The sequence below is a fragment of the Geobacillus thermopakistaniensis genome, assembly GCF_000498995.1.
In the GTDB taxonomy this organism is placed as follows: Bacteria; Bacillota; Bacilli; order Bacillales; family Anoxybacillaceae; genus Geobacillus; species Geobacillus thermoleovorans.
The window spans coordinates 1-54,139 of the sequence record NZ_AYSF01000048.1 but is presented as its reverse complement, the minus strand read 5'-3'; the positions used below and the strand labels follow the sequence as shown (position 1 = coordinate 54,139).

The window sequence follows — 54,139 nt, the reverse complement described above, 5'->3', positions numbered from 1 at the left end:
CCAAGGCGATAGGCGCCTGCCCGTTTTTGTATGGCTTCGCTGGATGCGGCTATTTACCGCCGCCGCCCGAGCCCCATGGCTTGCTCCATTTTGCGCACCATTTCCGATGCAACCCGATTTGCTTTTTCCGCCCCTTCATCCAACACGCGGTCAAGCTCCTCGCTTTCCATCCAATGGTGATACCGCTCTTGAATCGGTCGAAGCGTTTCGATGACGACTTGAGCGAGGTCTGCTTTGAAGACGCCGTATCCTTTTCCTTCGTATTGCCGCTCCAACTCCTCGATCGATTGACCGGATAGCGTCGAATAAATATTGAGCAAGTTCGAAATGCCTGGCTTCGCTTCTTTGTCGTAGCGAATCGTTCCTTCCGAGTCGGTGACCGCGCTTTTGATCTTCTTCTCGATCGTTTTTGCATCGTCAAGCAGTGTGATGTATGCTTTTGGGTTCGGATCGGATTTGCTCATTTTTTTCGTCGGGTCGACAAGCGACATGATGCGGGCGCCGACTTTCGGAATGCGCGCCTCAGGGATCGTAAACAGCTCGCCGTACCGTTTGTTGAACCGTTCCGCCAGATCGCGCGTCAGCTCGATATGCTGCTTTTGGTCTTCGCCGACCGGGACGATGTCGGTGTTATAAAGCAAAATGTCAGCGGCCATCAGCGGCGGGTACGTGAGCAGCCCGGCGCTGACCGCCTCTTTGCCGGCCGATTTTTCTTTAAATTGCGTCATCCGCTCAAGTTCGCCGATATAAACGATGCACTGCAGCATCCAAGCGGCTTGAGCGTGCGCCGGCACTTCTGACTGGATGAACAACGTCGCTTGCGTCGGGTCGATGCCGACTGCTAAATACAAAGCGGCGAGGCGGCGGATGTTTTGCCGCAGTTCGTGTGGGTCTTGCCAAACGGTAATGGCGTGTTGGTCAACGATGCAAAAATAGCAGTTGTATTCATGCTGCAGCTCGACAAACTGCCGCAGCGCCCCGATGTAGTTGCCAAGGGTGATGACGCCGCTTGGCTGAATGCCGGAAAAAATGGTTTTCATCGATCTTCACTCCCTCAAGCAAAAAATAAAAAAGGCCCTGCCAGCCCTCTGATAGGGACGGTAGGACCGCGGTGCCACCCTACTTATTGCGCCGACAAGCGCAATCGCTCAGCCCATGCTTAGCGCATGGCCCCCTGTAACGCGGGGAAACGTCCTCGCCTACTGCGTCGCCGGTTCGGCGGGAAGCTCGAAAGCCCATTCCATATGGCTAGCCGCTTGTTCGCACCGTCCACAAGCTCTCTGAAGGCATCGCCAATATGTACTCTTCTTTCTCATCGCTCGGTTGATCCTAGATTTGCCTTATATTATACGGAAAACATTCAGCTGTTGCAACCTTATTGCACGGCATATCCGGCGGCAATCATCGCCAGAAACAGAAGCAGACCAGAAAAGAGAAGCGGATACGTGATGGCGAAACGCCGCGGACCGAGCAGCTCATCCGATTCATGTTCTGCTGCCGCTTCCTCAAGATACCGCTCCACCTTCGTTCGATTCCTGCGCAATCGGCGAAACCCGTATGCGAATCCGCTGAAAAACCCGCGTTCATAAACAAACAAAAGCCCGCCAAGCGACAGAGGCAAAAGGGAGAGCAAAAACGAAACGTTAATAAAGGCCACCGTACTCCATGCTCCTTGCCCTATTACGATGAGTGCGCTTGCCGCCAGCATCGCGGCGACGAGCCATCCAGTCCGCACAGCCGTTTGTTTCATATCGTCTGTTCCCGCCTTTCCCTTCTCACTGCTTATTTTATCATAAATCATGTGGGCGGGAAGATTGTCAAAATTATTAACAAAATTATATTAAAAATATAGAAGAAATCTGGAAGTTCAGGAGAGATTTGCTTCGCAGCTGAGAGAAAGGGCAAAAAAATTATATTGTAAGCGCTTTCTTTTTTGTAGGCAGAAATTTTTTATTTGCAATGGTGACAAAAGTCAGCACAACACGGATGGAAATGCAAGCTGATCCTCATCCCACTTATAAGTAGTTTGAAATTTTTTTATTTAAGAAAATAAAAAAATCCTTTTCAAATATACTAACACAGGATATAATAAGCGATGTAAGTACAATCTTCTGAAATCAAATGGTTCAGAAGATTTGTAATACACTACATAAACCTAAGGGGGGTTTTTTAGTGAAGAAGCGATTTTCTTTCTTCCTCGTCCTGCTTCTCGCGCTGTCAACGTTCCTCGCGGCTTGCGGCGGGGGCAAGGACAACGACAACGCCCAAGGCGGCCAGGGCGGCGAAAAGCCGGCGGAGAAAAAGGAGCAGGTGCTGAACTTGCTTGAAACATCAGAGATTCCATCGCTTGATCCGGCGCTCGCTACGGACCAAGTATCGTTCATCGTTTTGAACAACGTCATGGAAGGTCTTTACCGTTTAGGGAAAGACAATAAGCCTGTGCCAGGGGTAGCGGAAAGCTACACGGTAAGCGAAGACGGCAAAACGTATACGTTTAAGCTTCGTCAAGATGCGAAATGGTCAAACGGCGATCCGGTGACGGCGCACGACTTCGTGTTCGCATGGAGACGAGTGCTTGACCCGAAAACGAAAGCGGAGTATGCGTACATTATGTACGACATTAAAAATGCTGCAGCAGTCAATACGGGCAAATTGCCAGTTGACCAGCTCGGCGTCAAAGCTCTCGATAATTACACGCTCCAAGTCGAGCTTGAAAACCCGATTCCGTATTTCATCAGCTTGACGGTATTCGGTACGTTCATGCCGCAAAACGAAAAATTCGTTAAAGCCCAAGGCGACAAATACGGTTTGGAAGCCAATACGACGCTGTACAACGGCCCGTTCGTCTTAAGCGAATGGAAGCATGAGCAAGGCTGGACGTATGCGAAAAACCCGAACTACTGGGATAAAGATACGGTCAAGCTGGAAAAAATCAACGTCAAAGTCGTAAAAGAGACCGCAACAATGGTAAACCTTTACGACACGAAAAAAGCGGATCGCGTTATCCTAAGTGCGGAGTTTGTTGATAAATATAAAAACGACAAAAATTTCCACACGTATCTTGAACCATCGATTTTCTGGCTGCGCATGAACACGAAGAAAGAACCGTTGAACAACGTCAACGCTCGCAAAGCGATCGCGATGGCTATCGATAAAGAGGCGATGGTGAACACGTTGTTCAACAACGGCTCGGTTGTGGCCAACTATGCGGTTCCGAAAGACTTCGTCACCGGTCCGGACGGCAAAGACTTCCGTGACGCTAACGGCGATTTAGTGTCGTACAATGTGGACGAAGCGAAAAAATTGTGGGAGCAAGCGAAAAAAGAGCTTGGCAAAGATAAATTCACTATTGAATTGTTAAACTATGACGACGACGTCGCGAAGAAAGTCGGCGAATACTTAAAAGAACAGCTTGAAAAGAACTTGCCTGGCCTTACGGTCAACATTAAACAACAGCCGTTCAAACAAAAACTTGAGCTAGAAAGCAATATGCAGTATGAACTATCCTTCTCTGGCTGGGGTCCGGACTATCAAGACCCGATGACGTTCCTTGATCTGTGGACGACAAATAACCCGCACAACCAAACGGGCTGGTCGAATGCTGAATATGACAAGCTGATTAAAGATGCGAAAACGACGCTGCTTGGCGACTTGCAAGCCCGTTGGGACGCAATGTTGAAAGCAGAAAAAATCCTCTTTGAAGAAATGCCAATTGCTCCGCTGTATCAACGCGGCCGTGCGTATTTGCAACGTGAATACGTAAAAGACATTGTTATTCATTCATTTGGTGGAGATTATAGCTATAAATGGGCGTATATCGAGTAACCGTTCTCTAGGAGGTGCGGAGGAGAGTATATGCAAGGGCATATACTCTCCTTTTGCCTGCCAAGGCGAAAAATGTCGAAAAAACTTGAAGATTGAAATACCATTGGTATTAAACAGGAAATAAACAGAGGAGGTGCAGCCATGGCGCGGTATACGATTCAGCGGCTCGTATATATGGTGATTACGCTGTTTATTATTGCGACCGTGACGTTCTTTTTGATGAAGCTGTTGCCCGGTTCGCCGCTGCAAAACCAAGAAAAATTGACCCCAGAGCAGCGAGCCATCATTTTGAAAGAATATGGGCTCGACAAACCAGTGCCTGTCCAATACGTTCAATATTTAGGCAACTTGTTAAAAGGAGATTTGGGTGTTTCGTTCCAGTATGACAACCGGCCGGTAACAGAGTTGATCGGCGACCGGATCGGCCCGTCGGCCCAGCTTGGGTTCCAGGCGATCGTCTTGGGCACGCTCGTCGGTTTAGTGCTCGGCATTTTGGCGGCTATTCGCCATAACAGTTGGGGAGATTATACAGCCACGGTCATTGCAGTCATCGGGATTTCCGTTCCGTCGTTCGTGTTGGCCGGATTTCTGCAGTATTTCATCGGTGTTAAACTGCAATGGCTGCCGGTCGCGTTTTGGGAAGGGTTTAAGTATACGATTATGCCGACGTTGGCGCTGTCTGTCGGCGTCATTGCCAACACCGCCCGCTTTATGCGTACGGAAATGCTTGAGGTGCTGTCATCCGATTATATTTTAACAGCCCGCGCGAAAGGGATTAGCAATGCGGGGGTCATCATCAAGCATGCGATCCGCAACTCGCTCATTCCAGTTATCACAATTCTCGGACCGATGGCGGTCAACTTAATGACGGGAACGCTCGTCATCGAGAAAATTTTTGCCGTTCCCGGTCTCGGCGAGCAGTTTGTCCGTTCGATCGAGCTGAACGACTACCCTGTCATTATGGGCACTACGTTGTTTTATTCGGCGTTATTGATTTTTGTCATTTTTATCGTTGATATTCTCTATGGGATTGTCGACCCACGCATTCGTTTAGCGGGAGGGAAAAAATGATGGCGAAACAACAATACGACCAGCTTTCACCGGAATGGTTTCAGCCCGCCCCGCCGAACGTCGGCGAGCAGGAAAAAATCAGCCGCCCAAGTTTGACGTTTTGGCATGACGCTTGGCTTCGCCTGCGCGAAAACAAAGCGGCGATTGCCGGGCTGACCATGATTATCATTTTAGCGTTATTGGCGATTTTTGCCCCAATGGCAAGTGAACGTTCCTATAAAGAGCAAAACTTAAGCCATGCGAAACTGCCGCCCAAAGTTCCGGTGTTGGAGCATATTAGCTGGCTGAATTTAGACGGGAAGGACGCCAATGGCGTTGATGTATATAAACAGCGCGGCGTGAAAGAGTACTATTGGTTTGGCACCGACGATTTAGGCCGCGACCTGTGGGTGAGAACATGGTATGGCACGCGCATCTCGCTGTACATCGGTTTGTTGGCCGCGTTGATCGATTTGTTCATCGGCATTGCCTATGGCGGCATTTCCGGCTATTATGGCGGCCGGGTCGACAATGTGATGCAGCGGATCATCGAAATTTTAAACGGGATTCCGTATTTGATCGTCGTCATTTTATTTATCTTAATTTTTGAGCCGGGGATTATTTCGATCACGCTGGCGATGGTCATCACCGGCTGGACGACGATGGCGCGCATTGTCCGCGGGCAAATATTGAAGCTAAAAAATATGGAATATGTGCTGGCCGCACGGACGCTCGGGGCGTCTAATTCACGGCTTATTTTTAAACATTTAATCCCGAACGTGATGGGGCCGATCATTATTACGACCATGTTTACGATTCCTACGGCGATTTTTACCGAGGCGTTTTTAAGTTTTATCGGTCTTGGCATCCGTCCGCCGGAAGCGTCGCTCGGTTCGCTCGTCAGCGAGGGATTTAAGTCGATTCAGACATATCCGCATTTGATTATTATCCCATCGATTGTCATCAGCTTGCTCATTTTAAGCTTTAACTTAGTGGCCGACGGGCTGCGCGATGCGCTCGACCCGAAAATGCGCAAATAACCGACGGAAGGGGTGAAACCGATGGAGAAAATTTTGCAGGTGAACGATTTGCATATTTCCTTTGACATCCACGCCGGTGAAGTGCAGGCGGTTCGCGGCGTCACGTTCGACTTGTATAAGGGAGAAACGCTGGCGATCGTCGGCGAGTCAGGGTCTGGGAAATCAGTGACTTCAAAAGCGTTGATGCGCCTGTTGCCGACACCGCCGAGCCGGATTAAGCAAGGGGAAATTTTATTTGAAGGCAAAGACTTGACCAAGCTGTCGGAGAAAGAGATGCAATCGATCCGCGGTGCGGAAATTTCAATGATTTTCCAAGATCCGATGACGTCGCTCAATCCGACGATGACGATTGGGAAACAAATTATGGAAGCGATTTTAAAGCATCAAAAGCTGTCGAAAGATGAAGCGCGCAAACGGGCGATTGAACTATTGCAGCTGGTCGGCATTAAAAACGCCGAGCTGCGCATGAAGCAATACCCGCACCAATTTTCCGGCGGGATGCGCCAGCGTGTTGTCATCGCCATCGCCTTGGCGTGCAATCCGAAAATTTTGATCGCCGATGAACCGACGACAGCGCTTGATGTGACGATTCAGGCGCAAATTTTGGAGTTGATGAAAGACATTCAGAAAAAGCTCGGCATGTCGATTATTTTCATCACCCATGATTTAGGGGTCGTCGCCAACATGGCCGACCGAGTGGCCGTGATGTATGCCGGGAAAATCGTGGAGATCGGCACGGTGGATGAAATTTTTTACAATCCGAAACATCCGTACACGTGGGGATTGCTGGCCTCGATGCCGAGCCTTGATCATAAAGATACGGAGCTGTATTCGATTCCGGGTTCGCCGCCGGATTTGTTAAATCCGCCAAAAGGCGATGCGTTTGCGCCGCGCAATCCGTATGCGCTCAAAATTGACTATGAGCTCGAGCCGCCGATGTTCCAAGTGTCTGATACGCACTATGCGGCGACATGGCTGTTGCATGAAATGGCGCCGAAAGTGGAACCGCCGGCTATCGTGCGTGAACGGATGAAACGGTTTGCTGACATCGTCGCCCGGAAAGGAGGAAAACCGCGTGGCTAGACAAAAGCTGCTTGAGGTCAAAAATTTGAAACAGTATTTCCCAGCTGGACGCGGTCAGGTGGTGAAAGCAGTCGACGGCGTCACCTTTGACATTTATAAAGGTGAAACGTTCGGCCTTGTCGGCGAGTCGGGCTGCGGCAAGTCGACAACGGGGCGGACGATCATCCGGCTGTACGAAGCGACGGAAGGAGAAGTGCTGTTTAACGGCGTCAATGTGCACGGCAAAAAATCAAAAAAAGAGCTGAAAGAGTTAAATCGGAAAATGCAGATGATTTTCCAAGATCCGTATGCGTCGTTGAATCCGCGGATGACGGTCGCGGATATTATCGCTGAGGGCATCGACATCCATGGGCTGGCGAAAACGAAAGAAGAACGGATGCAACGCGTGTATGAATTGCTTGAGACGGTTGGCTTGAACCGCGAGCATGCCAGCCGCTACCCGCATGAGTTTTCCGGCGGTCAGCGCCAGCGGATCGGCATCGCCCGGGCGCTTGCCGTCGAGCCGGAATTCATCATCGCCGATGAGCCGATTTCGGCGCTTGACGTTTCCATTCAGGCGCAAGTCGTGAACTTATTGAAGCGCCTGCAGCGTGAAAAAGGGTTGACGTACTTGTTTATTGCCCATGACTTGTCGATGGTCAAATACATCAGCGACCGGATCGGCGTCATGTATTTCGGGAAAATGGTCGAGCTCGCTGAATCGGAAGAGCTGTACCGCAATCCGATCCACCCATACACGAAGGCGCTCTTGTCGGCCATTCCGCTTCCGGATCCGGAAACGGAGCGGACGCGCAAGCGGATCGTTTACGACCCGGCGCAACATGGCTACAAAGATGGAGAGGAACTTGAATTCCGTGAAATTACGCCTGGCCATTTTGTGCTTTGTTCGGAGGAAGAGTATAAGCGGTATCGGGCGATGTATGCCTAGCAGAATAGAAAAGAGCGCCGCTCCTTCATCGCCGCATGATGCGAACGGTGAAAGAGGCGGCGCCCACCTATGCGCCTGTCTCGGCGCGTTATTTTTTTCCCCCGACGACTTTCCATCCTTGTTGGATGCGGCGAGAGGCCTCGACATGCTTTCCACTTTTGTTTCGGCCGAACATCCGCTCTCCGATCGTGTTGCTGATGTTTCCCATCAATGCGGTGAGGACGACGATCAATGCCGAAGCAATGGCAAAGTCGATGAAATAGCCGGCCATCGGTTCTTCCTCCCTTTTCCTTTTCTACTTTGATTGTAGAGGATTTGCCTTTACTTTGGAAGAGGAAAGAAAGAAAATTGCATTTATCATCGAAAAACTATATCTTTCTTGGCCGATGTATTGTATAATATATCATGTTAAAGTCATTTCAATTTGCAAACGATTGGCAAAGCGGCTGATCGCCAGACTGGCGTTCAGGCCGTGTCGCTATGCTGTCAGACGTCAAACCGGCATAGCGGTGCACGTCTGTCGTCTGACGGACGAGGGAAGCAAGGGATTCCTTGTCAAAAGGAGTGATCGAAGTGGTCAAGCTATACACATCACCGAGCTGCACGTCATGCCGGAAGGCGAAGGCGTGGCTCGAGAAGCACAATATTCCTTATGTCGAGCGCAATATTTTCTCCGAACCGCTCACGGTCGAGGAGATTAAAGAAATTTTGCGGATGACGGAAACGGGGACGGATGAAATCATTTCGACCCGTTCAAAAGTGTTCCAAAAGCTGAACATCAACTTGGAAACGTTGCCGCTGCAAGATTTGTACGAACTCATTCAAAAAAACCCAGGCATTTTGCGCCGGCCGATCATCATTGATGAAAAGCGGCTTCAAGTCGGCTACAACGAAGATGAAATCCGCCGCTTTCTGCCGCGCAAAGTGCGGGCGTATCAGCTTCGTGAAGCGCAGCGGCTGGTGAACGGGTAATAAAAAAACTTCTACATGGTCTGCCATGTAGAAGTTTTTTATCATTTGCTTTATGCGGCGCGCGACCGGCGGTGGGCCGCCAAGCCGAGCAAAACGGCAAGAACGGCCGCCGCCATTGGAAACAGCGCCTCCCCATTCGGGGGGTAAAACGGGCGCAACCGCTCTTCGGCAGCGATCATCTTTCCAGCGGTGTACGCCAAGAGGGCGCCGCCGGCATAAATGAGAATCGGGAACCGTTCCATGGCATAAAGGATGATTTTGCTGCCTAAAATGATGATAGGAACGGAACAGAGAAAACCGAACACAACAAGTCCGATATGGCCTTGAGCCGCTCCAGCGATGGCGATGACGTTGTCAAGACCCATGGCGACATCGGCGGCGACGATCGTCTGGATGGCTTTCCAAAGCGACGGTTCGGCTTTGATCATAGTCGGTTTTTCGTCTTTTTGCCCGATCAGTTTCAAGGCGATCCAAAAGAGGACGACGCCTCCAGCGAGCTGCAAGAACGGAATCGTCAACAGCCAAACGACGGCCACCGTCAAGACAATGCGAACAGCGATCGCCAGCGCGGTGCCGACAATGATGGCCACATTCCGCTTTTGTTCCGGCAAGTTGCGGCTTGCCAGCGCAATGACAACCGCATTGTCCCCGCCAAGAATGACATCAATGCCGATAATCAGCAAGATGGAAACGATGTATTCATCCACCATAGGCGTCCCTCATTCCGTCCGTGTTCATCATCATTATAGTAGGGCATGGCCGGTTTCATAACCAATTTTTAAAAATGCGTTTTTTTATTTCCCTTCTTTCGCTTTTTATCATAAAATAAAAGTACAAGATCATAAGTTTTGATTTAAATAGTTTCAGGGGCACAATCCCTTCCTTTTTTATTTCTCTGTTTTAGAAGGGAGAGTTGAGAAATGGAAATCGAACGCATCAATGAACATACGGTGAAGTTCTACATTTCCTATGTTGATATAGAGGAGCGCGGCTTTGACCGCGAGGAAATTTGGTACAATCGGGAACGAAGCGAAGAATTATTTTGGGAAATGATGGATGAAGTTCACGGGGAAAGCGATTTTTCGCTCGATGGCCCGCTTTGGATCCAAGTGCAGGCGCTCGAAAAAGGGCTTGAAGTCGTCGTGACGAAAGCGCAGTTGTCCAAAGACGGAAGCAAGCTCGAGCTGCCGCTTCCAGAAGAGAAATGGCGCGAGTTTTCGCTGTCAGCTGGTGAAAAGGTGGAATCGCTGTTCGGCCACCATTTCCACTTTGGTCAAAACGGGGACGCCGAGGAGAGAGAAGAGCAAGATGTCCTTCAATTCATCCTTTCGTTCAAGGATATCGAGGATGTCATTTCCTTGGCCCATCGCGCTGACTTCTCTCGGTTGTCGAATCGCCTGTTCCAATTTGAAGGCCGCTATTACTTGTTCGTGGAGTTTGACGAGCGCTACACCGAGCAGGAAGTGGACAATATGCTCAGCCTTCTGTTGGAATACGGAAGCGATTCCCAGCTGACGATTTATCGACTTGAAGAATACGGGACTGAAATTATGGGCGACAATGCACTCGAAACGATCAAAACGTATTTTCCAGCCTTATAATGTTTCCATTCCGCCGATTTCGCCGCCAGAAATCGGCGTTTTCTACGTTAGCGGAAGAAAAACGGCCATCATGAAGAGCCGGGTGGAGGGGTTTTGTTGCGAAACACATCGAGAGTGGCGATTCTCGTCGTCATTGTCGGCGCGTTGCTGGCATTGACGAACGGGTTTTGGGAAGGGAAGCTGCTTGGTCTTTTCAGCGTATTGATGTCTTGTTCCGTCATCTTTATTGCGCTGGTCATTTCTCTTGAGAATCGAAAGCCGGCGCAGACGATCGCTTGGCTGGCGGTGCTGGGGAGCTTTCCGATTGTCGGCTTTTTGTTTTATTTATTGTTCGGACGCAACTATTGGCAACAACGGCGCTATAAAAAGAAAGCCGATTTTGATGAGGCGGTGCTGCTCAAGTTTCAAGAGCCGTCGCCGATTGCCGTCGAGCGGCTGCCGATGGCGCCCCATCAGCGTCCGCTTTTGCGCCTTGCTTATCGCATCGGCCAGCATCCGGTTTCACTTGCTTCGCAGACGGCGGTGTTGACGAACGGAGAGGAGACATTTTCTTCTATTTTTGCTGAACTGGAAAAAGCGGAACACCATATTCATTTAGAATATTATATTGTCCGTCATGATGAAATCGGCCAACAGTTGAAGCGCGTCTTGATGGAAAAAGCGCGTCAAGGTGTGCGCGTCCGTTTTTTGTACGACGCCGTTGGAAGTTGGAAGTTGTCAAACTCCTATATCGAGGAGCTGCGCGCGGCTGGAGTCGAGATGATCCCGTTTTCACCAGTGCGCCTCCCGTTTTTAAGCAACCAAATCAATTTCCGCAATCACCGAAAGATCATTGTCATCGATGGAGGCGTCGGCTTTGTCGGCGGGCTGAACATCGGAGATGAGTATTTAGGAAAAAACAAATATTTCGGATTTTGGCGCGATACGCACTTATTGATCCGCGGTGAAGCCGTCCGGACGCTCCAGCTCATTTTTTTGCAAGATTGGTATTACATGACGGGAGAACGCTTGTTGACGCCGGACTATTTGTCGCCGCCGCTCATCGTCGAGGAAGGGCAAGGCGGGGTGCAGCTCATTGCCGGCGGTCCGGACCAAAAGTGGGAAGTGATCAAACAGCTGTATTTTGCCATGATTACGTCGGCCAAACGGTCGATTTGGGTTGCCTCGCCGTACTTTGTGCCGGATGAAGACATTTTGACGGCGCTCAAAGTGGCGGCGTTAAGCGGCATCGATGTTCGCCTGCTGGCGCCAAAGCGTCCGGATAAAAAAATTGTCTTTTACGCTTCGCGCTCGTATTTTCCCGAGCTGCTCGAGGCTGGGGTGAAAATTTACGAGTATGAGAAAGGGTTTTTGCACAGCAAAGTCATCGTCGTCGATGGCGAGCTCGCCTCGATCGGCACGGCGAACATGGATATGCGCAGTTTCCATTTAAACTTTGAAGTGAACGCCTTTTTGTATTATACCGACAGCATTCATAAACTCGTCCGCGACTTTTTGGAAGATTTTCGCCACGCTTCCATGATCGACTACGAACAGTTTCAACAGCGCCCGTTCCGGGTGCGTATCGCTGAATCGGTCTCCCGGCTGTTGTCGCCTCTGTTGTAACCAACCGCTTGTAAACGCCAGTCCGCCGAATCGGCGGACTTTTTTCGACGCAGTTTGGCTTTGGGCAGGAAAACCGGCGATGGTCAACGAATAAAAGGGAAGAACCGAACGGTGAAGGGGGGCAGCAGAGAACAATTCCAGCTGTTCCCGCTCACGGACAACTATTTTTTACTGGAAAGGAAGTGATCATGTTGTTTGTCGCTCTCGCCGCTGATGGCAGGACGGTTTCGCTTGCCGGGGCGGAAAGATGGGAACGAGAGGGGCTGATGCGCCTGAAACGACAGGAACCGTTTTTTTGTCCCGCGTGCCGTCAAGAAGTGGTGCTCCGGTCGGGCCGCTACCGTTTGCCGCATTTCGCCCATCGAAAAGGGGCGGCCTGCCCGGTCGAGCACGAACCGGAGTCGGAGCGTCACTTAACTGGGAAGCGAGACTTGTTCGCGTGGCTCATTCGCCAAGGCATGGAGGCGAAGCTCGAGCCGTATTTGCCCGCCATCAAGCAGCGTCCTGACGTATTGTTCCGCCATGGCCCACACCTTTATGCCCTCGAATACCAATGTTCCACGATCGATGAATCGCTGTTTCGCGAACGCAATGACGGCTACCGTCTCCTTGGCATCCGCCCGTTGTGGGTGTTAGGAGCCCATCATTTGCGGCGTTCGCCAAAATATTCGGGGGAAGTGCAGCTCTCCCGGTTTCAATGGTTGTTTGCCCATCGCGCTCCACATTCAGTCGTTCCACATATATGGTACTACAGTCCAGAGACGAAACGCTTTATCCGTCTTTTTCGCCCGTTGCCGCTATCGGTGCAGCGAACATTGGCCGCGGTCGATTCGATTCCGCTTTCGTCGTTTTCGTTCCCCGATTGGATGGCCCCCTGCCCGCTGCCGCTTCCATCCGAGTTTTGGGAGCGATGGCTCGAACGAAAAAAACAATGGCGGCGGACGTTTCCGCTTTATCCGAACCAAACCGTGCGCCGCATTTGTGCTGATTTTTACCAGGCGGGCATCGTTCCGTCACTGTTTCCGACCGAAGCAGGCTGGCCAGTGCCGCGGGGGTATTTATGGGAGACGGCGCCGTTCATTTGGCAAACGTATGTCCTTTTGTTTCTTCTTGGAAAGACCGGACGGCCGGCAACGGCAGTATCTTTATTTCAGTGGCTCGACGACAAAATCCGCACCGGCCGCCTCGTTCCGCGCCGGCTGCCGCTTGTCGGCCGGGATACGTATCGTGAGGCCGTCGGCGAGTATTTGCATTGGTTGAGCCTGCTCGGCTATCTCCGCCGCGAAGAGGGCGACCAGCTTCATTTGGTGAAGCCGCTGTCGTTTCCGTCGACCGTCGATCAGATGATTCATCAAGATGCTGCGCTTCTTGAGCAAATTCACCAAACGTCGGCGCTTAGCTGCTATTGGTCAACACTTGAGTTCGGGAGAGTGGAAAAAATGAGCAGAAAACAGGAAAAGATGAACGGAATGGTGAATAATAATTCGTGTATCGATTATTTGTATAAGGAGGAATGATGACGGTGGAGGAAAAGAAAGCGAAAAAGTCGCTGCCGCTGCGAAGCGAGATTCCTGTGGAAGAAACGTGGCGGCTTGAGGACATTTTTCCCACCGATGACGCCTGGGAAGAAGAATTCAAACAAGTGAAGGCAATGATTCCAAAGCTTGGCGAATACAAAGGGCGGCTTGGCGAATCGCCGGAAGTGCTGTATGAAGCATTGCAATGCCAAGATGACGTATCGATGCGCCTCGGCAAGCTGTATACATACGCCCATATGCGCTATGATCAAGATACGACCAACTCGTTTTACCAAGGGCTCGACGCCCGGGCGAAAAGCTTGTACAGCGAAGCATCGAGCGCGATGGCGTTTATCGTGCCGGAAATTTTGGCGATTGATGAAGCGGTGTTGCGCTCGTTTTTGGAACAATACGAGCCGCTTCGCTTGTATGCGCACGCGTTAGACGAAATTATGCGCCAGCGCCCGCACGTGCTGTCGGCAGAAGAGGAGGCGATCTTGGCGCAGGCAGCCGAGGTGATGCAGGCGACATCCGACACGTTCAGCGCGTTGAACAACGCTGATTTGACGTTTCCGACGATCATCGATGAAAACGGCGAGGAAGTCGAAGTCACGCACGGCCGGTTCATCCGCTTTTTAGAAAGCACGGACCGCCGCGTCCGCCGCGATGCGTTTTACGCCGTATACCATACGTATGAGAAGTTTCAAAATACGTTCGCCAATATGCTTGCCGGCACGGTGAAAAAAGACAACTTTTTCGCCCGCATCCGCCGCTACCGTTCGGCGCGAGAAGCGGCGTTGGATGCGAACAACATTCCGGAGAGCGTCTATGACAATCTAATCGCCGCGATTCACGAACATTTGCCGCTGTTGCATCGGTACGTGCGGCTGCGCAAACGAGTGCTTGGGCTTGATGAGCTGCATATGTACGATTTGTACACGCCGCTTGTGCAAGAAGTGAAAATGGAAGTGACGTACGAGGAAGCGAAGCAATATATGCTTGAAGGGCTCGCGCCGCTTGGCGAGGAATATGTGGCGATCGTGAAAGAAGGTCTTGACAACCGTTGGGTCGATGTGCGCGAAAACAAAGGAAAGCGAAGCGGCGCCTATTCGTCGGGAGCGTACGGCACCCATCCGTACATTTTGCTCAACTGGCAGGACAATGTGAACAATTTGTTTACACTTGTGCATGAGTTTGGCCATTCGGTGCACAGCTACTATACGCGCAAAACGCAGCCGTATCCGTATGCGCATTATTCAATTTTCGTCGCCGAAGTGGCGTCGACGTGCAATGAGGCGCTGTTGAACGACTATTTGCTGAGAACGATCGATGATGAGAAAAAGCGGCTCTATTTGCTCAACCATTATCTTGAGGGGTTCCGCGGCACGGTTTTTCGCCAGACGATGTTCGCGGAGTTTGAGCATTTGATCCATTTGAAGGCGCAACAAGGCGAAGCGTTGACGGCCGAAACGTTGAGCGCCCTTTATTACGACTTAAATAAAACGTATTTTGGCGATGATATTGTCGTGGACAAAGAAATCGGCCTCGAGTGGGCGCGCATTCCGCATTTTTATTACAACTACTACGTGTACCAATACGCAACCGGCTTCAGCGCGGCGACTGCACTCAGTAAACAAATTTTGGAAGAAGGCGAACCGGCGGTGAGACGGTACATCGACTTTTTGAAAGCCGGCAGTTCTGATTACCCGATTGAAGTATTGAAAAAAGCCGGCGTCGACATGACGAGCGCCGAGCCGATCCGCCAAGCGTGCCAAGTGTTTGCAGAGAAGCTTGATGAGATGGAGCGGCTGCTTGAGAAATGAAACGAATGCGGCGCTACAGCCGCATTCGTTTGGACGGAAATCCACGAAACTGATGGCGGCGGTTCCATGTCGCCACCAACCCGAGCAAGGAGAGAAACAAAAGCGGCATGGTCGCCCAAAGCGGAAGGAGCTGCATGAGGCCCAACAAGTTCAGAATAAAGGCGGCAGTGGATGCCGCCGCCCAAAGGGATAAGACGATGCGCTGCTTCATGGCGATGGCCACCTCTTCCCATTTGCTTTAGTTGATGGCTCTTCACCACAACATGTATTTGACAAGCAATACGGTTTCCTGCACAAAGATGTGCAAAAATCACTGATTTGTTGATTTTCCCTCACAAGCGTAAATAGGGTATGTTCAGAAAAAATCAAGTACAACTTTTGGTGAAGAGCCTAGTTGATTATATGCTGTTTGTCTGCCTGATCATGACGCAGGGCGAATTATGACAATAATGTGAACAAACGAGCAAACGGGTTGCCAATTTAGTTGGACGTTTGGTAAGATAAAAACGTGAACGGAAGACAAAACCTGATACCCCTTTGTTTGACCGTGAACAATTTCTCCCATCCCCTTTGTTGTCTTGGCAACAAGAAAAAGCCCGGCGTCAGCCGGGCTTTTTCTTGCGCCCATCCCTGCTGCTAGGGACGGGAATCATCGATATAGCGCCAAAATGTTCCGTGTTTGACGGGCACCCGCTCCACTTTTTGCTTTAGCTGCAGCTTTTTCATTTCCGTTTCCGCTTCTTGGATCGTCCAGTTGTACACAACGGCAACTTCCTTTGTGGCGACGAATTTAAAATGGCTTAAAAATGATTCCAGCGGAGGAGGAGAGGACGGTTCAGGATGGAAGCCGAGCATTTCAGCGATCAATTCGACGTAGATGTCGTACGGATAGCATCCGGAAATTTTAATGCCTTCGTCTTCAATGTTTTCATTAAACAACACAAGCGTCGGAATTTCGTCAACGTCCATTTCCGAGGTGATTTTTAAATCGCATTGGAACGCTTTCGCCGCTCCCGGCGAGTGCATGTCGCGCAAAAATTCATCGACATCCAAGCCCGCTTTGACGGCGCATTCGGCGAGCACCGACAAATCGGCGACATTTTGTTTTTCGAGAAAGAGCTGTTCTTGCAGCTTGCGCAAAAAGCGAAGGCCAGCCCGCTTTCCTTGCATTTCCGCCGCTTTAATGGCGAGCGATGGGGCGAACGGGCTCGAAATCGGGTTTTCGAGCCAAACGCTGCCGTCGCATGACATGCCGGTGCGGTTCGTTTTCGGCTTGATTTTTCATGAGAGTATNTGCGCAAAAAGCGAAGGCCAGCCCGCTTTCCTTGCATTTCCGCCGCTTTAATGGCGAGCGATGGGGCGAACGGGCTCGAAATCGGGTTTTCGAGCCAAACGCTGCCGTCGCATGACATGCCGGTGCGGTTCGCCGCCCACTCCCACGCTTTGGCCATTGCCTCCGGCTTCGTTCCTTTGCGCGCGCTCCATGTCGCCCATGTTCCGCTCAATATGTGCCTTAAGGTAAAAAAACGGCCGTATTCGATCGTCAGTTTTTTGATGACTGGTTCAAGCCCCCAGCATTCCGGGCATAAAGGATCGATAAACAAATACAGCTCGAGCGGTTTGTTCGTGTTGCCTAGCGGCTGGGAAGGGTAGCAAGTTGATGTCGTCTTCCCAGCAAACTTCTCACTCAAGGGTATGCTCCTTTCTGTCCAGATGATCTGGGGTATTGACCATATGATGGGCGGTGAGTACGAGCCGGTGATAAAACTGTTCGCGCGCCGGCCCGGACAAGCCGATTTCGTCCATGGCTGCCCGCATGCAGGCAAGCCACGCTTCCGCCCGCTTCGGCGTGATTTCAAAGCGGAGATGGCGCGCCCTCAGCATGGGGTGTCCATGCTCTGCCGTGTAAAGAGGGGGGCCGCCTAAATATTGTGTTAAAAACTGTTTTTGCTTGCGGGCGGTTTCCGTCAAATCGTCAGGGAAAATGGGCCGCAAGTCCGGATGCGCGGCCACGCGACGGTAAAATGCTTCGACAAGTTTCGCAACCGTCTCCTCTCCGCCGATCGCCTCATAAAGAGTTTGCCATTGTTCACCCATCGCGGATGCTCCTTTTGTTTGAAAATCATTCGTTGTCGTTTGATTGCTATTTTATCAACAGCACGCATGGATCTCAAACAAAGTGACTCGAGCGCCGCTCGTTTATGTGCGGTAGCTTTTCAACACGCGTTCGACATACGCCCGCGTTTCGGCAAATGGCGGCACGCCCCCATAGCGGTCGACGTGCCCGGGCCCGGCGTTGTAGGCGGCTAAGGCGAGAGTGATATTGCCGCTGTACCGGTCAAGGAGCTGGCGCAAATATTTTACGCCGCCGTCGATGTTTTGCGCCGGATCAAGCGGGTTGTTGACGCCGAGCATTTTTGCCGTGCTTGGCATGAGCTGCATGAGTCCAAGCGCTCCAGCCGGGCTTTTCGCATCGGGACGGAAATTTGACTCATGGCGAATGACGGCGCGGATGAGCTGCGGGTCAACATCGTATTTTTCCGCTGCCGCCGCGATTAAAGCATCGATGGAAGAAGATGAGTTGGTTGCAGCACCCGCTTCATGTTCGAGCGGGGCGCTGCGATGGCCGGCGGGCGCCGGGGGCTGACCGCTTAGGGCAGCTTGAGGCGCCTCGGCAGAAGATTCCTCACCGCGGCTGAGAGATTCGGCAAGCAAGCTTGAAAACAAGGATGGCACCGGCGATGGCAACAGGCTGGAGCGTCCGGGTGAGAACGCATTGAGCGCCTGCCATTCGATGAGCAGCTTTAATGGCGAAACGGTCATCGTCTTTCCTCCATTTCTTTCATGCGGGCGTAAAAGCGGGCGATTTTGTTTGGCGCCGGGCGGCGCGGGATGCCGAGCGCCTCAAGCAGGCGCAAAAACCGCTTTTCACCCGCTTCCACGTGATCCACTTCATACTCAAGTTCGTAATCTTCGCTTTGCAAGTAACAGTTATGGTCAAGGCATAGCGTGCCGCCTTCATGCGGCCATTCGGCTCGGTCGGTGACAAGGGAGCCAAAGCAGCGCACCTCGTGTGGGTTGATGCCCAGTTCTGCAAGCAAATCGGCGATCGCCCCGCGCGGCGCCGCTATACCAGCAAGCAACGCTTCCGCTTCAGACAGCGAAAGCGGCTCATGGATTTCCAAAATGGTCCCGTCCGCCCGCGTTTGTTTCAGCGTCAAGGTCAGGCGTCCCTCTTTCGCCCGGATGCGCAGCGCTGCCGCTCGTTCTTTCAGGGCGAATGACGGGGTGTCAAAGTAATGGTTTTCCTGGCGGAAGAAAGCGCCATCATCAAGGCGGAAGGCGGCGCGGACGGCAGCAAACTCCGCTGCCGTTAACAAGTTTTTTAATTCGATTTCGATTTCTTGATGCATCGTGAATCCCCTTCAGACAGGATAGTCGTCTCCCTCTATTATCAGCTGTTTTCCGGCGAATATCAATTATTTCGCCTGTATAGGGTGAATATGGTAAAATAAAGGGCGGATGGTTGATGCGGAAGGAGAGAAAACATGAACGAAAAATGGATCGTCGAGCGGGCGGAGCGGGAAGGCGGCCGGCTTTGGCTGTATGTCAATGATGCTCCGGTTCCGCTTGCCCGCGTAACGCCGAAACGCCATATGCTTGTCGATTCGGATGCGTTGGCGTTTGCGTACATTTTGGAAACCGATGACCGCTTTCTATATGTCATGATTCCGAAGCCGTGGTGGCCTGAGCTAAAGGCGGCGCTTGACGCCAAGGAGCCGGTCTGGCTTCGATGTGGAGAGAGGACGCTTGAGCTTGAACAGTTTCACGATGAACTGTCTTATTTGCTTGAAAATATTCGCGGCAACGCCAACTATGGCGAGGCGCTTGAACAGGCGGTGCAAGACGTGTTTTTTGAGCAATAAGCCGGGGGTTTTCCCTTTCCGGCGCGTTCGAACAGGGAGCGGCCCGGTGAATTCGCATCGTGCAGCAAGAAAGAGGCGCGGTTGCGCCCTCTTGACGTAAGCCGCGGGAGATCGAAAACATGTAGGCAGGTGGTACGATGGTCAACCATTGGGATTTGTTTTTAGCCCCGTATAAGCAGGCGGTTGAGGAGCTGAAAGTGAAGCTAAGGGGCATTCGCGCCCAATTTGAGATGATTGAAGCGCACTCGCCGATTGAGTTTGTCACCGGACGGGTGAAACCCGTCGCCAGCATTTTGGATAAGGCGCAAAAGAAAAACATCCCGCTCGACCGTCTTGAGGAAGAGATGCAAGATATTGCGGGGCTGCGCATCATGTGCCAGTTTGTCGATGACATTAAGACCGTCGTCGAGCTATTGCGCCAGCGCAACGATTTTACGATTGTTGAAGAACGCGATTACATCACGCAAAAAAAAGAGAGCGGCTACCGCTCGTACCATGTCGTCATCCGCTATCCAGTGCAGACGATCCGCGGTGAAAAAAACATTTTGGCGGAGATTCAAATTCGAACGTTGGCGATGAACTTTTGGGCGACGATTGAGCATTCGTTGAACTATAAGTACAGCGGGCGTTTCCCCGAAGATATCAAAGTTCGGCTGCAGCGCGCCGCGGAGGCGGCCTATCGCCTCGATGAGGAGATGTCGAAAATCCGCTTTGAAATTCAAGAAGCGCAGGCTGCTTTTTCTCGAAAACAAGAAGCAAAAGGAGAAGGGCAATGAAACGGACGGACGCGCCGCTCGTGTTCGCCATCACGTCCAAAGGCGACGACATATCAAACGCTCTGGCGCAAAAAATGAAAACGTATTTGCTTGACTTTGACTTGCGTTACGATGAAGAGGAACCTGATCTCGTCATTTCGGTTGGCGGTGATGGAACGCTGTTGTATGCGTTCCATCGCTATTGCCATCGGTTGGACAAGACGGCGTTTGTCGGAGTCCATACTGGCCATCTCGGCTTTTACGCGGACTGGGTGCCGGAGGAACTCGAAAAGCTCGTCATCGCCATCGCCAAGACGCCGTACCAAGTGGTCGAATACCCGCTCCTTGAGGTGACGATCCGCTATCTCAACGGCGGAAGCGAGGCAAAGTATTTAGCGCTCAATGAATGCACAGTCAAGTGCGTCAGCGGGACGCTCGTGATGGATGTCGAGATTCGCGGCGACTTGTTTGAGCGGTTCCGCGGCGACGGGTTGTGCATTTCGACGCCGACCGGCAGCACGGCTTACAATAAAGCGCTCGGCGGCGCGATTTTGCATCCTTCGCTTGAGGCGATTCAAGTGACCGAGATGGCGTCGATCAACAACCGCGTGTTTCGGACAATCGGTTCGCCGCTTGTGCTGCCGGCGCACCATACGTGTTTACTCAAGCCGGTCAACCACGTCGATTTTCAAATTACGATCGACCATTTGTCACTGTTGCATAAAGAAGTGAAGTCGATTCAATGCCGGGTGGCCGATGAAAAGGTGCGTTTCGCCCGCTTTCGGCCGTTTCCGTTTTGGCGGCGGGTGCGCGACTCGTTTATCGCCGACTGAGGGAAAGCCCGCCTCCTTGGTTAGGCAACGCTTCCCGTTTGCGGCGAGGTGATGGTCTTTTGGCGCGGATGCCGATTCCGTTTTAGCGGCGCCAAAGGAAAGTGGATGGAACACGATGAGCAAGACGGAGATTTTTGATCAGAAAGGTGACGAACATTGCCGCCGTTTACCATGACCTTTTCCATCGATGAACAGCACGACGGAAAGCTGCTGCGCCAGTTTTTGCAAGAGAACGGCATTTCGCGGACGGCGCTTACCGATATTAAATTCCATGGCGGGGCGCTGTTGGTTGACGGTCGGCCCGTCACCGTCCGCCATGTGCTGCGCGCCGGCGAGACGCTGTCGGTTGTCTTTCCGCCGGAGCGGACAAGCGATTGGATGGACGCAGAAGCGATGCCGCTTGACATTCTGTATGAAGACGATTACGTCCTTGTTGTCAACAAACCAGCGGGATTGGCGACGATTCCGTCGCGCCACCATCCGGGCGGGACGCTCGCCAATGGCTTGCTTCACCATTATCGAAAGCAGCAGCTCGACTCGACCGTCCATATCGTCACCCGGCTTGACCGCGACACGTCCGGGCTCGTGCTCGTCGCCAAGCACCGCCACGTTCATCATTTGTTGTCGGCATTGCAGCAAAAAGGGCACGTTGTGCGCACGTATGAGGCCATTTGCCATGGCGTCATTGTCGAGGATGAAGGGACGATTGACGCCCCCATCGGCCGCCAAAGCGACAGCATCATTGCTCGCGAAGTGCGGGAAGACGGGAAGCCGGCTGTCACTCATTTTCGTGTACTTGAGCGGCTTTATGGCTATACATACGTTTCGCTCCGGCTGGAGACGGGGCGCACGCACCAAATTCGCGTCCATTTGGCTTATCTCGGCCACCCGCTCGCCGGCGATGAACTGTACGGCGGGAGCCGGGAGATGATCGGCCGCCAGGCGCTTCATAGCCGGCAGCTGTCGTTTTTTCATCCGTTTGCCGGGCGCTGGTATACATGTTCCGCCCCGCTTCCTGACGATATGGAGCTCCTCATCGAGGCAACGCGCAGAAGGTGCGCTGATTAGGAGAACGTGCGGAATTTTTCCGGAACGAACGGCATCGAGGAAGGAACGGAGACCGTTTCCATTTCCGGATAGCGCAAGGCGGTCAGCGCGCCGCCGAATACGCAGCCGGTGTCGATGTTGACCGTCCGCCCGACAAACCGCGGTTTTTCGACCGGCGTGTGGCCATATACAACCCATGCGCTGCCGTGATACCGTTTCGCCCAGTCGCGGCGCACCGGCGTCCCGTCCTGGTTCATTTCGCCGGTGATGTCCCCGTACAGGACGAACGTCTTGACTTTTTTGTCCGTCCGCCCGATATAGTCGTGACGGATGCCGGCGTGGGCGATGACAAGGCGCCCCTCATCGAGCACCGCATACAGCGGCGCCTGTTCATACAGGCGGATGAACTTGCGGCGGATCATCTCCTGTTCGCTTGGAGGCAAGGTGCGATATTCTGCGACCGTCGTCTCAAGCCCGTGGGCGATTTGCACGTTTCGTCCTAAAAAAAAGCGGTACAGCTTATTGCAATGGTTGCCTGGCACGTAGTAAGCCAAATTTCGCTCAACAAGGGCGCAGACGATCTCGATCATGTTCAGCGATTCAGGACCGCGGTCGGTCAAATCGCCGACGAAGCCGAGCTTTCGTCCGTCGGGATGAATCGGCACCCCTTCGTCCCAATGGTAGCCGAGTGTTTCCGTCAATGCGGCGAATTCACGGAAGCAGCCATGAATGTCGCCGATGATGTCCACTTGCATCGAATGTGCTCCTTTCTCGCCATAGTGGTTGTACTACCAGTATGTCCGTTCAGTCAGGAAAAGAAAAGATGCGGCGGTTTTGCCCGTCTCATCGCGGCTTTTGCGGGGGCAACGCCCAAACGGCGGAGCCCGCGGCCAGGAAACAAAGAAGTGGAGTTGAGCTTGATGGCGACAAAAAACGCCGCCTGCGGACACAGCAAGCGGCTTTATTCATCGCTTGCGAACATAAACTTCCGCGTTCGCGAATGAACGTTTAAGACGAGGCCGATCGCCAGCATATAAGTCGCCAGCGAGCTTCCTCCATAGCTGATGAACGGAAGCGGCAACCCCGTGATCGGCAAAAGTCCAATCGTCATGCCAATGTTTTGGAACACTTGGAACGTAATCATGCCCGCGACGCCGGCGCATAAATAGCTGCCATATAAATCGTTGCTCTCCAAGGCAATATGGATCATGCGATAAATGAGCAGGAAAAAGAGAGACACGACGATGCTTGAGCCGACAAATCCGAACTGTTCTGAGATGACGCCAAACACAAAGTCTGTGTGCGCCTCCGGCAAATAGACTTGTAAGTTGCCCAATCCTTTCCCATACAGTTCCCCTGACCCAATGGCCATAAGCGAACGGATGAGCTGGAAGCCTTGTTCGTTGGAATATTCATATGGAGCCAGCCAGCCGTAAAACCGGTTCAACTGGTAATCTTCTTTAATAATGTACTTATGGAAGAAATCAGGAAAATAAAAGAAAATGAACACAACGACTGCCACCATTGTTACACCGGAAAGGACAATGCCGAAAATGATGCGCCAGCGGATGCCGGAAACGAGCACCAAGGTGGCGGTGATGGCCATAAACACCATCGACATGCCCATGTCCGGCTGCTTGGCGAGCAAAATGAGCGGCGGCAAGACGGTCAAAGCGATTTTGCCAAGCAATTTAAAATCATCGCTGATCGTCGGTTCGGGATATTTTTCCCGATGGTTGACGATGATGCGACTTAGGACGATGATCATAAAAATTTTCATCAGCTCGGATGGTTGAAAGTTGCCTCCAGGTAGATGGTACCAGCTCGTCGCCCCCTTAATGGTTACTGATCCTGGGACGTTCAATTCCAGCCCAAGCAACAGCAACATCCCGAATCCATACAAATACCAAGCGATTTGAAACAGCCGATCATAGTCAATGATCATCGTCAAGGCGATCACGACAGCGCCGATGGCGTACCATTGCAGCTGTTTCGAAGCGAAGTTGACGTTTTGCAGTTTCTCCGGCAGCATCGGTTCTGCGCTATGGATGGCGATGGCGCTGACGACCGCCATCAAGAATAAAAGGAACAGCATATGGTAATCCAGCTTCGATTTGGAAAAACGATCATGATCCATGGAACGATCCTCTCCATTCAAATGTGCCATATACCATATTAGCGAATCGCGCCGGTTTTGCAAAGTGGGAAAAACCGCCGCCAGCATGAAGGAATCGGAAGGCAAAAGGGAAGCGTGCATTTACATCGGCCGCCGCATCGCCTATAATAGAATTAACACCTGGTGCTAAGAATAAATGATAATTGGGAGGATGAGCGAATGGTCTTATCGTTGGAAGGACGTACATATGTCGTGATGGGGGTGGCGAACAAACGAAGCATCGCCTGGGGCATTGCTCGTTCGCTTCACGCTGCCGGCGCTCGGTTGGTGTTTACGTATGCCGGAGAGCGGTTTGAAAAAGAGGTGCGGGCGCTTGTGGATACGCTTGGGGACGAACGTTCGCTTCTGCTGCCATGCGATGTGGCAAAAGATGAAGACATCGTTCAATGTTTCGCGCAAATCAAAGAACAAGTCGGCGTCATCCACGGCGTCGCTCATTGCATCGCCTACGCCAATAAAGAAGACTTGAGCGGGGAATATATGAACGTCAGCCGCGAAGGCTTTTTGCTCGCCCACAATATCAGCGCATATTCGCTCACCGCGGTTGCGCGCGAGGCGAAAGAGCTGATGACGGAAGGCGGCAGCATCGTCACCCTCACGTACTTAGGCGGCGAGCGCGTCGTGCAAAACTACAACATTATGGGTGTGGCGAAAGCGTCGCTTGATGCGAGCGTGAAATATTTGGCGAACGATTTAGGCAAATACGGCATCCGCGTCAATGCCATTTCCGCTGGACCGATTCGCACACTGTCGGCCAAAGGGGTGAGCGATTTCAACTCGATTTTAAAGCAAATCGAAGAACGCGCTCCGCTCCGCCGGACGACGACCCAAGAAGAAGTCGGCGATGCGGCGCTGTTTTTGTTCAGCGACTTGTCGCGCGGCATCACCGGGGAAATTATTCACGTCGACTCGGGATACCACATTTTAGGATATTAAAAACGTGCGAGCAGCCGTTCCTGTTGATGGAGCGGCTGTTTTTTGCTTGACTTGGGCAATTATTGAGATCACGGGCATACATATATAAGGTAAGGCAAGCATGGAAAAGGGGGATCGACGTGCGGAAACAAAACGTTGTGGAGACGGAGCCGTTGCTTTACATTGTGCAGCCAAAAGCGATGCGGGCGGCGGCGCATATGCAAGAAACGTTTATGTGGACTAGCCGAACGCAACAGGAAGAGGAAGGAAATTCCAACGATGAACGAGGCGGCGAGGAGGAACCGACTGAATTTTTTGCCAAAAAAGAATTCCAAGCGATGGCGCTCGACGAGCGGCTGGCCTTTTTGGCGGAGCTGCCCGGCCATTTGCCGCCGCTGAAATGCCAATTTGTCATGAAGGATAAGAGCTATGAAGGCATATTAAAGAAGTGCACGGCGACCGAGTTGACGATCGCCGATGAACAGGGAAACGAAACGGTCATCGGGCGCGCGCAGCTTCTCGCGGTGACGATGATCGGGTTTGTGCAGTAACGCATTTCCTTGCGTTGAAACGCATCTTTGCCTGAATGCGTTGCGGCGCCAGGAAAGGATGATGAGGGTTTGTTTCCTTCATTTGCTGTGGGAGTGTATTCTCATTTTTATTTTGGATGTCCGTCATTTTCTTCTTGGCGATTTTCGATTCGTGTTAGTGTGAGCTTGCAATCGTAAAATGTTTGGTGTCATGTTTCGCTTGAGCCAATTTGCGGTTCAAATGCGTTTTAGGCGACGCGTCCAGCGTTTGTTGGTTGCCGCTTGCAATGGTAAAAGGTTTTATGTGGCGGCCGGTTTGGGGCTGTTTAGGAGCTGGGTCGCTTTTCGCGAGTTCAGTTCGCTCTGCCGCAGCTTCTTTTTGTTTGGCTGTTTGTTGATGGTCTTCCATTGATATGGCACGCTCTTTTTTGGTTTTTCCCTTTTTCGTTTTGTCGGATGACGCTGCCGCGTTCTTTTTCGAGTGGACTTTTTCTTTTGCATCCGCTTTAGGGGTTGGCCGGTTCAGTTGTTCTGTTGCATCTTCTTTCAGCGGTTCTATTGTCATGCCGGCTGCTTGTTCTTCACTCACTACAGCTTGTTCTGTTTTCTCCGCCTGCTCCCAAACTTCCAATAACTCGGAAGCGACTCGCTCCCAATGATAGATCGAAATCGCAAGCTGCCGGCCTTTTTCTCCCATTCTTCTCATCAATGATTGATCCGATAATATTTGGGCAATCTTGTTGGCAAAATCACTCGGGTCCTCCGGATTTTCTACGATAAGGCCGTTTTCATTGGCGAAAATGACTTCCGGATTGCCGCCTCTCGCGGTCGTTACGATCGGAAGGCCTGCTGCCATGGCCTCATAGTGGACGCGCGCCAACGGTTCCTGCCATTGCGAGGTGCATACAAACAAATCAGCCGCCGCAAACCAATTTTGGATTTCATTCGGTGGGACAAAGCCTGTCGTGACAACGGGGACAGGCATTCGTTTCGCCAGTGCTCTTACATATGCGACATAATCAGTAATGTCATTTTCGCTAAACCAGTTGCTCCCGACAATCACCAGGGCTAAGTTTTTAAATTTTTTTGCCAGCTCCGGCAATGCTAGAATGAGTTTATCGACCCCTTTATTGCGAGACAGCCTTCCGGCGAACAAAATGACCGTTTTGTTTTCCAACCCATGTGCCCGCCGAATGTCGTTGCGTATTTTCTGCATTTTTGGATGATTTCCCGGCAAAAATCGTTCGCTGTCTACTCCAGAATAAATCGTGCGCAATTTTGGCGATGCCTGCGGATATAGACTGCGGATGACATTGCCAATATAATCGCTCACTGTTACGATGTAGGCCACTTCTGCGATGGCCGCCGTTGCTTCTTCTGGATCGATTTTTTCCGGTTGAAACATATCATTGTGCATACTTAACGTCATTTTGGCGTCGGGCGCTGCCTGCCGGATGGGCAGAACAAGGCGGGGGCGGTTAAAGATATGGATGAGATCGAACTTGTTCGCTTCCACATAACGAACAACGTTTTCCCGGTATATTTCAAATATTTTTCCCGGTACGCGCACGTAGCGAACGCCTTGGATGGTTTCTTGCTCGGGAAGCGACGAATCGCTGATGCCTAAAACGGTAATATCATGGAATTGGCTTACATGTGGAAGAATGCCGGAAATATACGTTTGAATGGCTCCGCCGAGTACAGGGGGAACGGGGAGTTTTTCTGTACAAACCATCAAAATCCTCATATTTATCCCACTCCTTTCCAGTCATTTTCGATTTCTGCCAATACAGGCCACTTTGACTGGTCGGTTTCGACAATCGTTTGAATTAACTGTGCTGTTTGTTCATTGAGAAAAATTTCCGGTTCATAGACGACTTCTTTCATATTTTTATAAAATTCGTTTGGCATGGCCAAGTCAATCATCAAAAGCTCGTATAATTCAGGTGTGATTGGATTTGCTTCGTGGTACGCTAGAATCATTTCCCGCACCCATGTTGCATCCCATTTGTATAAATCCGCCATTGTGCCGCTAATGAGTTTTCGTAAATCACGAATCGGAAGGTCAAAGGCAACTCCGTCGAGATCAATAATCCACATTCCGTCCGCGCCCATTTGGCCGTTGGACCAACCGTAGTCTTGGTGAACCAACCCCCAATGAGCCGTTCCTTGCTTGACGAATTCAACATAGCTGGATTGCAGGAATCGTTCCATGCCTTTTCGCGCCTGTTCTTCAAATCGGTCAACTACCTCTAATAATGGTGGGCTTGCCGGCATTTCAGGGTAGTATTTGGCAATGTTCCGAAACCAGCTCATTTTCGTAATCATTTTTTCATAGTTTTTTGGCCATTTGTGCAGCCGCGAAGCCATTTCCGCCTGTTTTGGGGGGACATACCCTTTGCTTAGCCGATGGAATTCACCAAGGGCATAACAAAGCTTTCTTGCTCCTTCCAAATCCTTTGTAACTGGCGTCAACGGTTCAATCCATTCCGCCACAAACCATAGTTTTCCTCCTGCCTCGACATAACTTTTTCCATCCTTTGTTTTTACAATTGGCGGCACTCTTGCCTTGCGCACTTCCACTAAATATTCTTGTGCTCCTAGGCTGAATAGGCTCCTTGTCGGCCTCCGGTGCAGCAGCTTCAAACTTTTCGGGCCTGATTTCGTTTCGAGCTTCCAAATCGCTCCTCCCTTGTCCGGTTTTGTCGTAACGATTTGCATGTTTTGAACGGATAAATCGTAGTTTTTCAGCACTTCCTCTGCCAGCTGGATGATATACTCAGGGATAAAAAATTCATGGGTCGTTTCATCGACGAGCCATGGTTCAATAACGATGTCTTTCATGCTATCCCTCCTGTCAGGTATTTGGGAATGGACGAAGTGAAATATGTGTGATTGCTACTAGGATATGTATGGAGAACGAAATTGGACTGGGTAAGCTCATTAAATAGAGGATATTTCCCGAAGCCTCTGCAGTTTGACGAACTGGGGGGCGGCGAAAGTGTGACGAGTGGGGATAGATGCACAAGGAGCGGCATGGTTGATTTCATCGGAGAAAGAGAAAAAGGCTGTCCCGAAAACATTTCTCTTAGACAGCCCTTATTGGTTTGGGGAAAGAGAGGAACATGCTTCGATATAAACCGTTTCAAACCGCTTGGCCACATGGTGGAATTGAAATTGCTGTTCAACGAGCGTTCTTGCCTTTTTCGCCATGGTTTCCGCTTCATGTTTGTTCACAAGCATGTAATCAATCGCTTCAAAAAAAGCGTGCGGGTTTTGGTAGTCATCGATGACAAAGCCGGTTTCGCCGTGGCGGACGATTTCGGTGTTGCCGCCGCGGTTGGTTGTCACGACCGGAATGCCGGCGGCCATCGCTTCGTAATGAACGCGGGCGAGCGGCTCGTGCCATTGCGAGCTGCATACAAACACATCGGCCATTAAGAGCAGTTTGGGGATATGACTGTGCGGAACGTAATTCGTAAACAGAACGCGATCGGCCATCGGCGCCGCGAGCTCATGAAGCCAGTCGATGTATTCGCTTCGGCCGGTGTCGCCGAACCATTTTCCGCCGACGATGACAAGCGCTGCCTCGGGATGGCGGATCAAAAGGGATGGCAGGCATTGAATCAGCAAATGCGGTCCTTTTGTTTTGCTGAGTCGGCCGAGAAAGAGAACGACTTTTTTATCGGTGAGTCCGTACGCTTCGCGTTCCGCTTGGCGGATGCGCCTGCCTTCTTCCGTCCAGACGGGGATGTATTGGGAAGCATCGACTCCGGAATAAACGACTTTTACTTTCTGAGGATCGATTGGGTAACGGTTTGTCACCGTCCGTTTGATGTATTCACTGACGGCGGTCAGCAAGGTGCAGGCGTCTAGCGCCCGCTTCGCCTGTTCTGCTGTAATTTTCAGCGGGGAAAACATGTCGTTATGCAGGCTTAGCACAAAGGCGCTTTGCGGAGCCGCCGCTTGGTAATCGATGAGCGGAACAGGACGATTGAAGACGTGGACGACATCGAATTTGTGCGCGGCCAACGCACGTGCCACATCCGTTTCATACGTGGCTTTTGGAAAACGGATGTAGCGGATGTCTCCGTCTGTCTCTTCAGGCGGCAAAAGCGGATCAGCGATTGAAAAAATCGTCAGTTCGTGGCGTCGGGCGATCAATGGAGCAATCCCATCGATCATCATTTGAATGGCCCCGCCCCGCACTGCCGGGGCGGGCAGCTTTTCCGTGCAGACATAGGCGATTTTCATGAATGCTCACCCTCATACAGCGAACGGATGTATTCGATCTCTTTTTGTAGGCCGCCCTCAAGCGTTACAACCGGCTTGTACCCGAGCAGCCGCTCCGCTTTTGCCAAGTCGGCCCACGTTTGTTTCGGCTCTCCGCGGGCGGAGGGGGTATACTGAATGATCGCTTGTTTTCCCGTCAGCGTTTCCAGCAGACGGATCACCTCATTGACCGATGCTCGTTCTTTTCCGCCGATATTGATCGTTTCTCCAATGACGCCATCCCGCTCGAGCGCGGCGATCGTTCCATCAACGCAGTCAGAAATATAGGTGAAATCGCGCGATTGTGTTCCGTCGCCGAACACGGTGAGCGGTTGTCCAGCGAGCAGCTGGCGGATGAAGCGGTGAAACGACATGTCCGGGCGCTGGCGCGGGCCATAGACGGTGAAATAGCGCAAAATGACGATCGGTACGGCGAACTCGCGAAAATAGACGCGGCATAAATGTTCGCCGGTGAGCTTCGTAATGCCATATGGGGAGAGCGGGGCCGGTTCAAGCGTTTCCGACAACGGGCCGCTCCGCTCGCCGTAGACGGATGAGGTCGAAGCGTAGATGAACCGTTTGAGTGGCCGGTCTTTGCATGCCTCAAGCAACCGCTGGGTAGTGGAAATGTTGTGTGCAGCATAGGCGGCAAACTCCGTCCCCCAGCTCGTTCGCACACCGGGCATGCCGGCTAAGTGGTAGACCGCTTCGACGTTTTGCAGCAAGGACGGCAAATCGGCTGTCAACAAATCCAGCTCAAGAAAGGTAAACCGTGGATGAGACTGCAAATGGGCAATGTTCTTCGCTTTTAGCGGCGCCGGCGTCGGTCCGAGAAAGCCGTCGACGCCAATCACATGATGCTCGTCGTTTTCCAGCAGTTTTTCGCATAAATGGGAGCCGATAAATCCGGCCGCACCGGTGACGAGAATGTTCACGGGCGCCCCACCCCCATGTAGCGCAAACCGCTTTGTTCGACTGCATGGCGATCCAAACAGTTTCGACCGTCAAACACGAGCGTCCCATTCATCGCCGCTTTCACTTGCCCCCAGTCAAGCGTGCGGAATTCGTCCCAATCGGTGGCGATGACCAAGCCATCCGCCCCTTGGATCGCTTCGTGCACCGACTGGACTTGTGTGACGCGGGTGAGCGGCTCCGAGAGCGTTGCCTTCGGGTCGTAGGCGGCAACCGTACAGCCGTTTTCACTCAATCGGCGGATGAGCGCTTCAGCGGGGGAAAAACGCGTATCGTCTGTATTCGGCTTGAAGGAGATGCCAAGCACGGCGATCTTTTTGTCCGTCAATGGGGCAAGTTGCTCATTGAGTTTTTGGAAGCAAACGTCAAGCTGGGTGGCGTTGATGGTCTGCACCGCCTTCAGCAAATGCGGCTCCACTTGGCGCGAACGCGCCGCATGTTCGAGCGCTTTGATATCTTTTGGAAAGCAAGATCCTCCATAGCCGAGGCCGGCCCGCAAAAAGTGTGGGCCGATGCGCGGGTCGAGGCCGATCCCGCGGGCGATGTCATTGACATCGACGGCAAACGCGTCACAGATGCGCGCCATTTCGTTAATAAAGGAAATTTTGGTCGCCAAAAACGCGTTGGCGGCGTATTTGATCAGTTCCGCGCCGGTCAGGCTCGTTGTGAGGTAAGGGGCGTTGATGCCGGCATACACCGCCTGCATGACGGCAAGCGATTGGTCATCATCCGGTTCGAGTCCGACGACGATTTTGTCTGGGTGAAACATATCGTAGACAGCCGACCCTTCCCGCAAAAACTCTGGGTTGGATACGATTCGGAACAACTGCGGTTTCACTCCTTTGCGGATAAGCTCGGCACGCATCCATTCATTCGTCCCCGGCGGGACAGTGCTTTTCGTGACGATCGTTTTGTACGATTTGATCGTCGTTGCCAAGCGGTCGAGCACCGCTTCAATATAGCGCAAATCGGTGCCGCCGTCGGGCCGCGGCGGGGTGCCGACACAAATGACAACGACGGCCGCCCGTTTGATATCATCCCAGCGGCCGCTGAACGTCAAATAATTATCATTTTTGGCAATCAATTCTTCGAGCCCTGGCTCATAAAACGGAACTTCCCCGTTATTGAGCAGGCGGATTTTCCGTTCATCATGATCAATGCAATGCACTTCATGCCCAAGTTCAGCAAGGACGGCAGCGGTGGTTAGTCCGACGTAGCCAGCGCCAATGATGCAGATGTTCATGCTAATAGGCCTCCTTCGTGAAATCTCCGGCTTTTATAGCGTATTAACGGACAAGTGTGGTTTGCTACATGGCAAGCGCCTAAAACGCTGGAAATGGCGCGGCCTATTTTCGTCGGACAACCTTTCTACTGTTTGGAAAGGAAAGGGGAAGAATTGAGCATCAAAAAAACCAGGTGACAGTTACCTGGTTTTTTTGATGAATTCATCATACAGCCGCTCCTGCACCTTGATTTGTTTCGTGATATCAAACCGCTGTTCAATCACTTTGCGCGCTTTTTTCGTGAAGGATGGAATTCGTTCCGGATGTTCCAGAAAAAAGCGAATGCCGTTCGCTAGCTCAAGATCGTCTCTTTCTGGTGCGAGATAGCCGGTGCGTTTGTGTTCGATCAATTCGGGGATGCCGGCGTGATTCGTTGAGACGACCGGCAGCCCGCTTGCCATCGCCTCTTTCAACACGTTGGGGATGCCTTCGATGTCTCCATCAGAAGCGGTCTCGCTCGCCAAGCAAAATAGATGGGCGCGTTCCATTTCGCGGGCGATTGAAGCGGCATCCATGGCACCCAGCAGGTCGACAAACGGATCGAGCTTCAGCTCGCTGACAAGCCGGCGGATGTTTTCTTCCTCTTTGCCGCTGCCGATGATGCGGAGGCGGCAGCGCGGATGAACTGCATGCACGCGCCAAAAGGCGCGCACGAGCGTTAAAAACCCTTTTTTCTCGACGAGCCGGCCGATCGAGAGAATGATGATGTCTCCGTTTGCAGGAATCGTCCGTTCCCGGTACGGAAATAAATCGAGCTCGATGCCGCCGTAGAGAACTTGAATTTTTTTCGGCGGAAAGCCTAGCGTGATCAGTTCATTGGCAAGGTAGCGGCAGACAGGAAGAAAGAGCGCCCCATGCTGTTTGAGCAAATTGTACCGTTTTTGATTGCGCCGCAAACTTTGATGCTTCGCCGATCCATCGCGGCCGCGGATGCTGACGACAAGCGGAATGCGATGGGCGATGCAAAGCGGAAGAATTTCGACGGCATGCTTTCCATGGTGAGCGTGAATGGCGACAATATTTTGTTCTTTGGCGAAGCGGCCGAAATCGTCGATGTCGTTGAGGCGGTAATAGTTGATGAGAGGAAACGGATGGATGCCGTCATCAGCGAATGACCCGATCATGATCGGGCGGTATTTTTTTAAATGAACCATTTGGTTGTAAATAAAACGTTGATTGATTTTCATTTTTTCATGAAGAAAGTGGGCGATCGTTTGTTTCATTTTTCTCTATCCCTCGCTTTTGAAAAAATCGGACAAGAATGCGAATTTTTTTGTTTCCTGTTCGGCGAGGCGGGTGAGCAAGTCCAAGGACGATGGGCTGTGCAACGCTTGCTTTTGTTTTTCACGGCCGACCGCTTCGCTGTAAAATACGTGAGGAAACATAGCATCAGCGACATAGACGCTCTTGTACGGAGCGTACAGCGGGCAAATGGAGAAATAAAGGTCAAATAGCAGCTTCGTTCGCTTTACCGCATCGTTTTTCGGGTTTTTCATCAATGAAACAAGCAGAAAGCGAAAATCATCAAGCGGGAGGCCATAGTAGGCGCGGTCAAAGTCAATCATCATGACTTCGTGGTTTTCCGCCAATAAAAGGTTGTTGCTGTTGTAATCCCCGTGGCAAATGGCCTTTCGTTCTTTCGCTGTGCGGCAAAAATCAGCTAGATTGCTTTTTTCAAGCCATGCATAACTTTGATTAGCGATCCGGGCCATCTGTTCCATTATATGAGAAAGAGTGTCACCATGATCGATGGCCTTTGCCTGCTCCTCTAACTGTGCTGCTTTTTGCCGATGTGCGCTCAGCACGTCTTTTGGCTCCGGAAACGATGAAGGGCAGGGGCCGATCCAATCGGCAAACAGACTGTGAGCATGAAAGCGGGCGAGCCCTTCGATCCGTTGTTGGAAAGAGGGCTTCGTTCCGCTTGGGACGATGTAGTCCATCAAATAGTAGTAATGGCCTTTTCGGTGGATGTAATATTGGTCTGTTTTCGTTTGGAAGATTTTTGGGACATGAAATCCTTCTTGGTACAGCTTTGAATGAAGCAAAATCGGAAAATTCGTTTTGTCTTCGCTCAGCCGTTTCAGCACGTACCGTTCCCTCGTTTTTTTGTTTCGCACAAGCCATACTTTGTCGTTTTTCAGTTCCTTCATGATATCGACTTCAGTTCCAGTCAGGTCGTAACTGCTTAAAATGTCAAACAACAAGCGAGATCGTTTCGAAGCCAAGATCAGTTCCTCCTAGCATCTATTGTCGATTAGTAAAAGTGTATGTAATACGAGAAGCGAATGTATAGACAAGCGCACTAGTCAATGAGAAAACGGCGCCGCCAAAAAAATAAGCGCCGACCGCGCTGGTTGGCGTCAGCCGGCTGTGCCTTCTTTTCTAGCTATTCTTCCTCTTCATCTGTGTCGGCGGATGGAGCTGGCCTCATGGAGGCAGGGAGATCGATTGAGGTGATCGTGGCAGCATCGATCGTAAGCGAGCGCCCCCCCTCTTTATAAAAGCGGTCAACCAATAGCGAGACGCTGTTCGTCCGCGGCTCGAAGCCGAGAAAAAGCGCATTGTAATGCGTCTCGTTGGTGGTGTGCACGTTAACCTCAGTGTTGAGTGGAAGCGCGGCCAGCTGTTCGTAAAGAGCACGGGGAAGGCGGGGGCGGGTTGGGCGTCGGTTGAAAAAGACATGGTACATCGCGTCGCCTCCTTTCTAGTCTCTTGTGTTAAAAACCTATACTCCATCATATGATTGGCGTAGGAGAGCGTTTGGGTAAACGTCTGTACCAAAGAGAATTCGCTAGCTGCCAAATGGGAACGACAGAAGGCAATCGGTTTTTTGCGGTCATAATCATGGAAAGGGGAGGGGAGCATGGACGATCCGTTTTCATTTGTCCTTCTTTGTTTAGCCAGCTTTCGCCTGACACGGCTCATCGTATATGACGCGATCACCGCCTGGATTCGCCGTCCCTTTCACGAATGGACGGAGCAGGAGCTTCCGGACGGAAGCAAACAAGTGTTTCTTTCTTTCAAGGGAGGCGGGCTGCGTCGCTGGTTTGGCGAACTGCTGAGCTGCTACTGGTGCACGGGGATCTGGTGTGCGGCGTTTTGTTATATTGGCCTAATGCTTTGGCCGAATGTTTTTGAGCCGCTCATTATGCTTCTAGCGATTGCCGGCGGGGCGGCGATCATGGAGACGATCGTTAGTAAATGGTTGTCGTAAGGAGAAAGGCGGCTATTGAGGTCATGACACAGCCAATGAGGGATGCCGGCGGGCGTCGTTTTGGTCAAAAAATGGACAGCGAATCGCTGATGCTGGTTGGGCAACGTTCGCTGAAGGAATGGCCGGCGGTGTGGATGGAAGTCGTCGTCAGCCGGTGATGCAAAAACAGCCGCGCAGCTTGTCGGGATGACGTTGATGGAAGGAAACGTCCAACTGCTATTGTTTGAAATAGGAAATAGCGGAGCCGGCTCAAAACGGCCGGCCCAAACAGCAGGTGCGCCGCTGGTCGGCATGAAGGCGGAAAACGAGCGGGTCACCATTGAATGGCAATATGGTTGGCGGCAGGAACGCCCTTTGGCAGTTCTGCGCAATACACGAATCCATCAACCGTCAATGAGCGGGCATTGCTGGACGGGGGAACAGTGATTTCGAACTGGGAAAAGCGCCGCTCCTCGCTTGGTTCAAGCGGGGCGTCATAAAGCGGGGCAAGCCAGTATTCCCCGCTTTGCCGCACTTTTTCCCGCCAGTTTTCGTGGGTGAACGTCCAGCTTTCCGCGCTATTGGAGATCAGCGTTTCCTGCTCGGCCCGTCCGCTGTTTGGCAAAACAATTTTCCCGCTGAGCACCGCCGTTTTTGGAGGCGAAAGGCGGAGACAGACAATCAAATGGTGAAGCGGCGCTGTTCCGTGATTGCGAATGATGAAATCGCCGATGATGGTCAGCTCCTCCTCATCAAGATGCGTCGGAACGACGACAGAATAGTGAAACAACGCTGACACGGCAGCAGCTCGTTCAAACGCTGGTGTCTGTGTCTCTTTTGAGGTGTTATATCGCGTTTCTTCCAGTGCAATTTCACACAACAGAAGCTGGCGTTCCAAGGCGGCGATTTTTTTCTTGTACGTTTCAACGTTGGTTGTTTCTGCTTCACGCAGCTTCTCTTTCAAATAGGCGCTGCGCATTTTTTCCTTGGCCAACTCGGCCTCCAGTTGCTGCACTTGTTGCCGGCATGAGGCTGCTTCTGACCGGTAGTGGATGATTTGCTGCTGCAGACGGAGATGTTGGTCGTTTTTGTTTTTCATACGGTTTCCACCCCTTCCATTCTCATCTTATGTATCCATTGCGGGTGCATGCCATATAAAAAAGGCTGTTGTTGGAACAACAGCCTGAACGGTGCAGGACGCTACATGGCCGGGAATACGTCCGGGCATTGCGGCGGGAATTTGGTTGTCGGGCAAAGCACGGCTTCGGCCAATTCTTCGCGCGGTTGGCAGAAACGAGCTTCGACTTCGATTTTGACATCAGCTTCCACTTGGACTTCAAGGCATAAGGTGATGGAAACATCAAGTTGTGCAAAGTTGTCTGTGCAGACTAGGCTCGTGTCGCATTCGAAGAACGAAATATGGCAGTTGAGCTGCGTGCCTTCTGGGGCGCACAAGATGAACGTTTGTGCTGTAGCGAACGGAATTGGTTTCGATTGGCAAATGACCGTGCCGGCTGGGCTGACAATTTGCACGACGACATGCCCTTTGATGAGCGCTTTGACTTTTTGCAGCGTCACCGTTTCCCCAGAAGGAAGGGTGACGTTTACGGACTGCCGGCCGTTTGGCTGCGTAATTTCCTGGCAAATCAATGCGTCCTGGTCAACGACCGAGTCGATCGGGTTTCCGTCGGCGTCTGTCAGGAAGCAGCGGATCGTCAAGTGTTGCGGGTTTGTATGTTGCGCTCCCAAAAAATCGCAAATCGTTCCTTCCCGCTGGCAGTGGTCCATCGGGAAAATCGCTTCCAAATCCTCGCCGCTGAAGCTTCGCAATGGCACATCGACTTGGCGCGTCACCCAGTCGTAAATTTTGCGCGTTCTGATGCATACTCTTTCTGTATCGCGACGGTGATGATGACCCATTTTCTTCGTTCCTCCTATCGTTCAGTTGTTCCCCAACGCCTGGTGGTTTGGGACTACTGTATACTATGGAACGGCTTAGGTAAATGTGTTGGGACAGATGCGGATTTTTTGCTGGTGGGTGCAGACAACGATGAATCAAAGGAGGAGATGTCGAATGATGAAAGACAAACATGGGGCGATGAATGAAGAGAGAAGGGGGACAGGTGAACAGCGGCTTGCTGAGCGAATGGCTGAACTGGAGCGCCGGCTGAAAGAGGTGGAAGCCGAAAACATTGTGTTAAAGGAACTGGCTTACCAAAGCGCCAAGCGCTACGAGCAGCTCAAACAGCTGGCGAAGGAAAATGACGAGCTTCGCCGCCAGCTGCTGCAATCGCCATGGAGCGAAAAAACGGGCAAGGCAGATGAGGACGAACGGCCGGACAGCTGGTTTTTCCGCACACTGAGGCAAGAAAATGCCATCATGCCACACCCGGAGCGAAACGAAAAATGAGAGGCACCCTTGGCTCGCCAAGCCATACAATAGCAGTAGCCGCTCGCTTTTTCTCTCGCCGTTAGACATTGTTTGTTTTTATGCCGTTTCGATTAGAGACGAATCGTACGGAAATGGACTTGAACATAAATTGGTTGATCGGCGAGGGCTACACTTTTTCGGGATGGAGGGATGAGGAATGAAGAAGCCTACTCCGTCGAAACCGGTGACAAGGGTGCTTTCTTCGACAACGCAGCCTGTGCGGCGTCCGAGCGGATGCGGATGCGGTCGGCCAGCCGTCATCAAGAAGAAATAACGGAAATCTGTGAGAGATGCCTATACTTCGCTTCGCCTCCTTGCATAGTCTAACAGTGCAACTAGGCGAAAGGAAGGAGGGAAGGGCATGTCGGATCGGAAAAAAGCGAAAGTGATTCATGTCGATAAATTGATCATTCATGCCGATGACATCGTCATTATGCCGCGCGGCCGCATCCGCGATCCATGGTTGTTCCCGCACCGCGATGATACGGAAATGGAAGCCGTTGAAGATGTGCGGGACCGGGATAAGGAAGAACATGGTGAAGGAGGCCATGATCGAAACGAAGGAGAACGGAGACCGTTCTCGTGGATCTAGCCATAAAGCAAATGGGGGACGCAAACGGTGGAGCGTTTTAAAAATTACGGGCTTTGGCTCGGGATCGGATCGTTTGTTGTACTGGCGCTGGAGACGTTTGGCGTCGACATCGACCTTGGCAAGTATGAACAGTTGTATCATGCGTTGTTAAGCATTTTGGTGATGGCCGGTATTTTAAACAACCCGTCGCTCGGCCGCGGTTATTCCGACAAAGTTGATGACAAGTCGTAAACCGTATGGGCGCCTGCAGAAGGCGCCCTTTTCGTGCCCGGAAAGGCTGGAAAGGCGGCAGAACGTTTTGCAGAAAATGACAATTATAATTTGGCGGCGAAAAACCATTCTAAACATTGTCACCACCCATCTTACACCATATAAGGAGGACATGAATCATGACGGTTGCAACACAAGTGAAACAAACATTGGCGGGGTTAAAATCGGCTCAAGCGAGCTTCGAAACGTTTGCTTTGCAAACCGAAAACCAAGCCGCGAAACAGCTTTACCAACAAGCTGCCCAACAAACGCAGGCGGTCATTGATTTGGTGAACTCGCGCATGCAAGAAATTCAAAACGAAGAGCCACAATATAAACAACAATAACCTTCGCAGAAGCGAATGGGATGGTTTAGGCGGAAAGGTTGGCACAGCACGCCAACCTTTCCCGACTTGGCGGAAATACATAAAAACGAATGGGTTGATGAAGATGAAAAAATGGTGGTTGGCGGCCGTCGTTGCGATGATCGCGGTCGGCGGCTGCGCCAAAGAAGAAACGGAACAAAAGCAATCGCTGCAAGGGGCAAACCTGCTGAGAACCCAAACGTCCGGGACGGCGAAACATGCGGAGCTGAACCAAGGTCCGGCCGAGCGGGCGGCCAGCTATTTGCGCGGGCGCGACGATGTTCGGGACGTGGTGGCGGTCAACAGCGGGGATCGGTTGCTCATTGCTTATCAAATTCCCCATATGAAGCGGTGGAGTCGAAAACAAATTGAGAAAGACATTGACCAAAAACTGCGCGACCTGTTTCCTGGCTATGACGTTGTTTCCTCGAGCGATTTGAAAATTTTTTGGAAGACGAAGGAATTAAAAGCTAACATGGACAATCGACGCTGGGATGAACGAAAAGTCAATCGGGAAATCAGGCGCATTGAAAAGCTAAGCAAAGAGCAAACATAAGAGGTGTCATTATGGCGAATGAAAAACGGAAAAAGCTGACCCCGGTTCAGCAGGAATATCATTTATTCGAAAAAGAGCGGGAAACGAAGCGCCCTATCGTTCGCAACTGTGTTTGCGCGTTTCTCGTTGGCGGAATCATTTGCGTGATTGGACAGGCGATCTCTTATTTTTACATGTATTTTTTTGACTTTACCGAGCAAACGGCAGGCAATCCGACGGTGGCGACGATGGTCTTTTTGTCGATGATTTTAACTGGGCTTGGCGTTTATGACCGGATCGCCCAATTCGCTGGGGCGGGAAGCGCCGTGCCGGTGACAGGGTTTGGCAACGCCGTCATCTCGGCGGCGATTGAGCACCGGACGGAAGGATTTGTGTTAGGCGTCGGCTCGAACATGTTCAAGCTCGCCGGATCGGTCATCTTGTTCGGTACGTTTGCCGCCTTTGTTATCGCCCTTGTCAAAACGATTGCGACCCAGTGGGGGGGATTGTAATGCTGAAAGGGCACCGCACATGGGTGTTTGCGAACAAGCCGGCAATCATCGCAACAGCGGCGGTCGGCGGGCCGTTTGAGGCGAACGGCCGCCTCGCGGAAGACTTTGATCTTCTTCACGAAGATTTATGGCTCGGAGAGGAGTCGTACGAGAAGGCGCACCGCGTGCTCATGGAGGAAGCAGCGTTTCAGGCGATGGAAAAAGCCGGCCTAGAGAAAGAAAAAGTGCAATTTCTCATCGCCGGCGACTTGATCAACCAAATGACCCCGACAAGCTTTGCTGCCCGAACGCTCGGCATGCCGTATCTCGGTGTTTTTGGCGCCTGTTCCACTTCGATGGAAGGGCTGGCNTTTTCGGCGGAATTTTCCGGCCTAGAGAAAGAAAAAGTGCAATTTCTCATCGCCGGCGACTTGATCAACCAAATGACCCCGACAAGCTTTGCTGCCCGAACGCTCGGCATGCCGTATCTCGGTGTTTTTGGCGCCTGTTCCACTTCGATGGAAGGGCTGGCGCTAAGCGCTTTTATTACCAACTACGGCGGGGCAGATTATATATTAACCGGAGCCTCAAGCCACAACGCTGCCGTCGAAAAACAGTTTCGTTACCCGACGGAATACGGCGGGCAAAAGCCGCCGACGGCGCAGTGGACAGTAACGGGAGCTGGCGTGGCGATCGTCAGCCCGAAAGGGGACGGGCCGCGCGTGACCGCGGCGACGATCGGCCGCGTTGTGGATATGGGGCTTGCCGACCCGTTCAACATGGGTGGAGCGATGGCGCCGGCGGCGGTCGATACGATTGAGGCGCATTTGCGCGACATGCAAATCGATGCATCGTATTACGATTTGATCGTCACCGGCGATCTAGGGCGAATCGGACGCCAAGTCTCCCTTGACTTGCTGCGTCAGCACGGCATTGACATCGATGAAGAGCGCTACCAAGATTGCGGACTGCTCATTTACCGCGATGGGCAGCCGGTTTTGTCCGGCGCAAGTGGGGCGGCTTGTTCCGCCGTTGTCGTTTACGGGCATCTCATCAAACGGATGCGGCGCGGCGAGCTGAAGCGCATTTTGGCAGTCGCGACAGGAGCGCTATTGTCGCCGCTATCGTTCCAGCAAAACGAGACGATTCCATGCATCGCCCACGCGGTGGCGATCGAGTATGGAGGTGAGGCGTAGCGTGTTGGCTATGTTTTTTTGGGCGTTTGTCGTCGGCGGGCTGATTTGCGTGATCGGGCAAATTTTGATGGATGTGTTTAAACTGACACCTGCGCATACGTTGACGATTCTCGTCGTCGTCGGGGCGATTTTGGATGGATTCGGTTTGTATGAGCCACTCATTGATTTTGCCGGCGCCGGGGCGACGATTCCGATTACGAGCTTTGGAAACGCGCTCGTTCACGGCGCGATGCAAGAGGCGGAAAAACACGGCATTATCGGCGTATTGACCGGCATGTTTGAAGTGACGAGCGCCGGCATCTCCGCGGCGATCGTCTTTGGGTTTATCGGGGCGCTCTTGTTCCGCCCGAAAGGATAGGAGGGATCTTCCATGACCGTTGCTTCGCAGGTGAAACAAACGTTGGCGAGCTTAAAAGGCATTCACGCTGGGCTGCAACAGCTGGCGCTCACTTCCCAGGATGAAACGGCGCAACGGACGTTTCATGAAGCGATGCTTGCGACAGAGGAGATCATCGCGGACATCAAAGACCGGATCGGCCGGCTCGAGTTCGAAGAGCCGCAATACCACGGAAAGTAAGGAGCATGATCGATGCCTATATGGTTAGAAACCGCCATTCGTTCGATTTGCATTTTAATCGGGTTGTTTGTTATCACCCGCATTCTCGGCAAAAAGCAATTATCAAAATTGTCGTTTTTTGAATACATCGTCGGCATTACCGTCGGCGATATCGCTGGAACGATGTCGGTCGATTTAGGAATTTCGTTGCAAGAAGGCATCACCAGCATTTTGATTTGGTCGCTGTTTCCAGTGGCTGTCGCTCGTCTCTCGCTGCGCAACAAGAAATTTCGCGATTTTGTCGAGGGCAATTCCACGGTTTTTATTAAAAACGGCAAAATTTTAGAGGAAAACTTGAAACGGGAGAAATATACGGTTGACGAGCTGCTCGAACAGCTGCGCAAAAAAGATGTGTTCCGCGTCGCCGACGTCGAGTTTGCGGTGCTTGAGCCAAACGGCGACTTGAACGTGTTGCTGAAGCGGGAAAAGCAGCCGCTCACCGTCGGAGATGTGTTCCCAAACCCACCGCGGGAAAAAGAGCCGCAAACGGTCATTATGGACGGCATGATTTTGGATGAGCCACTCGCTACGATGGGGCTTGGCCGCGGCTGGCTGAAGGAACAGCTTGACAAACAAGGAGTGGCGATTGAAAATGTGTTTCTCGCCCAAGTCGATTCATACGGACAGCTGACGATCGATTTGTACGATGATAAGATCCAAATTGCCGAGCCGCAGGAGAAAAAGCTGCTCTTGGCCGCGATGAAAAAAGTGCAGGCTGATCTGGAGCTGTATGCGTTGCAGACGAATTCCGAAGAGGCGAAGGCGCTGTATGAACGAAACGCCGCAAAAATGGCAGAGCTTGTGCAAAAAGTCGAACCGCTCTTGCGAAACTGATGACACAGGAGGAAAAGACGATGGAAGACAAACGGATAAAAACGACGGATGAGGAAATTCAAGTCCAATTGAAACCAAACGACCGCTCCGAGCGGACGCGGACGACCGATGAGGAAATTTCGATTGAATTGATGTTTGACAGCCCGCAGCTGACGCGCCAGCCGAAAGACTACGACGAAATTGAATATTGACGGCTTCCGTTTCCACAATCGGCGATCCATAAGGAGCTGTCTGTTCATTCGCATGGCTGTCCGAGAAGGAAAGCTTCCTTCTCGGACAGCCTCTTTTTGTTGCCCTTCTTCTCTGGCGAGGCAAGGATGCCGCCCCGTCTTACTCCGGCAGGGACTGCAAAAAGGCGCGCACCTCTTCCGGCGTTTTGGCGTCAGCGCTGTGCAGATGAGCAATTTTTTTTCCGTTGCGGAAGACAAGCAGGCTCGGGATGCCAAGTACCTGGTATTTCTCGCCAAGTTCCGGAAACTGGTCACGGTCGATTTCAAACCAATCATATTGTCTATAGTCGCGAACGATGTCATCGATGAACATATTGAGGCGCACGCAGTCCGGACACCAAGTTGTGTAAAACTTGATGATCGTTGGTTTATCACCGGAAATGACCGCCTCGAATTGCTCCACTGTTTCAATGCGTTTCACATTCGTTTCCTCCCTTTCATGTTGACGTTCATCTTTACTTTATCATATGGCGAGGCAAAAAAAGAACGGGGATGCCTTCACCTCGGGCAGTCGTTTTTGCATACAACAGTAAGAAAGGGGGGGAAAGTGTGAGCAAAGAACTGGAAAAGGCGCTCGAAGGTTGGGTTGCGTCACGCAAAGAAGGGCATGAAACGTTCATCCGCCTGTTTGAACAATGGGGAAAGGACTTTAACAAACAGTTGCAAGAAATCGAAAAATTGAACAATGGATTTTTAAAAAGTGTGCAAGGCAACTTAGACTACATCGAGCAATGGTTTGCGAAAAAGGAGCGGGAATTTGCCGAGCTGTTCCGCCGATTTGGATGACAAAATGGCCTTTGCGCCCATACGCCCCGCTAAGCCGGTGAATACGATACAGTAAACGGAGAAGGAGGTGCACATTATGATGGGCTTCTGCGGTTATGGTTATCCTTACGGCTACGGCTATGGCGGTGGCTATGGCGGTGGCTTTGTGCTGATTGTCGTGTTGTTCATTTTGTTGATTATTGTCGGCGCGGCATTTGTCGCCTAACGGAAAAAGCGAAAGGGGTACGGGCCGTTTCGGCGCCACGGAGCGGCTCGTATTTTTCTTTCCCTAATTTGATGCACGCCGAGGCGGGAGCATCATACGATATAGCAGGGAGAAGGAGGCGGAACGATGGATCAGCAATTTTTTAAAAACATCGAAAAGAAAACAGGTGTCAATATGAAAGACGTTTTTGAGCTCGCCAACTCGCTGCAAAACGCCAATTTCAGCGATGAAAAAACGGTGCGCCAAGTGGTGAAGCGGGTGGCGCAAATTGCCAACCGGAAAGTGCCAAAAGAACTTGAGGATCAAATCGTCAAGGCGATCGTCCATAACGGCAAGCAAATTGATTTCAATACGATCGCCAATATGCTGAACAACAAAAAGTAAGCAAAAGGGAGCTTGCGTGCGCACAGCTCCCTTTTGCTCTGCTTGGCTCAGGAGAGCGAAACGATGTTCGATGATCCCAAGCCTTGGATCAGTGTAGACGAGGCTGTTCTATGGCCATCATTCGAGCGATTTCACCATCGTGACATGTGGGATGCCGGCGTCCATAAAGACGCCGGAGACGGTCGTATAGCCGAGCTTTTGGTAAAACGGTTCTGCGTGCGTCTGGGCGTTCAGTTTCGCCGTTTTCGCCCCTTTTGTTTTCGCCAGCTGTTCGATCGCTTCCATCACCATCCGTCCGGCGCCGCGGCCGCGGTAGGACGGCAGGACGCAAATGCGCTCGATTTTGCCGACGCCTTCGTCAATGAAACGGAGTCGCCCAGCACCCACCGGTGTTTGGCCATCATACAGGACGAGGTGGAACGAGTCGTCCTCGAATGCGTCGATTTCCTCGTCTTCCGGCACGTTTTGCTCCTCAATGAATACGAGCCGGCGGACGCGCAAGGCGTCTTCGTACAAAGCGCGATCTTGCGTTGTGCCAATCGCAATGTTCATCTCAGACCGTTTCCTTTCCTCCGACGATAAACGTTTCATAGACGGTCCACGAGCCGTTTTCCAGCTGATAGAGAAGATGGAAGCGGTCGACGGTCTCCTCGAAGTGCACATCTTGCAGCTTCAGCTGGCTGTAGACGTCCGCATATTCTGCGCCCGGCAAATCGCGGCCGATCGTAATGTGAGGCACGAACACAAACTCCGGCTTTCCGGCGAACAAGCCGCTGTGCAGTTGTTCATGAAGGCGCTCGAGCACGTCGTTTGGTTCCACCTTCAAATAAATGATGTTGCTTGTCGGGTAAAACGAGCTGAATTTCGTCACTTTGATCGGAATGGGAGGTGTTTCCGCCGCAATGCGGCGCAACTCTTTCGCCATTTTTTTTATTTGCTCCTCATCCGCTTCAAATGGGTATTTCAGCGTAATATGCGGCGGGATGAGGGCGTAATGGCTGTCGTACCGTTTCCGGTACGAGTTGGCGAAGTCCTGAATCCGTTTTGGCGGAAAGATCACAATGCCGTACTTCATTTTGTTTTCCCTCCTTGAACCAGTTCTTTTTCCATGCACAGGAAACGCACGGAATGGATGCGGCGGCTTCGACATCTTTGAAGTTGCTCCGTTTTGTCCTATAATGATAAAACAGCGGCTACGGCCCGGGGTACATCCGGCTGCCAATACGTCCACGCATGGCCGCCTTCGAACTCATGGTACGTATAAGCAAACCGTTTTTCCATAAACAAGTCCCGCGCCATTCGATTCGGGGTGATAAAATCGCGCACATGGCCATCCGTCGTTTTCACCGCTGTTTCCTCTGTGCCAACAGAATGGTAAAGCGAAAGGAGCGATGGATCGCGGAATGAGCGGATGCGCGCCAATACCGAGTCATCGATATAGGGGGACTGCATGGCGATTTTCCCAAATGTATGCGGATACAACAACCCGGCTAGAAGCGACACCGTTCCGCCGAGCGAATCGCCGATCAGCGCCCGGCCTTTGCCCATTTGGTATGTCGGCAGTTCGCGGTCCAAAAACGGGACGAGCTCATGGGCTAAAAAACGAAGGTATGCTTCGTGCTTTCGTCCTTCCGGGTGGTATTTCTCGTAGCGGTCGTTGACGTTCCGATACGGGATGCCGACGACGATCGTCCGGTCGATTGTTCCTTCTGCCATCAGCGTTTCGATGACGGTTTTCATTTTTCCATACATAAAATAATCTTTGCCGTCTTGCGCGATTAATAAAGAATATTTGTAAAGCGGCGAAAAATTGCTTGGCAAGTAGATGAGCAGTTCGATTTCTTCTTGCAGCTCTCTGCTGTACAACTTGCAGTCGCGCATCGTTCCTGTTGCTGTCGCCATGACCATCCTCCATGAAAGCGTAAGTTCATCTGTTATTGTAACATATTTGCGCCCAAAGATGTTAATGAAGGGCTCGAATTTTTCGCGAATTTGCCGAATCGCACCGCTGACAAAAAAATGGCTTGCAAAAACGTGGGGAATGCGTTACATTTTTATTAAATTTAAAAAAATTGAATACGCGTCCCATTCTTATCAAGAGAAGCGGAGGGAACTGGCCCAATGAAGCTTCAGCAACCAGCCGCCCGACGGCCAGGTGCTAAATCCAGCGAATTGAGCATTCAATTCGGCAGATAAGAAGAAGCATGACCCCATGTGTATGGAAAAGTCTTCTTCTTAGAAGACTTTTTTTATTTATTCAAGCGGCCGCTTCCATCAACCGCGAGGCGGTTTCGGACGAAGGCGCTTGGCCTCTGCCCAACGGACAGTGGTGCTTCGTTGGGCATTAAGTGGTCGGCCGTTGATCCATGATGGAATTTTCAGCAGAAGGAGAGAGATGAGATGGAGAAACTGGAGACGTTGTTAGCGCAAATTGGCAACCGGAGCGAAACGGTGACGGGGACGGTCAACCCGCCGGTTTATTTTTCCACCGCCTACCGCCATGCCGGCATCGGAGAGTCGACTGGGTTTGACTACATCCGCACCGGCAACCCCACGCGCAAAATCGTCGAAGAAGCGATCGCGAGACTGGAAGGCGGCGACCAAGGCTATGCGTTCAGCTCCGGCATGGCCGCCATTCAGACGGTGCTCGCCTTGTTTGAGAGCGGAGATGAGTTTCTCGTATCGGCCGACCTTTACGGCGGCACGTACCGCCTGTTTGAGCGCGGCTGGCGCAAGTATGGTCTTGGATTCCATTACGTCGATTTTGCTGATCTCGCTGCGGTGGAAGCGTGTATCACCGAAAAAACGAAAGCGATTTTCCTGGAAACACCGACGAACCCGCTTATGCATGAGACCGATATCCGCGCCGTCTCCGAATTCGCCAAGCGGCATGGGCTTTTGTTGATCGTTGACAACACGTTTTATACACCGGTGCTTCAACGCCCGATCGAACAAGGCGCCGATATTGTCATCCACAGCGCCACGAAATATTTAGGCGGCCATAACGACGTGTTGGCTGGCCTTGTCGTCGCCAAGGGCGAGGAGCTCTGTCAACGCCTGGCCGAGTATCAGAACGCCATCGGCGCGGTTTTGTCGCCGTTTGATTCGTGGCTGTTGATTCGCGGGATGAAAACGCTGGCGCTAAGGATGCGCCAGCATGAAGAAAACGCCAAGCGCATCAGCGCCTTTTTGCGCGAACATGAAGATGTTACAGACGTCTTATATCCAGGAAGAGGCGGGATGCTGTCGTTCCGGATTGCCGATGAAAAGTGGGTGAACGGGTTTTTAAAAAGCTTGCGCCTCATTACGTTCGCGGAAAGCCTGGGCGGAGTCGAAAGCTTTATTACGTACCCAGCGACGCAGACGCATGCGGACATTCCTGAGGAAATCCGCATCCAAAACGGTATTTGCAACCGGCTGCTCCGTTTCTCGGTCGGCATTGAGCACGCTGACGATTTGATCGCCGATTTGGCGCAGGCATTGAAAAACATGAAAGAGGTGTAAGCGATGGAACAGGAATGGGCGTTTTCGACGAAACTGCTCCATAACGAATGGAAAGTCGACCGCGAAACGGGGGCGGTGAGCGTGCCGATCCAGCACGCCTCCACGTTCCATCAGTTCGATTTCGATTCATTCGGCAAATACGACTACAGCCGCTCCAGCAACCCGACGCGCGAGGCGCTTGAGGAAACGATCGCGGCGTTAGAAGGCGGAACGCGCGGGTTTGCGTTCGCCTCTGGCATGGCGGCTATTTCAACGGCGTTTTTGCTTCTCTCAAAAGGCGACCACGTGCTCGTGACCGAAGACGTCTACGGCGGCACGTACCGGATGATTACGGAGGTGCTCGGCCGCTTTGGCATTGAATATACGTTTGTCGATATGACCGATTTAAACGCAGTGGCGGAAAACATCCGGCCGAACACGAAAGTCATTTATATGGAAACGCCGTCCAATCCATTGTTAAAAGTGACCGATATTCAAGGCGTCGTCAAGTTGGCGAAGGCGCATGGCTGTTTGACATTCTTGGATAATACGTTCATGACGCCGGCGTTGCAGCGGCCGCTTGATCTTGGAGTCGATGTCGTCCTTCACAGCGCCACGAAATTTTTAGCCGGCCATAGCGACGTCGTCGCCGGGCTGGCGGTCGTGAAAGACGAGGAATTGGGAAAAGAATTGTACAAACTGCAAAACGCGTTTGGCGCCGTCCTTGGCGTCCAAGATGCGTGGCTTGTGCTGCGGGGATTAAAAACGCTCCACGTTCGGCTGAAGCAGTCGTCTGAATCAGCGGCCGCCATCGCCAAGTATTTGGCTTGTCATCCAAAGGTCGAAAAAGTGTATTATCCGGGGCTGGAGAACCACCCAGGCCATGACATCCAGCGCCATCAGGCGGCCGGGTTTGGCGCTGTGCTGTCGTTCCGTTTAGCCGATGAAGAAGCGGCTCGGACGTTCGTCCGAAACGTCCGCTTGCCGGTGTTTGCTGTCAGCCTTGGGGCGGTCGAGTCAATTTTATCGCACCCAGCGAAAATGTCGCATGCGGCGATGCCAAAAGAAGAGAGGCTCCGGCGCGGCATTACCGACGGCTTGTTGCGGCTGAGCGTCGGGCTTGAGGATGTCAACGATTTGATCGCCGATTTTGAGCAGGCGTTGTCGTTTGTCAATGAGCATCCATCGGTCGTTCCGACGCGGTAACGACAAAGGTATGCATCGTTTCGGCGGATGCATACCTTTGTTTTTTTCGTTACACTTCCCGAACAAAGTTGACGGCTGTCAGCGGAATGAGCACCGTGCGCGTTTCCCGCTCGTATCCGCCCGCTTCCGCCCTAAGCTCGATCGTTCCGTCCTCGACATCGGTGAGTCGTCCCTCTATTAAGTTGTTGTCCGTCGCGACTTGGATCGTTTCCCCGATGAGGCGGCGGAGCTGCTCTTCGAATGTGGTCGCAAAGTCCATTGTCTCCTCCCTCCTTTCAGTCTAAAAGGCCGGTGATTTAAGGAGAAATACTGCTCTCCAACAGTGTTTCTCAAATTGAAAAACCTTGCAACACCATCACTTCATTCCTTGTGATTTCTCATAAATCGAGCGAATCCATTGTTTTTCATCAGCCTTCTAAACGGGTGATGGCTTGAATGCTGGCAAACGGAATGTAAACGAAACGCCCGAGCGCATCCTCAAGCACGGCATAATCGTTTCGGACGGCGATGACTGTGCCGCTCACCGGGCCGAAATTGACCGTAATTTCTACTCTCTCCCCAATCAAGTCCTCGAGCTCGTCGCCAATATCTTCCGCGGGTGGCGCCCCTGTGCGCAACTCGGTCAAAATGGCTTGCAACAGTTCGCGCTCGTCCTCCAAAATGTCCCGCTGTTCTTGCTCCTCATCAAGAATGCGGCGCAAAATTCGTTCGGCATCTTCCCCGTGATCGGCGATGGCTTCTAATAGAGAGACAATTTGTTCGACGGCCGAATCATCCAAATCTAGTTTTTCAAGCCATTTGCGGATCTTTTTCAGCTCTTTCACTGCTTCGCGCAAATGTTTATGTCCCAACGCCTCTTCCTCCTTCCTTTTCTTCCATTCGTTAACTACGTTATGCACCGCTCTTTCATTCGACACGGGTGCGTATCCGAGGAAGAAAGAACGATTTTTTTAGCCACGGGCATGGGGAAAACGGTTGAACTTTGTCGGGGGAATGACAGGTAAATGATAGGACAATTCTACTGTTTTCCTAAAAAATCAACGATTGCCTCTCACCGTTAAGAGAAAAAATGGATATATAGTGGATGAGGTGATTGATGATGGTGCCAGAGCGAAAAAAAGACTTCATCAGCGTCGTCATTCCGTGTTATAACGCATCCCGTTATATTGAGGACTGCCTAAATGGGCTGTTCAATCAAACATATCGCCAGTTTGAAGCGATTATTGTCGATGACGGATCGGACGATGGGAGCGAAGAAGTCGTGAAGCGGTGGATGAACGACCATTCCCCGTTCTTCCCGGTCGTCTATATCAAACTCCCGCGCAACGTCGGTTTTGCCGGGGCGCTCAATGTCGGCTACTTTTTAAGCAAAGGTGAGTACATCGCTGTCCATGACGCCGACGATATTTCCCATCCGGAGCGGTTCGAAAAACAATGGAAATTTTTGAACGAGCACCCGCACATCGCTTTAATCGGCACGAATTACGCCGCCTTTCCCGACGGACACTTCGACCGAAAGACGCCCGCCAACTGGCTCGCTTACGGGCGCGACATCCGCCGCGTCTATGCGGAAGGGAAACATTGCATTTGCCACGGCACGATCATGTTCCGCGGCGCCGTGTTTGACCAACTCGGCGGGCCGACAAGGCGGATTCGCGGCGCCGAAGATTATGAGTTTATTGTCAAATGTTTAAACGCCAAGCTGGAAGTGGAAAATTTGCCTGACATTTTGTACTACTACCGCAGCCATCCGCAACAGCGCTCGCGCCAGTTTTATAAGAAAGGAGGGAGCTGATCATGCGCGTATTCATGGTGCTAGATGGCCTTGACTTTGGAGGAACGGAAACGCACGCCTTCAGCCTAGCGAAAGAAATGGCCGCCCGCGGCGTTCATGTGGCCGTCGCCGCCCGCGGCGGGTCACTGGCCGATCGTTTTAGGGAAGCCGGCTGTTCAATTTATTTCATCGATTTTCCAACAGCGATCGAGATAGACGAACAACGGAAAGAACAGCTCATTCAGCAGCTTGAGGCGGTGATGAAGAAGGAAAACATCTCGATCGTTCATGCCCACCAGACGCCATCCGGCATCCTCGCTGCCACCGCTGCGCGCCGCCGCGGCATCCCGGTCGTCTTTACCGCCCATGGCACGTACTATCCGCCAGCCGAGCTTGAAGAGATGCTCCGTCTTGCTTCTGCTGCGATTGCTGTCAGTCCGCCCGTCGAGCGGCATATTGTCCCGCTCATTTCCAAACGGGTTCTCATCCCGAACGGCATTGACACGAACGAGTTTGCCCCGCTCGGCCGCGGAGGGCGGCAGACGCTTGGCATCCCGGACGACGCCTTGGTCATCGTCTATAGCAGCCGCCTCGCCTGGGCGAAAGCTGGCATTTGTTTTATGTTTTTAAAAGCGTGCAAAGATGTCAAACGGCTGTTTCCGAACTTGCACGCCGTCGTTGTCGGAGACGGCCCGCGCTTTTCTGACGTGCAGAGCCTTGTCCGTCTCATTCACCAAACGTGCCGCGAGTCGTTTCTCCATCTCGTTGGCGAACAAAGCGATATGGCTGTGTATTACTCACTCGCTGACGTTGTTGTCGGCACCGGCCGTGTCGCTCTAGAAGCGATGGCATGCGGCAAACCGGTGCTCGCCGCTGGCAACCACGGCTACTTCGGCGTTGTCGAGCCAAGCGGTTATGCCGAAGCATGGGAGTGTTACTTTGGCGATCACGGCTCGCGCCAAGGGTGCAGCCGCTATCTTCTTTCCCAAGACTTAAAACGGCTGCTTGCCTCCCCCTCATACCGCGAACAACTAGGCACGGCCGGACGGGAGTGGGTGAGACAGCAGTTTCATATCAAAACGTGTGTCGACCAAGTGCTTGGCGTATATGCATCCTTGTTGAAAGGGGAATCGTCATGATGAAAAAGGTGTTGTATATCGGTTGGATCGGCTTTCAAAACGTAGGCGACGAGCTGTTATGGAATCTTTTTGCCTCCTATGCCCGCCAATACGCCCCGGACGTTCAAATCATCCCATCGACGCCCAAGGTCAACTGGAAAGATACGAGCCCGTACGACGCCGTCGTGCTCGGCGGCGGTTCGCTCTTGCTTCCAGGCTACATGGCCGTTTTGCAAGAGGCGCACGAAGCTGGAAAACCAATATGGATATGGGGAAGCGGCATTGACTGGATCGGTGAAGCTGAAACCGACGCCTTGTGTGCAGGCGCTAAGCCAGCGCTTCACCGCCACTTTTCCGCCAACGACGTCGAGCTGTTCCGCACCGTCCTCGCCTCGGCCGCCTTTGCCGGCATTCGCGGCCCGCTCAGCGAAGCGGTATTAAAAACGTTAGGCGCCTATCCTGCAAACGTCCGCGTCATCGGCGATCCAGGGCTGTTATTGCAGACTCCCGCCTCAGCCGAACCGCCAAACAAAGAAAAAACGATCGGCATCAACTGGGGGACGACATACAATCGCCTATTCGGCCAACACGAAACACTCGTCGAAGACACCCTCGCCCGCGCTGCCAAAATGTGGATCGCCTCCGGCTACCGGATTCACTTGTACATCGTCTGGCCGAACGACCGCTCCGCCTGCGAGCGGCTGTACAAAAAAATTAACTGCCCGGAGCGCGTCACCTTCGACCGCGCACTATATGACGAACGGCAGTTCATCGAGCGGCTTCAGCCTCTTGCCGCCACCGTCAACTTCAAACTCCACGCTAATTTGTTGTCCCTGGCCGCCGGCGTCCCGGCCGTCATGCTCGGCTACCGGTTTAAAGTGTTCGACTTCGCCGCCTTGCTCGGCCTTGACCGGTATGTCGTCTCGACCGCGAGCCCGCAGCTTGAAACAGATTTGATCGACACCGTCGCCCTCGCGGAACAACACCGCCGCCGGATCATGGAACAATACGAAACCGCCCGCCGCCAGTACATTCCGCTCTTGCTCGAGCCGTTTGAGCGCGGGTTGTTTCGATAAGGGGGAGGCGCGGGCTTTCCCTTTTTTCATGATGAACACTAATTTTTTTAAAAAAGTGTTTGACAAACGAGGAAGGCATATATATAATAAAAAATGTGTTTGAAAGCGATATGACCTGTTAGCTCAGTGGGAGAGCACTTCCTTGACAGGGAAGGGGTCGGGGGTTCAAGTCCCTCACAGGTCATCACAAAACACCTCGATCTCGATGGAGATCGAGGTGTTTTTTTATTGCCCCGCCGCCTATGCGAACACAAAGTGTGAGTAAAATATTTGTGGGTGAAATTCAGGAAGGATCCCCGACGAGCGTAGCGAATTTTTGTTCGCCACGCTCGTCGGGGCCACCAATCCAAAAACAAATCTCATGTAAAAAGGACTCTCTCCCTGCTATGATGGTGATGACCAACATCCATAAAACAGGAGGGAGGGAGTCCATGAAACATCTTACCACATAATGGCCCCTATTAAAAGAGTTGGAGGAGCAATTAGTAAGAACTCTTCAAAAGGTGTTCGCTGTCTTGTTGGCCGCCCTTTTGGAGGAGATTGATCAACAACTGGCGGAAGCGCGGGACAAGCGGCGGTATCAGCTGAAAGATAAACGGCCGACCACGATCCAAACGCTGTTTGGAGAAGTGGCGTTCCGTCGGAACGACTACTATGATCGACAAACAGGGGCCTATACCTTCTTGCTGGATGCCGAACTGGGCTTTGATGGAGCGCAGTCGATCAGTCCGTGCCTCGAGGAAACGGCGGTCGAGTTGGCCGTGGAGTGCTCTTCCTATCGCAAAGCAGCTCGCACACTCGAGTCGATCGTGGGGTATGCGGTCCTCAGCCATGAGGCGATTCGCCAGTTGGTGCTCGAGGCCCCTGTCTCGCTGCATCGCCCTGTTTCTCAACGGCACGGCCGAGTGCTGTTTGTCGAGGCGGAAGGACTCTGTTTCCCGCCAGGGGAAAGGGAAACGAGCGAAAGAAGAGAAAATCTTGGCGATTCACGAGGGATGGAAACGAAACGGGTCGCAGCTTGAGCTGGTGAACCGGCGCTGCTGCCCCCATGAAGGGACGGGGACGTGTGGAAACGGTTTGAAGAGTGGCTGATGAAGGAATATGCCTATGACCCGTGCCGGGACCTGTTGATCATCAACGGCGACGCGGCGCCATGGATCACGGCCTGCCGGGAGTATTTTGGAAAGCGAGCCTGCTTTCAGCTGGATCGATTTCATGTGGC

The 54,139-nt window shown here is 52.1% G+C and carries 63 protein-coding genes, 1 tRNA gene, 3 pseudogenes, 1 riboswitch and 1 other annotated feature; of the genes and pseudogenes, 39 read left to right on the top strand and 28 right to left on the bottom strand.

Annotated elements, in window-relative coordinates:
* Nucleotides 1-53: 53 nt before the first annotated feature.
* Nucleotides 54-1,040, bottom strand: a complete 987-nt coding sequence (gene trpS / locus T260_RS129595) for a tryptophan--tRNA ligase (RefSeq protein ID WP_023633990.1) — start codon at nucleotides 1,038-1,040, stop codon at nucleotides 54-56.
* A gap of 50 nt (nucleotides 1,041-1,090) precedes the next feature.
* Nucleotides 1,091-1,325: a binding site (T-box leader), on the bottom strand.
* 50 nt (nucleotides 1,326-1,375) lie between these two features.
* Nucleotides 1,376-1,750 (bottom strand): DUF3899 domain-containing protein, encoded by a 375-nt coding sequence (locus T260_RS129600; RefSeq protein WP_011230311.1) that lies wholly within the window; start codon nucleotides 1,748-1,750, stop codon nucleotides 1,376-1,378.
* 422 nt (nucleotides 1,751-2,172) lie between these two features.
* Here T260_RS129600 and T260_RS129605 point away from each other — a divergent pair, with 422 nt between their 5' ends.
* From T260_RS129605 to T260_RS0120230, 5 genes are all read left to right on the top strand, one after another.
* The gene (locus T260_RS129605) at nucleotides 2,173-3,825 is read left to right on the top strand and encodes a peptide ABC transporter substrate-binding protein (protein WP_023633989.1); all 1,653 of its coding nucleotides are present in this window, start codon (nucleotides 2,173-2,175) and stop codon (nucleotides 3,823-3,825) included.
* 141 nt (nucleotides 3,826-3,966) lie between these two features.
* Nucleotides 3,967-4,896 carry an oligopeptide ABC transporter permease gene (opp3b, locus tag T260_RS129610; RefSeq protein ID WP_014195171.1) on the top strand — a complete coding sequence of 310 codons (930 nt, stop codon included), beginning with the start codon at nucleotides 3,967-3,969 and terminating at the stop codon, nucleotides 4,894-4,896.
* A complete protein-coding gene (opp3C, locus tag T260_RS129615; protein ID WP_014195172.1) occupies nucleotides 4,893-5,915 on the top strand; it encodes an oligopeptide ABC transporter permease in 1,023 nt (340 codons plus the stop codon). The genes opp3b and opp3C overlap by 4 nt, the downstream gene beginning before the upstream one ends.
* Before the next feature lie 21 nt (nucleotides 5,916-5,936).
* A complete protein-coding gene (locus T260_RS0120235) occupies nucleotides 5,937-6,998 on the top strand; it encodes an ABC transporter ATP-binding protein (RefSeq protein WP_014195173.1) in 1,062 nt (353 codons plus the stop codon).
* Nucleotides 6,991-7,926 (top strand): ABC transporter ATP-binding protein, encoded by a 936-nt coding sequence (locus tag T260_RS0120230; RefSeq protein WP_020278701.1) that lies wholly within the window; start codon nucleotides 6,991-6,993, stop codon nucleotides 7,924-7,926. Before T260_RS0120235 ends, T260_RS0120230 begins: the two co-directional genes overlap by 8 nt.
* A gap of 88 nt (nucleotides 7,927-8,014) precedes the next feature.
* On the opposite strand, the gene T260_RS129620 is transcribed toward T260_RS0120230, so the two are convergent.
* Nucleotides 8,015-8,197: a hypothetical protein gene (locus T260_RS129620; protein ID WP_011230317.1), complete on the bottom strand. Its 183-nt coding sequence runs from the start codon at nucleotides 8,195-8,197 to the stop codon at nucleotides 8,015-8,017.
* A gap of 302 nt (nucleotides 8,198-8,499) precedes the next feature.
* On the opposite strand from T260_RS129620, the gene spxA reads away from it, so the two are divergent.
* Nucleotides 8,500-8,898, top strand: coding sequence for a transcriptional regulator SpxA (gene spxA, locus T260_RS129625; RefSeq protein WP_014195175.1), 399 nt, complete (start codon nucleotides 8,500-8,502; stop codon nucleotides 8,896-8,898).
* A 50-nt stretch (nucleotides 8,899-8,948) separates the two neighbouring features.
* Here the strand turns inward: spxA and T260_RS129630 are convergent, their stop codons facing one another.
* A complete protein-coding gene (locus tag T260_RS129630) occupies nucleotides 8,949-9,608 on the bottom strand; it encodes a TerC family protein (protein WP_014195176.1) in 660 nt (219 codons plus the stop codon).
* 210 nt (nucleotides 9,609-9,818) lie between these two features.
* Here T260_RS129630 and mecA point away from each other — a divergent pair, with 210 nt between their 5' ends.
* From mecA to pepF, 4 genes are all read left to right on the top strand, one after another.
* Entirely contained in the window at nucleotides 9,819-10,499 is a 681-nt protein-coding gene (mecA, locus tag T260_RS129635; RefSeq protein WP_011230320.1) for an adaptor protein MecA, read from the top strand.
* A gap of 96 nt (nucleotides 10,500-10,595) precedes the next feature.
* Nucleotides 10,596-12,104 carry a cardiolipin synthase gene (cls, locus tag T260_RS129640; RefSeq protein WP_023633988.1) on the top strand — a complete coding sequence of 503 codons (1,509 nt, stop codon included), beginning with the start codon at nucleotides 10,596-10,598 and terminating at the stop codon, nucleotides 12,102-12,104.
* Between the two features lie 188 nt (nucleotides 12,105-12,292).
* The gene (locus T260_RS129645; RefSeq protein WP_011230322.1) at nucleotides 12,293-13,621 is read left to right on the top strand and encodes a competence protein CoiA; all 1,329 of its coding nucleotides are present in this window, start codon (nucleotides 12,293-12,295) and stop codon (nucleotides 13,619-13,621) included.
* Nucleotides 13,621-15,444 (top strand): oligoendopeptidase F, encoded by a 1,824-nt coding sequence (gene pepF, locus T260_RS129650; RefSeq protein WP_023633987.1) that lies wholly within the window; start codon nucleotides 13,621-13,623, stop codon nucleotides 15,442-15,444. Before T260_RS129645 ends, pepF begins: the two co-directional genes overlap by 1 nt.
* Before the next feature lie 13 nt (nucleotides 15,445-15,457).
* On the opposite strand, the gene T260_RS129655 is transcribed toward pepF, so the two are convergent.
* The 6 genes and pseudogenes from T260_RS129655 to T260_RS129670 all read right to left on the bottom strand — a co-directional run bounded on the left by T260_RS129655 (nucleotide 15,458) and on the right by T260_RS129670 (nucleotide 18,857).
* Nucleotides 15,458-15,655 carry a hypothetical protein gene (locus T260_RS129655; RefSeq protein ID WP_013146066.1) on the bottom strand — a complete coding sequence of 66 codons (198 nt, stop codon included), beginning with the start codon at nucleotides 15,653-15,655 and terminating at the stop codon, nucleotides 15,458-15,460.
* 425 nt (nucleotides 15,656-16,080) lie between these two features.
* A pseudogene (gene spxH / locus T260_RS0120225) lies at nucleotides 16,081-16,707 on the bottom strand (ClpXP adapter protein SpxH); the annotation flags it as partial.
* Nucleotides 16,708-16,751: 44 nt separating this feature from the next.
* Nucleotides 16,752-17,135 (bottom strand): annotated as a pseudogene (gene spxH, locus T260_RS1000000138805) (ClpXP adapter protein SpxH); the annotation flags it as partial.
* Nucleotides 17,128-17,541: a globin domain-containing protein gene (locus T260_RS129660; RefSeq protein WP_011230326.1), complete on the bottom strand. Its 414-nt coding sequence runs from the start codon at nucleotides 17,539-17,541 to the stop codon at nucleotides 17,128-17,130. The gene T260_RS129660 and the pseudogene spxH (T260_RS1000000138805), both read right to left, overlap by 8 nt.
* A 102-nt stretch (nucleotides 17,542-17,643) precedes the next feature.
* Nucleotides 17,644-18,267: a lytic transglycosylase domain-containing protein gene (locus T260_RS129665; protein WP_011230327.1), complete on the bottom strand. Its 624-nt coding sequence runs from the start codon at nucleotides 18,265-18,267 to the stop codon at nucleotides 17,644-17,646.
* On the bottom strand, nucleotides 18,264-18,857 hold the full coding sequence (locus T260_RS129670) for a CYTH domain-containing protein (protein WP_011230328.1): 594 nt from the start codon (nucleotides 18,855-18,857) through the stop codon (nucleotides 18,264-18,266). Before T260_RS129670 ends, T260_RS129665 begins: the two co-directional genes overlap by 4 nt.
* A 135-nt stretch (nucleotides 18,858-18,992) precedes the next feature.
* Between T260_RS129670 and T260_RS129675 the strand changes: the two genes are divergently transcribed.
* The 4 genes from T260_RS129675 (at nucleotide 18,993) to T260_RS129690 (ending at nucleotide 22,026) form a co-directional block, all read left to right on the top strand.
* Complete coding sequence (locus T260_RS129675) at nucleotides 18,993-19,370, top strand: UPF0738 family protein (protein ID WP_020278707.1); 378 nt, start codon at nucleotides 18,993-18,995, stop codon at nucleotides 19,368-19,370.
* Nucleotides 19,371-19,507: 137 nt separating this feature from the next.
* Complete coding sequence (gene yjbM, locus T260_RS129680) at nucleotides 19,508-20,146, top strand: GTP diphosphokinase (RefSeq protein ID WP_011230330.1); 639 nt, start codon at nucleotides 19,508-19,510, stop codon at nucleotides 20,144-20,146.
* Nucleotides 20,143-20,958, top strand: a complete 816-nt coding sequence (locus tag T260_RS129685) for an NAD kinase (RefSeq protein WP_011230331.1) — start codon at nucleotides 20,143-20,145, stop codon at nucleotides 20,956-20,958. Before yjbM ends, T260_RS129685 begins: the two co-directional genes overlap by 4 nt.
* A 156-nt stretch (nucleotides 20,959-21,114) precedes the next feature.
* Nucleotides 21,115-22,026, top strand: a complete 912-nt coding sequence (locus T260_RS129690; RefSeq protein ID WP_011230332.1) for an RluA family pseudouridine synthase — start codon at nucleotides 21,115-21,117, stop codon at nucleotides 22,024-22,026.
* On the opposite strand, the gene prpE is transcribed toward T260_RS129690, so the two are convergent.
* Both prpE and T260_RS129700 read right to left on the bottom strand, forming a co-directional pair.
* Nucleotides 22,023-22,760 carry a bis(5'-nucleosyl)-tetraphosphatase PrpE gene (gene prpE / locus T260_RS129695; RefSeq protein ID WP_011230333.1) on the bottom strand — a complete coding sequence of 246 codons (738 nt, stop codon included), beginning with the start codon at nucleotides 22,758-22,760 and terminating at the stop codon, nucleotides 22,023-22,025. The two genes, T260_RS129690 and prpE, sit on opposite strands and share 4 nt — an antisense overlap.
* A 206-nt stretch (nucleotides 22,761-22,966) precedes the next feature.
* A complete protein-coding gene (locus T260_RS129700; RefSeq protein WP_011230334.1) occupies nucleotides 22,967-24,142 on the bottom strand; it encodes an FtsW/RodA/SpoVE family cell cycle protein in 1,176 nt (391 codons plus the stop codon).
* A gap of 198 nt (nucleotides 24,143-24,340) precedes the next feature.
* On the opposite strand from T260_RS129700, the gene fabI reads away from it, so the two are divergent.
* Together fabI and T260_RS129710 are read left to right on the top strand one after the other, a co-directional pair.
* A complete protein-coding gene (fabI, locus tag T260_RS129705) occupies nucleotides 24,341-25,117 on the top strand; it encodes an enoyl-ACP reductase FabI (RefSeq protein WP_011230335.1) in 777 nt (258 codons plus the stop codon).
* Between the two features lie 119 nt (nucleotides 25,118-25,236).
* Nucleotides 25,237-25,647, top strand: a complete 411-nt coding sequence (locus tag T260_RS129710; protein WP_011230336.1) for a CotO family spore coat protein — start codon at nucleotides 25,237-25,239, stop codon at nucleotides 25,645-25,647.
* A gap of 154 nt (nucleotides 25,648-25,801) precedes the next feature.
* On the opposite strand, the gene T260_RS129715 is transcribed toward T260_RS129710, so the two are convergent.
* The 8 genes from T260_RS129715 to T260_RS129750 form a co-directional block, all read right to left on the bottom strand.
* Nucleotides 25,802-27,373, bottom strand: coding sequence for a glycosyltransferase family 4 protein (locus T260_RS129715; protein ID WP_023633986.1), 1,572 nt, complete (start codon nucleotides 27,371-27,373; stop codon nucleotides 25,802-25,804).
* Between the two features lie 2 nt (nucleotides 27,374-27,375).
* Nucleotides 27,376-28,470 carry a CotS family spore coat protein gene (locus T260_RS129720; protein WP_014195186.1) on the bottom strand — a complete coding sequence of 365 codons (1,095 nt, stop codon included), beginning with the start codon at nucleotides 28,468-28,470 and terminating at the stop codon, nucleotides 27,376-27,378.
* A gap of 255 nt (nucleotides 28,471-28,725) precedes the next feature.
* Nucleotides 28,726-29,880 carry a glycosyltransferase family 4 protein gene (locus T260_RS129725; protein ID WP_011230339.1) on the bottom strand — a complete coding sequence of 385 codons (1,155 nt, stop codon included), beginning with the start codon at nucleotides 29,878-29,880 and terminating at the stop codon, nucleotides 28,726-28,728.
* Nucleotides 29,877-30,833, bottom strand: a complete 957-nt coding sequence (locus T260_RS129730) for an NAD-dependent epimerase/dehydratase family protein (RefSeq protein WP_011230340.1) — start codon at nucleotides 30,831-30,833, stop codon at nucleotides 29,877-29,879. The genes T260_RS129725 and T260_RS129730 overlap by 4 nt, the downstream gene beginning before the upstream one ends.
* The gene (locus T260_RS129735) at nucleotides 30,830-32,113 is read right to left on the bottom strand and encodes a UDP-glucose dehydrogenase family protein (protein ID WP_011230341.1); all 1,284 of its coding nucleotides are present in this window, start codon (nucleotides 32,111-32,113) and stop codon (nucleotides 30,830-30,832) included. The genes T260_RS129730 and T260_RS129735 overlap by 4 nt, the downstream gene beginning before the upstream one ends.
* A 180-nt stretch (nucleotides 32,114-32,293) precedes the next feature.
* Entirely contained in the window at nucleotides 32,294-33,376 is a 1,083-nt protein-coding gene (locus tag T260_RS129740; RefSeq protein ID WP_011230342.1) for a glycosyltransferase, read from the bottom strand.
* Nucleotides 33,377-33,382: 6 nt separating this feature from the next.
* The gene (locus T260_RS129745) at nucleotides 33,383-34,378 is read right to left on the bottom strand and encodes an aminoglycoside phosphotransferase family protein (RefSeq protein WP_011230343.1); all 996 of its coding nucleotides are present in this window, start codon (nucleotides 34,376-34,378) and stop codon (nucleotides 33,383-33,385) included.
* Between the two features lie 161 nt (nucleotides 34,379-34,539).
* Complete coding sequence (locus T260_RS129750; protein WP_011230344.1) at nucleotides 34,540-34,842, bottom strand: hypothetical protein; 303 nt, start codon at nucleotides 34,840-34,842, stop codon at nucleotides 34,540-34,542.
* 174 nt (nucleotides 34,843-35,016) lie between these two features.
* Here T260_RS129750 and T260_RS129755 point away from each other — a divergent pair, with 174 nt between their 5' ends.
* Together T260_RS129755 and T260_RS1000000140505 are read left to right on the top strand one after the other, a co-directional pair.
* Nucleotides 35,017-35,367, top strand: a complete 351-nt coding sequence (locus T260_RS129755) for a DUF1360 domain-containing protein (RefSeq protein WP_011230345.1) — start codon at nucleotides 35,017-35,019, stop codon at nucleotides 35,365-35,367.
* 23 nt (nucleotides 35,368-35,390) lie between these two features.
* Nucleotides 35,391-35,525, top strand: coding sequence for a hypothetical protein (locus T260_RS1000000140505; RefSeq protein WP_014195190.1), 135 nt, complete (start codon nucleotides 35,391-35,393; stop codon nucleotides 35,523-35,525).
* A 155-nt stretch (nucleotides 35,526-35,680) separates the two neighbouring features.
* On the opposite strand, the gene T260_RS129760 is transcribed toward T260_RS1000000140505, so the two are convergent.
* A complete protein-coding gene (locus tag T260_RS129760) occupies nucleotides 35,681-36,445 on the bottom strand; it encodes a hypothetical protein (protein WP_011230347.1) in 765 nt (254 codons plus the stop codon).
* Nucleotides 36,446-36,546: 101 nt separating this feature from the next.
* A complete protein-coding gene (locus tag T260_RS129765; RefSeq protein ID WP_011230348.1) occupies nucleotides 36,547-37,266 on the bottom strand; it encodes a BMQ_0737 family morphogenetic spore coat protein in 720 nt (239 codons plus the stop codon).
* Nucleotides 37,267-37,420: 154 nt separating this feature from the next.
* On the opposite strand from T260_RS129765, the gene T260_RS129770 reads away from it, so the two are divergent.
* The 11 genes from T260_RS129770 to T260_RS1000000139955 all read left to right on the top strand — a co-directional run bounded on the left by T260_RS129770 (nucleotide 37,421) and on the right by T260_RS1000000139955 (nucleotide 42,846).
* The gene (locus tag T260_RS129770) at nucleotides 37,421-37,756 is read left to right on the top strand and encodes a spore coat protein (protein ID WP_014195191.1); all 336 of its coding nucleotides are present in this window, start codon (nucleotides 37,421-37,423) and stop codon (nucleotides 37,754-37,756) included.
* A 382-nt stretch (nucleotides 37,757-38,138) separates the two neighbouring features.
* Nucleotides 38,139-38,369 (top strand): hypothetical protein, encoded by a 231-nt coding sequence (locus tag T260_RS129775; protein WP_011230350.1) that lies wholly within the window; start codon nucleotides 38,139-38,141, stop codon nucleotides 38,367-38,369.
* A 27-nt stretch (nucleotides 38,370-38,396) separates the two neighbouring features.
* Nucleotides 38,397-38,600: a phage holin family protein gene (locus T260_RS129780; RefSeq protein ID WP_023633985.1), complete on the top strand. Its 204-nt coding sequence runs from the start codon at nucleotides 38,397-38,399 to the stop codon at nucleotides 38,598-38,600.
* Nucleotides 38,601-38,758: 158 nt separating this feature from the next.
* Nucleotides 38,759-38,965 (top strand): DUF1657 domain-containing protein, encoded by a 207-nt coding sequence (locus tag T260_RS129785; RefSeq protein WP_011230352.1) that lies wholly within the window; start codon nucleotides 38,759-38,761, stop codon nucleotides 38,963-38,965.
* A 97-nt stretch (nucleotides 38,966-39,062) separates the two neighbouring features.
* Nucleotides 39,063-39,539: a YhcN/YlaJ family sporulation lipoprotein gene (locus T260_RS129790; RefSeq protein ID WP_011230353.1), complete on the top strand. Its 477-nt coding sequence runs from the start codon at nucleotides 39,063-39,065 to the stop codon at nucleotides 39,537-39,539.
* Nucleotides 39,540-39,550: 11 nt separating this feature from the next.
* Nucleotides 39,551-40,030, top strand: a complete 480-nt coding sequence (spoVAC, locus tag T260_RS129795) for a stage V sporulation protein AC (protein WP_011230354.1) — start codon at nucleotides 39,551-39,553, stop codon at nucleotides 40,028-40,030.
* The gene (gene spoVAD / locus T260_RS129800; RefSeq protein WP_023633984.1) at nucleotides 40,030-41,205 is read left to right on the top strand and encodes a stage V sporulation protein AD; all 1,176 of its coding nucleotides are present in this window, start codon (nucleotides 40,030-40,032) and stop codon (nucleotides 41,203-41,205) included. Before spoVAC ends, spoVAD begins: the two co-directional genes overlap by 1 nt.
* 1 nt (nucleotide 41,206) lies before the next feature.
* Nucleotides 41,207-41,563 (top strand): stage V sporulation protein AE, encoded by a 357-nt coding sequence (gene spoVAE / locus T260_RS129805; protein ID WP_013146042.1) that lies wholly within the window; start codon nucleotides 41,207-41,209, stop codon nucleotides 41,561-41,563.
* Nucleotides 41,564-41,575: 12 nt separating this feature from the next.
* A complete protein-coding gene (locus T260_RS129810; protein ID WP_011230357.1) occupies nucleotides 41,576-41,782 on the top strand; it encodes a DUF1657 domain-containing protein in 207 nt (68 codons plus the stop codon).
* Between the two features lie 12 nt (nucleotides 41,783-41,794).
* Entirely contained in the window at nucleotides 41,795-42,655 is an 861-nt protein-coding gene (locus T260_RS129815) for a DUF421 domain-containing protein (RefSeq protein WP_013523193.1), read from the top strand.
* Between the two features lie 20 nt (nucleotides 42,656-42,675).
* Nucleotides 42,676-42,846, top strand: a complete 171-nt coding sequence (locus tag T260_RS1000000139955) for a hypothetical protein (RefSeq protein WP_011230359.1) — start codon at nucleotides 42,676-42,678, stop codon at nucleotides 42,844-42,846.
* A gap of 139 nt (nucleotides 42,847-42,985) precedes the next feature.
* On the opposite strand, the gene T260_RS129820 is transcribed toward T260_RS1000000139955, so the two are convergent.
* Nucleotides 42,986-43,306, bottom strand: coding sequence for a thioredoxin family protein (locus T260_RS129820; protein ID WP_011230360.1), 321 nt, complete (start codon nucleotides 43,304-43,306; stop codon nucleotides 42,986-42,988).
* A 128-nt stretch (nucleotides 43,307-43,434) separates the two neighbouring features.
* On the opposite strand from T260_RS129820, the gene T260_RS129825 reads away from it, so the two are divergent.
* The 3 genes from T260_RS129825 (at nucleotide 43,435) to spoVIF (ending at nucleotide 44,260) form a co-directional block, all read left to right on the top strand.
* A complete protein-coding gene (locus tag T260_RS129825; RefSeq protein WP_011230361.1) occupies nucleotides 43,435-43,671 on the top strand; it encodes a hypothetical protein in 237 nt (78 codons plus the stop codon).
* 76 nt (nucleotides 43,672-43,747) lie between these two features.
* Nucleotides 43,748-43,876 (top strand): YjcZ family sporulation protein, encoded by a 129-nt coding sequence (locus T260_RS1000000138800; RefSeq protein WP_013146038.1) that lies wholly within the window; start codon nucleotides 43,748-43,750, stop codon nucleotides 43,874-43,876.
* A 126-nt stretch (nucleotides 43,877-44,002) separates the two neighbouring features.
* Entirely contained in the window at nucleotides 44,003-44,260 is a 258-nt protein-coding gene (gene spoVIF / locus T260_RS129830; RefSeq protein ID WP_011230363.1) for a sporulation-specific transcription regulator SpoVIF, read from the top strand.
* Between the two features lie 117 nt (nucleotides 44,261-44,377).
* Here spoVIF and T260_RS129835 read toward each other — a convergent pair whose 3' ends face one another.
* The 3 genes from T260_RS129835 to T260_RS129845 all read right to left on the bottom strand — a co-directional run bounded on the left by T260_RS129835 (nucleotide 44,378) and on the right by T260_RS129845 (nucleotide 46,162).
* Complete coding sequence (locus T260_RS129835; RefSeq protein WP_011230364.1) at nucleotides 44,378-44,812, bottom strand: GNAT family N-acetyltransferase; 435 nt, start codon at nucleotides 44,810-44,812, stop codon at nucleotides 44,378-44,380.
* A gap of 1 nt (nucleotide 44,813) precedes the next feature.
* Nucleotides 44,814-45,335, bottom strand: a complete 522-nt coding sequence (locus T260_RS129840) for a YjcG family protein (protein WP_011230365.1) — start codon at nucleotides 45,333-45,335, stop codon at nucleotides 44,814-44,816.
* Nucleotides 45,336-45,433: 98 nt separating this feature from the next.
* A complete protein-coding gene (locus T260_RS129845) occupies nucleotides 45,434-46,162 on the bottom strand; it encodes a GTNG_0744 family esterase (RefSeq protein WP_023633983.1) in 729 nt (242 codons plus the stop codon).
* A gap of 186 nt (nucleotides 46,163-46,348) precedes the next feature.
* Nucleotides 46,349-46,459, top strand: a riboswitch (SAM riboswitch).
* 201 nt (nucleotides 46,460-46,660) lie between these two features.
* Between T260_RS129845 and T260_RS129850 the strand changes: the two genes are divergently transcribed.
* Nucleotides 46,661-47,764 carry a methionine biosynthesis PLP-dependent protein gene (locus tag T260_RS129850; protein WP_011230367.1) on the top strand — a complete coding sequence of 368 codons (1,104 nt, stop codon included), beginning with the start codon at nucleotides 46,661-46,663 and terminating at the stop codon, nucleotides 47,762-47,764.
* Between the two features lie 3 nt (nucleotides 47,765-47,767).
* Complete coding sequence (gene metC, locus T260_RS129855) at nucleotides 47,768-48,949, top strand: cystathionine beta-lyase (RefSeq protein WP_011230368.1); 1,182 nt, start codon at nucleotides 47,768-47,770, stop codon at nucleotides 48,947-48,949.
* 49 nt (nucleotides 48,950-48,998) lie between these two features.
* Here metC and T260_RS129860 read toward each other — a convergent pair whose 3' ends face one another.
* Nucleotides 48,999-49,208 carry an LSm family protein gene (locus T260_RS129860; protein ID WP_011230369.1) on the bottom strand — a complete coding sequence of 70 codons (210 nt, stop codon included), beginning with the start codon at nucleotides 49,206-49,208 and terminating at the stop codon, nucleotides 48,999-49,001.
* Between the two features lie 148 nt (nucleotides 49,209-49,356).
* Nucleotides 49,357-49,800 (bottom strand): hypothetical protein, encoded by a 444-nt coding sequence (locus T260_RS129865; RefSeq protein ID WP_011230370.1) that lies wholly within the window; start codon nucleotides 49,798-49,800, stop codon nucleotides 49,357-49,359.
* A 248-nt stretch (nucleotides 49,801-50,048) separates the two neighbouring features.
* On the opposite strand from T260_RS129865, the gene T260_RS129870 reads away from it, so the two are divergent.
* The 5 genes and pseudogenes from T260_RS129870 to T260_RS0120210 all read left to right on the top strand — a co-directional run.
* Nucleotides 50,049-50,744, top strand: coding sequence for a glycosyltransferase family 2 protein (locus T260_RS129870; RefSeq protein ID WP_021321892.1), 696 nt, complete (start codon nucleotides 50,049-50,051; stop codon nucleotides 50,742-50,744).
* Nucleotides 50,745-50,746: 2 nt separating this feature from the next.
* Nucleotides 50,747-51,862, top strand: coding sequence for a glycosyltransferase family 4 protein (locus tag T260_RS129875; protein WP_021321893.1), 1,116 nt, complete (start codon nucleotides 50,747-50,749; stop codon nucleotides 51,860-51,862).
* On the top strand, nucleotides 51,859-52,917 hold the full coding sequence (locus tag T260_RS129880) for a polysaccharide pyruvyl transferase family protein (RefSeq protein ID WP_011230373.1): 1,059 nt from the start codon (nucleotides 51,859-51,861) through the stop codon (nucleotides 52,915-52,917). Before T260_RS129875 ends, T260_RS129880 begins: the two co-directional genes overlap by 4 nt.
* A 112-nt stretch (nucleotides 52,918-53,029) precedes the next feature.
* Nucleotides 53,030-53,101 (top strand) — tRNA-Val (locus T260_RS129885).
* 286 nt (nucleotides 53,102-53,387) lie between these two features.
* Nucleotides 53,388-54,125, top strand: a pseudogene (locus tag T260_RS0120210) (UPF0236 family transposase-like protein); the annotation flags it as partial.
* Nucleotides 54,126-54,139 lie beyond the last annotated feature (14 nt).

What these genes read in the sequence shown, in the direction of transcription:
- T260_RS129810 (WP_011230357.1), top strand. Translation starts at nt 41,576, where the DNA reads ATGACCGTTGCTTCGCAGGTGAAACAAACGTTGGCGAGCTTAAAAGGC.
- T260_RS1000000139955 (WP_011230359.1), top strand. Translation starts at nt 42,676, where the DNA reads ATGGAAGACAAACGGATAAAAACGACGGATGAGGAAATTCAAGTCCAA.
- T260_RS129655 (WP_013146066.1), bottom strand. Translation starts at nt 15,655, where the DNA reads ATGAAGCAGCGCATCGTCTTATCCCTTTGGGCGGCGGCATCCACTGCC.
- T260_RS129725 (WP_011230339.1), bottom strand. Translation starts at nt 29,880, where the DNA reads ATGAAAATCGCCTATGTCTGCACGGAAAAGCTGCCCGCCCCGGCAGTG.
- opp3b (WP_014195171.1), top strand. Translation starts at nt 3,967, where the DNA reads ATGGCGCGGTATACGATTCAGCGGCTCGTATATATGGTGATTACGCTG.
- T260_RS129735 (WP_011230341.1), bottom strand. Translation starts at nt 32,113, where the DNA reads ATGAACATCTGCATCATTGGCGCTGGCTACGTCGGACTAACCACCGCT.
- yjbM (WP_011230330.1), top strand. Translation starts at nt 19,508, where the DNA reads ATGGTCAACCATTGGGATTTGTTTTTAGCCCCGTATAAGCAGGCGGTT.
- T260_RS129620 (WP_011230317.1), bottom strand. Translation starts at nt 8,197, where the DNA reads ATGGCCGGCTATTTCATCGACTTTGCCATTGCTTCGGCATTGATCGTC.
- T260_RS1000000140505 (WP_014195190.1), top strand. Translation starts at nt 35,391, where the DNA reads ATGACACAGCCAATGAGGGATGCCGGCGGGCGTCGTTTTGGTCAAAAA.
- T260_RS129870 (WP_021321892.1), top strand. Translation starts at nt 50,049, where the DNA reads ATGGTGCCAGAGCGAAAAAAAGACTTCATCAGCGTCGTCATTCCGTGT.
- T260_RS129815 (WP_013523193.1), top strand. Translation starts at nt 41,795, where the DNA reads ATGCCTATATGGTTAGAAACCGCCATTCGTTCGATTTGCATTTTAATC.
- T260_RS129720 (WP_014195186.1), bottom strand. Translation starts at nt 28,470, where the DNA reads ATGAAAGACATCGTTATTGAACCATGGCTCGTCGATGAAACGACCCAT.
- T260_RS129835 (WP_011230364.1), bottom strand. Translation starts at nt 44,812, where the DNA reads ATGAACATTGCGATTGGCACAACGCAAGATCGCGCTTTGTACGAAGAC.
- T260_RS0120235 (WP_014195173.1), top strand. Translation starts at nt 5,937, where the DNA reads ATGGAGAAAATTTTGCAGGTGAACGATTTGCATATTTCCTTTGACATC.
- T260_RS129765 (WP_011230348.1), bottom strand. Translation starts at nt 37,266, where the DNA reads ATGGGTCATCATCACCGTCGCGATACAGAAAGAGTATGCATCAGAACG.
- T260_RS129665 (WP_011230327.1), bottom strand. Translation starts at nt 18,267, where the DNA reads ATGACCGTTTCGCCATTAAAGCTGCTCATCGAATGGCAGGCGCTCAAT.
- T260_RS129660 (WP_011230326.1), bottom strand. Translation starts at nt 17,541, where the DNA reads ATGGGTGAACAATGGCAAACTCTTTATGAGGCGATCGGCGGAGAGGAG.
- T260_RS129670 (WP_011230328.1), bottom strand. Translation starts at nt 18,857, where the DNA reads ATGCATCAAGAAATCGAAATCGAATTAAAAAACTTGTTAACGGCAGCG.
- T260_RS129860 (WP_011230369.1), bottom strand. Translation starts at nt 49,208, where the DNA reads ATGGACTTTGCGACCACATTCGAAGAGCAGCTCCGCCGCCTCATCGGG.
- fabI (WP_011230335.1), top strand. Translation starts at nt 24,341, where the DNA reads ATGGTCTTATCGTTGGAAGGACGTACATATGTCGTGATGGGGGTGGCG.
- T260_RS129755 (WP_011230345.1), top strand. Translation starts at nt 35,017, where the DNA reads ATGGACGATCCGTTTTCATTTGTCCTTCTTTGTTTAGCCAGCTTTCGC.
- mecA (WP_011230320.1), top strand. Translation starts at nt 9,819, where the DNA reads ATGGAAATCGAACGCATCAATGAACATACGGTGAAGTTCTACATTTCC.
- T260_RS129785 (WP_011230352.1), top strand. Translation starts at nt 38,759, where the DNA reads ATGACGGTTGCAACACAAGTGAAACAAACATTGGCGGGGTTAAAATCG.
- pepF (WP_023633987.1), top strand. Translation starts at nt 13,621, where the DNA reads ATGACGGTGGAGGAAAAGAAAGCGAAAAAGTCGCTGCCGCTGCGAAGC.
- spoVIF (WP_011230363.1), top strand. Translation starts at nt 44,003, where the DNA reads ATGGATCAGCAATTTTTTAAAAACATCGAAAAGAAAACAGGTGTCAAT.
- T260_RS129740 (WP_011230342.1), bottom strand. Translation starts at nt 33,376, where the DNA reads ATGAAACAAACGATCGCCCACTTTCTTCATGAAAAAATGAAAATCAAT.
- T260_RS129600 (WP_011230311.1), bottom strand. Translation starts at nt 1,750, where the DNA reads ATGAAACAAACGGCTGTGCGGACTGGATGGCTCGTCGCCGCGATGCTG.
- opp3C (WP_014195172.1), top strand. Translation starts at nt 4,893, where the DNA reads ATGATGGCGAAACAACAATACGACCAGCTTTCACCGGAATGGTTTCAG.
- T260_RS1000000138800 (WP_013146038.1), top strand. Translation starts at nt 43,748, where the DNA reads ATGATGGGCTTCTGCGGTTATGGTTATCCTTACGGCTACGGCTATGGC.
- T260_RS129790 (WP_011230353.1), top strand. Translation starts at nt 39,063, where the DNA reads ATGAAGATGAAAAAATGGTGGTTGGCGGCCGTCGTTGCGATGATCGCG.
- T260_RS129750 (WP_011230344.1), bottom strand. Translation starts at nt 34,842, where the DNA reads ATGTACCATGTCTTTTTCAACCGACGCCCAACCCGCCCCCGCCTTCCC.
- T260_RS129760 (WP_011230347.1), bottom strand. Translation starts at nt 36,445, where the DNA reads ATGAAAAACAAAAACGACCAACATCTCCGTCTGCAGCAGCAAATCATC.
- T260_RS129700 (WP_011230334.1), bottom strand. Translation starts at nt 24,142, where the DNA reads ATGGATCATGATCGTTTTTCCAAATCGAAGCTGGATTACCATATGCTG.
- T260_RS129850 (WP_011230367.1), top strand. Translation starts at nt 46,661, where the DNA reads ATGGAGAAACTGGAGACGTTGTTAGCGCAAATTGGCAACCGGAGCGAA.
- T260_RS129685 (WP_011230331.1), top strand. Translation starts at nt 20,143, where the DNA reads ATGAAACGGACGGACGCGCCGCTCGTGTTCGCCATCACGTCCAAAGGC.
- spoVAC (WP_011230354.1), top strand. Translation starts at nt 39,551, where the DNA reads ATGGCGAATGAAAAACGGAAAAAGCTGACCCCGGTTCAGCAGGAATAT.
- T260_RS129715 (WP_023633986.1), bottom strand. Translation starts at nt 27,373, where the DNA reads ATGAGGATTTTGATGGTTTGTACAGAAAAACTCCCCGTTCCCCCTGTA.
- T260_RS129675 (WP_020278707.1), top strand. Translation starts at nt 18,993, where the DNA reads ATGAACGAAAAATGGATCGTCGAGCGGGCGGAGCGGGAAGGCGGCCGG.
- T260_RS129645 (WP_011230322.1), top strand. Translation starts at nt 12,293, where the DNA reads ATGTTGTTTGTCGCTCTCGCCGCTGATGGCAGGACGGTTTCGCTTGCC.
- trpS (WP_023633990.1), bottom strand. Translation starts at nt 1,040, where the DNA reads ATGAAAACCATTTTTTCCGGCATTCAGCCAAGCGGCGTCATCACCCTT.
- T260_RS129880 (WP_011230373.1), top strand. Translation starts at nt 51,859, where the DNA reads ATGATGAAAAAGGTGTTGTATATCGGTTGGATCGGCTTTCAAAACGTA.
- prpE (WP_011230333.1), bottom strand. Translation starts at nt 22,760, where the DNA reads ATGCAAGTGGACATCATCGGCGACATTCATGGCTGCTTCCGTGAATTC.
- T260_RS129775 (WP_011230350.1), top strand. Translation starts at nt 38,139, where the DNA reads ATGTCGGATCGGAAAAAAGCGAAAGTGATTCATGTCGATAAATTGATC.
- T260_RS129875 (WP_021321893.1), top strand. Translation starts at nt 50,747, where the DNA reads ATGCGCGTATTCATGGTGCTAGATGGCCTTGACTTTGGAGGAACGGAA.
- metC (WP_011230368.1), top strand. Translation starts at nt 47,768, where the DNA reads ATGGAACAGGAATGGGCGTTTTCGACGAAACTGCTCCATAACGAATGG.
- T260_RS129845 (WP_023633983.1), bottom strand. Translation starts at nt 46,162, where the DNA reads ATGGCGACAGCAACAGGAACGATGCGCGACTGCAAGTTGTACAGCAGA.
- T260_RS129630 (WP_014195176.1), bottom strand. Translation starts at nt 9,608, where the DNA reads ATGGTGGATGAATACATCGTTTCCATCTTGCTGATTATCGGCATTGAT.
- T260_RS129770 (WP_014195191.1), top strand. Translation starts at nt 37,421, where the DNA reads ATGATGAAAGACAAACATGGGGCGATGAATGAAGAGAGAAGGGGGACA.
- T260_RS129840 (WP_011230365.1), bottom strand. Translation starts at nt 45,335, where the DNA reads ATGAAGTACGGCATTGTGATCTTTCCGCCAAAACGGATTCAGGACTTC.